At 33.6% G+C, this 57443-nt stretch carries 65 protein-coding genes and 1 tRNA gene (2 of these 66 running past the window's edge); 55 read left to right on the forward strand and 11 right to left on the reverse strand.

Going from position 1 to position 57443, the window contains the following annotated elements; genetic code table 11:
• On the forward strand, positions 1-336 hold the 3' portion of the coding sequence (locus IMCC3317_RS05055) for a septum formation inhibitor Maf (RefSeq protein ID WP_160128422.1). Its footprint begins 606 nt before the window's first position; only the last 336 of its 942 coding nucleotides appear in the window; its start codon lies off the left edge, out of view; it ends in the stop codon at positions 334-336.
• Between the two features lie 503 nt (positions 337-839).
• On the opposite strand, the gene IMCC3317_RS05060 is transcribed toward IMCC3317_RS05055, so the two are convergent.
• Complete coding sequence (locus tag IMCC3317_RS05060) at positions 840-2633, reverse strand: hydrolase/aminopeptidase (protein ID WP_228054958.1); 1794 nt, start codon at positions 2631-2633, stop codon at positions 840-842.
• 240 nt (positions 2634-2873) lie between these two features.
• Here IMCC3317_RS05060 and IMCC3317_RS05065 point away from each other — a divergent pair, with 240 nt between their 5' ends.
• The 8 genes from IMCC3317_RS05065 to IMCC3317_RS05100 all read left to right on the forward strand — a co-directional run bounded on the left by IMCC3317_RS05065 (position 2874) and on the right by IMCC3317_RS05100 (position 13428).
• Complete coding sequence (locus tag IMCC3317_RS05065; RefSeq protein ID WP_160128424.1) at positions 2874-3062, forward strand: hypothetical protein; 189 nt, start codon at positions 2874-2876, stop codon at positions 3060-3062.
• Between the two features lie 25 nt (positions 3063-3087).
• The gene (locus IMCC3317_RS05070; RefSeq protein WP_160128425.1) at positions 3088-3270 is read left to right on the forward strand and encodes a hypothetical protein; all 183 of its coding nucleotides are present in this window, start codon (positions 3088-3090) and stop codon (positions 3268-3270) included.
• Positions 3271-3288: 18 nt separating this feature from the next.
• Positions 3289-3543, forward strand: a complete 255-nt coding sequence (locus IMCC3317_RS05075; protein ID WP_160128426.1) for a hypothetical protein — start codon at positions 3289-3291, stop codon at positions 3541-3543.
• A 189-nt stretch (positions 3544-3732) separates the two neighbouring features.
• Positions 3733-3936 carry a hypothetical protein gene (locus IMCC3317_RS05080; RefSeq protein ID WP_160128427.1) on the forward strand — a complete coding sequence of 68 codons (204 nt, stop codon included), beginning with the start codon at positions 3733-3735 and terminating at the stop codon, positions 3934-3936.
• A 209-nt stretch (positions 3937-4145) separates the two neighbouring features.
• On the forward strand, positions 4146-6677 hold the full coding sequence (locus tag IMCC3317_RS05085) for a PIG-L family deacetylase (RefSeq protein WP_160128428.1): 2532 nt from the start codon (positions 4146-4148) through the stop codon (positions 6675-6677).
• Between the two features lie 120 nt (positions 6678-6797).
• Positions 6798-8609, forward strand: a complete 1812-nt coding sequence (locus IMCC3317_RS05090; protein WP_160128429.1) for a sodium:solute symporter — start codon at positions 6798-6800, stop codon at positions 8607-8609.
• Between the two features lie 84 nt (positions 8610-8693).
• Positions 8694-10997 (forward strand): leucine-rich repeat domain-containing protein, encoded by a 2304-nt coding sequence (locus IMCC3317_RS05095; RefSeq protein ID WP_160128430.1) that lies wholly within the window; start codon positions 8694-8696, stop codon positions 10995-10997.
• A 106-nt stretch (positions 10998-11103) separates the two neighbouring features.
• Positions 11104-13428, forward strand: a complete 2325-nt coding sequence (locus IMCC3317_RS05100; RefSeq protein ID WP_160128431.1) for a hypothetical protein — start codon at positions 11104-11106, stop codon at positions 13426-13428.
• A 126-nt stretch (positions 13429-13554) separates the two neighbouring features.
• On the opposite strand, the gene IMCC3317_RS05105 is transcribed toward IMCC3317_RS05100, so the two are convergent.
• Both IMCC3317_RS05105 and IMCC3317_RS05110 read right to left on the reverse strand, forming a co-directional pair.
• Entirely contained in the window at positions 13555-14931 is a 1377-nt protein-coding gene (locus tag IMCC3317_RS05105; RefSeq protein ID WP_160128432.1) for a vanadium-dependent haloperoxidase, read from the reverse strand.
• 149 nt (positions 14932-15080) lie between these two features.
• Positions 15081-15923, reverse strand: a complete 843-nt coding sequence (locus IMCC3317_RS05110; protein WP_160128433.1) for a DUF2911 domain-containing protein — start codon at positions 15921-15923, stop codon at positions 15081-15083.
• Between the two features lie 120 nt (positions 15924-16043).
• On the opposite strand from IMCC3317_RS05110, the gene IMCC3317_RS05115 reads away from it, so the two are divergent.
• From IMCC3317_RS05115 to IMCC3317_RS05185, 15 genes are all read left to right on the forward strand, one after another.
• A complete protein-coding gene (locus tag IMCC3317_RS05115; RefSeq protein ID WP_160128434.1) occupies positions 16044-16703 on the forward strand; it encodes an MIP/aquaporin family protein in 660 nt (219 codons plus the stop codon).
• Between the two features lie 149 nt (positions 16704-16852).
• On the forward strand, positions 16853-17509 hold the full coding sequence (locus IMCC3317_RS05120) for a TetR family transcriptional regulator C-terminal domain-containing protein (protein ID WP_160128435.1): 657 nt from the start codon (positions 16853-16855) through the stop codon (positions 17507-17509).
• 2 nt (positions 17510-17511) lie between these two features.
• Positions 17512-18843: an ABC1 kinase family protein gene (locus tag IMCC3317_RS05125; RefSeq protein ID WP_160128436.1), complete on the forward strand. Its 1332-nt coding sequence runs from the start codon at positions 17512-17514 to the stop codon at positions 18841-18843.
• Complete coding sequence (locus tag IMCC3317_RS05130) at positions 18821-19441, forward strand: flavin reductase family protein (protein ID WP_160128437.1); 621 nt, start codon at positions 18821-18823, stop codon at positions 19439-19441. The genes IMCC3317_RS05125 and IMCC3317_RS05130 overlap by 23 nt, the downstream gene beginning before the upstream one ends.
• A 3-nt stretch (positions 19442-19444) precedes the next feature.
• Positions 19445-20872: an SDR family oxidoreductase gene (locus IMCC3317_RS05135; protein ID WP_160128438.1), complete on the forward strand. Its 1428-nt coding sequence runs from the start codon at positions 19445-19447 to the stop codon at positions 20870-20872.
• A 3-nt stretch (positions 20873-20875) separates the two neighbouring features.
• Positions 20876-22363 carry a cryptochrome/deoxyribodipyrimidine photo-lyase family protein gene (locus tag IMCC3317_RS05140; protein ID WP_160128439.1) on the forward strand — a complete coding sequence of 496 codons (1488 nt, stop codon included), beginning with the start codon at positions 20876-20878 and terminating at the stop codon, positions 22361-22363.
• Positions 22363-22791 carry a hypothetical protein gene (locus IMCC3317_RS05145; RefSeq protein ID WP_160128440.1) on the forward strand — a complete coding sequence of 143 codons (429 nt, stop codon included), beginning with the start codon at positions 22363-22365 and terminating at the stop codon, positions 22789-22791. Before IMCC3317_RS05140 ends, IMCC3317_RS05145 begins: the two co-directional genes overlap by 1 nt.
• Positions 22788-23066 carry a TIGR03643 family protein gene (locus IMCC3317_RS05150; protein ID WP_160128441.1) on the forward strand — a complete coding sequence of 93 codons (279 nt, stop codon included), beginning with the start codon at positions 22788-22790 and terminating at the stop codon, positions 23064-23066. The genes IMCC3317_RS05145 and IMCC3317_RS05150 overlap by 4 nt, the downstream gene beginning before the upstream one ends.
• 111 nt (positions 23067-23177) lie before the next feature.
• Complete coding sequence (folE, locus tag IMCC3317_RS05155; protein ID WP_160128442.1) at positions 23178-23879, forward strand: GTP cyclohydrolase I FolE; 702 nt, start codon at positions 23178-23180, stop codon at positions 23877-23879.
• A gap of 3 nt (positions 23880-23882) precedes the next feature.
• The gene (locus IMCC3317_RS05160) at positions 23883-24083 is read left to right on the forward strand and encodes a hypothetical protein (RefSeq protein ID WP_160128443.1); all 201 of its coding nucleotides are present in this window, start codon (positions 23883-23885) and stop codon (positions 24081-24083) included.
• Positions 24084-24181: 98 nt separating this feature from the next.
• Complete coding sequence (locus tag IMCC3317_RS05165; RefSeq protein ID WP_160128444.1) at positions 24182-24865, forward strand: SDR family NAD(P)-dependent oxidoreductase; 684 nt, start codon at positions 24182-24184, stop codon at positions 24863-24865.
• Positions 24866-24868: 3 nt separating this feature from the next.
• Positions 24869-25330 (forward strand): TspO/MBR family protein, encoded by a 462-nt coding sequence (locus IMCC3317_RS05170; protein ID WP_160128445.1) that lies wholly within the window; start codon positions 24869-24871, stop codon positions 25328-25330.
• Positions 25331-25335: 5 nt separating this feature from the next.
• Positions 25336-25824, forward strand: coding sequence for an SRPBCC family protein (locus tag IMCC3317_RS05175; protein WP_160128446.1), 489 nt, complete (start codon positions 25336-25338; stop codon positions 25822-25824).
• Positions 25814-27118, forward strand: coding sequence for a cryptochrome/photolyase family protein (locus IMCC3317_RS05180; protein ID WP_160128447.1), 1305 nt, complete (start codon positions 25814-25816; stop codon positions 27116-27118). Before IMCC3317_RS05175 ends, IMCC3317_RS05180 begins: the two co-directional genes overlap by 11 nt.
• An 84-nt stretch (positions 27119-27202) precedes the next feature.
• Complete coding sequence (locus tag IMCC3317_RS05185; RefSeq protein ID WP_160128448.1) at positions 27203-28036, forward strand: OmpA family protein; 834 nt, start codon at positions 27203-27205, stop codon at positions 28034-28036.
• A 178-nt stretch (positions 28037-28214) separates the two neighbouring features.
• On the opposite strand, the gene murA is transcribed toward IMCC3317_RS05185, so the two are convergent.
• The 3 genes from murA to IMCC3317_RS05200 all read right to left on the reverse strand — a co-directional run bounded on the left by murA (position 28215) and on the right by IMCC3317_RS05200 (position 30602).
• Complete coding sequence (gene murA / locus IMCC3317_RS05190) at positions 28215-29522, reverse strand: UDP-N-acetylglucosamine 1-carboxyvinyltransferase (protein WP_160128449.1); 1308 nt, start codon at positions 29520-29522, stop codon at positions 28215-28217.
• A gap of 21 nt (positions 29523-29543) precedes the next feature.
• Complete coding sequence (locus IMCC3317_RS05195; RefSeq protein ID WP_160128450.1) at positions 29544-30206, reverse strand: DUF4290 domain-containing protein; 663 nt, start codon at positions 30204-30206, stop codon at positions 29544-29546.
• Positions 30207-30311: 105 nt separating this feature from the next.
• Entirely contained in the window at positions 30312-30602 is a 291-nt protein-coding gene (locus tag IMCC3317_RS05200) for a DUF493 family protein (RefSeq protein ID WP_160128451.1), read from the reverse strand.
• Between the two features lie 249 nt (positions 30603-30851).
• Here IMCC3317_RS05200 and IMCC3317_RS05205 point away from each other — a divergent pair, with 249 nt between their 5' ends.
• From IMCC3317_RS05205 to IMCC3317_RS05230, 6 genes are all read left to right on the forward strand, one after another.
• Complete coding sequence (locus IMCC3317_RS05205) at positions 30852-31427, forward strand: hypothetical protein (RefSeq protein ID WP_160128452.1); 576 nt, start codon at positions 30852-30854, stop codon at positions 31425-31427.
• 327 nt (positions 31428-31754) lie between these two features.
• Positions 31755-32297 (forward strand): AAA family ATPase, encoded by a 543-nt coding sequence (locus IMCC3317_RS05210; protein WP_160128453.1) that lies wholly within the window; start codon positions 31755-31757, stop codon positions 32295-32297.
• On the forward strand, positions 32297-34195 hold the full coding sequence (locus tag IMCC3317_RS05215) for a RecQ family ATP-dependent DNA helicase (protein WP_160128454.1): 1899 nt from the start codon (positions 32297-32299) through the stop codon (positions 34193-34195). The genes IMCC3317_RS05210 and IMCC3317_RS05215 overlap by 1 nt, the downstream gene beginning before the upstream one ends.
• A gap of 3 nt (positions 34196-34198) precedes the next feature.
• Positions 34199-35146, forward strand: coding sequence for a methionyl-tRNA formyltransferase (fmt, locus tag IMCC3317_RS05220; RefSeq protein WP_160128455.1), 948 nt, complete (start codon positions 34199-34201; stop codon positions 35144-35146).
• 183 nt (positions 35147-35329) lie between these two features.
• Positions 35330-35605, forward strand: coding sequence for an HU family DNA-binding protein (locus tag IMCC3317_RS05225; protein ID WP_160128456.1), 276 nt, complete (start codon positions 35330-35332; stop codon positions 35603-35605).
• 137 nt (positions 35606-35742) lie between these two features.
• On the forward strand, positions 35743-36312 hold the full coding sequence (locus IMCC3317_RS05230; RefSeq protein ID WP_160128457.1) for a YqgE/AlgH family protein: 570 nt from the start codon (positions 35743-35745) through the stop codon (positions 36310-36312).
• A 282-nt stretch (positions 36313-36594) separates the two neighbouring features.
• On the opposite strand, the gene IMCC3317_RS05235 is transcribed toward IMCC3317_RS05230, so the two are convergent.
• Complete coding sequence (locus IMCC3317_RS05235) at positions 36595-37431, reverse strand: aminotransferase class IV (protein ID WP_160128458.1); 837 nt, start codon at positions 37429-37431, stop codon at positions 36595-36597.
• A 52-nt stretch (positions 37432-37483) separates the two neighbouring features.
• Positions 37484-37870: an START-like domain-containing protein gene (locus tag IMCC3317_RS05240; RefSeq protein ID WP_160128459.1), complete on the reverse strand. Its 387-nt coding sequence runs from the start codon at positions 37868-37870 to the stop codon at positions 37484-37486.
• 134 nt (positions 37871-38004) lie between these two features.
• Here IMCC3317_RS05240 and IMCC3317_RS05245 point away from each other — a divergent pair.
• The 3 genes from IMCC3317_RS05245 (at position 38005) to IMCC3317_RS05255 (ending at position 39846) form a co-directional block, all read left to right on the forward strand.
• Positions 38005-38078: transfer RNA gene (locus IMCC3317_RS05245), tRNA-Met, on the forward strand.
• Between the two features lie 54 nt (positions 38079-38132).
• Positions 38133-39458, forward strand: a complete 1326-nt coding sequence (locus tag IMCC3317_RS05250) for a tyrosine-type recombinase/integrase (protein WP_160128460.1) — start codon at positions 38133-38135, stop codon at positions 39456-39458.
• 175 nt (positions 39459-39633) lie between these two features.
• A complete protein-coding gene (locus tag IMCC3317_RS05255) occupies positions 39634-39846 on the forward strand; it encodes a hypothetical protein (RefSeq protein WP_160128461.1) in 213 nt (70 codons plus the stop codon).
• A 6-nt stretch (positions 39847-39852) separates the two neighbouring features.
• Here IMCC3317_RS05255 and IMCC3317_RS05260 read toward each other — a convergent pair whose 3' ends face one another.
• The gene (locus IMCC3317_RS05260; protein ID WP_160128462.1) at positions 39853-40269 is read right to left on the reverse strand and encodes a hypothetical protein; all 417 of its coding nucleotides are present in this window, start codon (positions 40267-40269) and stop codon (positions 39853-39855) included.
• Positions 40270-40454: 185 nt separating this feature from the next.
• Between IMCC3317_RS05260 and IMCC3317_RS05265 the strand changes: the two genes are divergently transcribed.
• The 6 genes from IMCC3317_RS05265 (at position 40455) to IMCC3317_RS05290 (ending at position 43812) form a co-directional block, all read left to right on the forward strand.
• Positions 40455-40634 carry a hypothetical protein gene (locus IMCC3317_RS05265; RefSeq protein ID WP_160128463.1) on the forward strand — a complete coding sequence of 60 codons (180 nt, stop codon included), beginning with the start codon at positions 40455-40457 and terminating at the stop codon, positions 40632-40634.
• Between the two features lie 12 nt (positions 40635-40646).
• Positions 40647-40826, forward strand: coding sequence for a hypothetical protein (locus IMCC3317_RS05270; protein WP_160128464.1), 180 nt, complete (start codon positions 40647-40649; stop codon positions 40824-40826).
• Positions 40827-40892: 66 nt separating this feature from the next.
• On the forward strand, positions 40893-41240 hold the full coding sequence (locus IMCC3317_RS05275; protein WP_160128465.1) for a hypothetical protein: 348 nt from the start codon (positions 40893-40895) through the stop codon (positions 41238-41240).
• Entirely contained in the window at positions 41224-42876 is a 1653-nt protein-coding gene (locus IMCC3317_RS05280; protein ID WP_160128466.1) for a hypothetical protein, read from the forward strand. Before IMCC3317_RS05275 ends, IMCC3317_RS05280 begins: the two co-directional genes overlap by 17 nt.
• Positions 42869-43144, forward strand: coding sequence for a hypothetical protein (locus IMCC3317_RS05285; protein ID WP_160128467.1), 276 nt, complete (start codon positions 42869-42871; stop codon positions 43142-43144). The genes IMCC3317_RS05280 and IMCC3317_RS05285 overlap by 8 nt, the downstream gene beginning before the upstream one ends.
• A gap of 458 nt (positions 43145-43602) precedes the next feature.
• Positions 43603-43812 carry a hypothetical protein gene (locus tag IMCC3317_RS05290; protein WP_160128468.1) on the forward strand — a complete coding sequence of 70 codons (210 nt, stop codon included), beginning with the start codon at positions 43603-43605 and terminating at the stop codon, positions 43810-43812.
• Positions 43813-43826: 14 nt separating this feature from the next.
• On the opposite strand, the gene IMCC3317_RS05295 is transcribed toward IMCC3317_RS05290, so the two are convergent.
• A complete protein-coding gene (locus IMCC3317_RS05295; RefSeq protein WP_160128469.1) occupies positions 43827-44462 on the reverse strand; it encodes a hypothetical protein in 636 nt (211 codons plus the stop codon).
• 440 nt (positions 44463-44902) lie between these two features.
• Between IMCC3317_RS05295 and IMCC3317_RS05300 the strand changes: the two genes are divergently transcribed.
• From IMCC3317_RS05300 to IMCC3317_RS05370, 15 genes are all read left to right on the forward strand, one after another.
• On the forward strand, positions 44903-46930 hold the full coding sequence (locus tag IMCC3317_RS05300) for an HsdM family class I SAM-dependent methyltransferase (protein WP_160128470.1): 2028 nt from the start codon (positions 44903-44905) through the stop codon (positions 46928-46930).
• Positions 46931-46959: 29 nt separating this feature from the next.
• Positions 46960-48072, forward strand: coding sequence for a restriction endonuclease subunit S (locus IMCC3317_RS05305; RefSeq protein ID WP_160131867.1), 1113 nt, complete (start codon positions 46960-46962; stop codon positions 48070-48072).
• A 514-nt stretch (positions 48073-48586) separates the two neighbouring features.
• Positions 48587-49468: a hypothetical protein gene (locus IMCC3317_RS05310; protein WP_160128471.1), complete on the forward strand. Its 882-nt coding sequence runs from the start codon at positions 48587-48589 to the stop codon at positions 49466-49468.
• Positions 49469-49481: 13 nt separating this feature from the next.
• Positions 49482-51134, forward strand: a complete 1653-nt coding sequence (locus IMCC3317_RS05315; protein WP_160128472.1) for a hypothetical protein — start codon at positions 49482-49484, stop codon at positions 51132-51134.
• Positions 51135-51166: 32 nt separating this feature from the next.
• Positions 51167-51637, forward strand: coding sequence for a hypothetical protein (locus IMCC3317_RS05320; protein WP_160128473.1), 471 nt, complete (start codon positions 51167-51169; stop codon positions 51635-51637).
• A gap of 60 nt (positions 51638-51697) precedes the next feature.
• Positions 51698-52294 (forward strand): hypothetical protein, encoded by a 597-nt coding sequence (locus tag IMCC3317_RS05325; RefSeq protein WP_160128474.1) that lies wholly within the window; start codon positions 51698-51700, stop codon positions 52292-52294.
• 58 nt (positions 52295-52352) lie between these two features.
• Entirely contained in the window at positions 52353-52715 is a 363-nt protein-coding gene (locus IMCC3317_RS05330; protein WP_160128475.1) for a hypothetical protein, read from the forward strand.
• Positions 52708-52995 (forward strand): hypothetical protein, encoded by a 288-nt coding sequence (locus tag IMCC3317_RS05335; RefSeq protein WP_160128476.1) that lies wholly within the window; start codon positions 52708-52710, stop codon positions 52993-52995. Before IMCC3317_RS05330 ends, IMCC3317_RS05335 begins: the two co-directional genes overlap by 8 nt.
• Before the next feature lie 37 nt (positions 52996-53032).
• A complete protein-coding gene (locus tag IMCC3317_RS05340) occupies positions 53033-53896 on the forward strand; it encodes a hypothetical protein (RefSeq protein ID WP_160128477.1) in 864 nt (287 codons plus the stop codon).
• Between the two features lie 14 nt (positions 53897-53910).
• Positions 53911-54096 carry a hypothetical protein gene (locus tag IMCC3317_RS05345; protein WP_160128478.1) on the forward strand — a complete coding sequence of 62 codons (186 nt, stop codon included), beginning with the start codon at positions 53911-53913 and terminating at the stop codon, positions 54094-54096.
• A 12-nt stretch (positions 54097-54108) separates the two neighbouring features.
• Positions 54109-54864, forward strand: coding sequence for a hypothetical protein (locus IMCC3317_RS05350; RefSeq protein WP_160128479.1), 756 nt, complete (start codon positions 54109-54111; stop codon positions 54862-54864).
• Positions 54865-54870: 6 nt separating this feature from the next.
• Complete coding sequence (locus IMCC3317_RS05355) at positions 54871-55305, forward strand: carboxypeptidase-like regulatory domain-containing protein (RefSeq protein WP_160128480.1); 435 nt, start codon at positions 54871-54873, stop codon at positions 55303-55305.
• A 4-nt stretch (positions 55306-55309) separates the two neighbouring features.
• On the forward strand, positions 55310-55927 hold the full coding sequence (locus IMCC3317_RS05360; protein WP_160128481.1) for a lysozyme family protein: 618 nt from the start codon (positions 55310-55312) through the stop codon (positions 55925-55927).
• A 4-nt stretch (positions 55928-55931) separates the two neighbouring features.
• Positions 55932-56276 (forward strand): hypothetical protein, encoded by a 345-nt coding sequence (locus IMCC3317_RS05365; protein ID WP_160128482.1) that lies wholly within the window; start codon positions 55932-55934, stop codon positions 56274-56276.
• Between the two features lie 24 nt (positions 56277-56300).
• Complete coding sequence (locus IMCC3317_RS05370; protein WP_160128483.1) at positions 56301-56768, forward strand: hypothetical protein; 468 nt, start codon at positions 56301-56303, stop codon at positions 56766-56768.
• A 92-nt stretch (positions 56769-56860) separates the two neighbouring features.
• Here IMCC3317_RS05370 and IMCC3317_RS05375 read toward each other — a convergent pair whose 3' ends face one another.
• Positions 56861-57004, reverse strand: a complete 144-nt coding sequence (locus IMCC3317_RS05375; protein ID WP_160128484.1) for a hypothetical protein — start codon at positions 57002-57004, stop codon at positions 56861-56863.
• A 187-nt stretch (positions 57005-57191) separates the two neighbouring features.
• On the opposite strand from IMCC3317_RS05375, the gene IMCC3317_RS05380 reads away from it, so the two are divergent.
• Positions 57192-57443 carry the start of a hypothetical protein gene (locus IMCC3317_RS05380; RefSeq protein WP_160128485.1) on the forward strand. The gene runs 912 nt beyond the window's last position, so 252 of the gene's 1164 nt are visible here — the first part of the coding sequence; its start codon is at positions 57192-57194; the stop codon falls past the right edge of the window.

Genomic DNA, 57443 nt, shown 5'->3' on the forward strand with positions numbered 1-57443 from the left:
CCAATTGGAACACAACAAATTATTCCAGCATTCGAATTTTTACGCATGAAACATATTCCATTAAAAGCATACGAAGCAATTGCGTCCATTACAAAATCTGAAACAACTTTTAAATATACATTAGACTATCCAAAACTGAACAGAAAACTTACTATAAACTTCAATACTAGCTTTCCGTACGATATTATGAGTTGGACAGATACTTACAAAGATGGCTACGGAAATTCTGCAAAAAATTTAACAACTAAAGCTACGAGAATCAAACAGTTAAAAAGTCCGTACTGGTCTAAAAACAAAGCCAAGGATAGCCTATTACGCAAGGAGTTGGGTTTGTAAATCTTACAACAAAGCTTACTAACCGACAGCAATAGAATAGCACTTGTACGGTAAAACCGTAAGTTTCATATTGAATAAATACCGATATTGAAGTATAATAATCTGATAAATTATTAACTAAATGTATGTAAGTCAATTTTAAGCTATATTTCATGCTTAACCTACTTGGCTTAGATATATCTCATTTTGAAAGAAGGATAAAATATGCCCTTATTTTATCCTTTCTTTTTTTACTAAAACTCAATTTTGAAAAGTCTATTAGATGAACTAATCTCGCTGAAAAAGCGGAATTTAATTTACGTAGCTTTTTGAATTCTTCAATACTTCAATCCGTTAAGTGCCATACAACCATTCGTCACCCTAAACTTGATTCAGAGCCTCATTATCATACTATTGATTATCAGCCATGTGTGATTCTGAATCAAGTTCAGAATGACGCAGTTTGCACCTTTATAAAAAAAAATAGATATGCCAATCCTTTAATCTTTCAATTATTCAATATTTTAATCTTTATAATTACTTCCCAACATTTCATCAATCGTATTCACAGTTACCGAATGGTAATTTGGACGTGCATTTTTATAAATGCGTTTTGCTTCTTCTAATTTATCATTTCGCTTGAATGCCTTGTAAAGTGTGGAAACATACCAACGGCGACCAACAGTTAGCAAGAAATTTTCTATTTGCGAATCTACATTGTTTTCATGATAATCATGATTGATAGCTTGTTCAAACCAAACCATTGCAATGTATGAATTGGTTGCGTTTGAAAAATTACACGCAGTATCTAACGCAGTAAATTTTTCTAAAGAAATTCCCGCAGGAATGTTTCTGATGAAATGTATTTTCTGTTGAATGTTCCAATCTTTTTTACACAAATCAACTTCGCTCAACGTTCCATTTTCCCAAGATTCAATTGCTTCTTCTACTTTTTGAAACTTATCAGAAGTAATTTTTGCAGCATTTTCAGGAATTCCTGATTCGTAAACCCAAGCATCTACATTAAAATCAACATTATTTTTCAATAACAATTCTTCATTCAAATAGGTAATAAATTTTTCTGTTGTCATCGTAGAAAACGCATGTTTCTTGAAATATTCCTTTAAGAAAGCGTCCATGTTGTCGCGCCCAACCTTTTCTTCTAGTGTTCTTAAAAATAAATATCCTTTGTCGTACGCAATACTATTCATTCCATCATCAGGATTTTTTCCTTTCAAATCTAACTTTAAATGTGTCGCTTCCGGCTGATCTTTAAAACCTTCAATTTCTTCTGCTAAATCTTGTCTTCCAATAGAAGCGAGCATGTTTGCATATTCCTTTCCGTACAACGCTTCCATGATGCGCATTTCAAAATATACTGTAAAACCTTCGTTCAACCAGAAATCGTCCCATGTAGCATTTGTCACTAAATTTCCTGACCAAGAATGCGCCAATTCATGCGCTATTAAACTTGTTAAACTTCGATCGCCAGCAATTACTGTTGGCGTTGCAAAGGTTAATCGTGGATTTTCCATGCCGCCAAACGGAAAACTCGGTGGCAAAACCACCACATCAAATTGATCCCAAGCGTACGTTCCGTATAAATTTTCAGCAGCTTTTACCATTTTTTCCATGTCTGCAAATTCGTAATGAACTTTATCAATCATAGATTTTTCAGCATACACGCCAGTTCGTGGACTGATTTCTTTATACACCAAATCGCCAACTGCTAACGCAATCAAATATGGAGAAATTGGTTGTTTCATTTCAAAAGTATATTGTCCAGTTTCATTTTTTCCTTTTGGATTTTCCGCACTCATAATTGCGAGTAGCTCTTTTGGCACTCTCACATTTGCAGAATACGTCAACCGAATTTGCGGACTATCTTGAATTGGAATCCAAGTTCTTGTCAAAATTGCTTGTCCTTGCGTTAATAAAAACGGATGTTCTTTATCGGCAGTTTGCTGCGGATTTAGAAACTGTAATGCTTCAGTCTTTTCTGTGGTTTCATACGTAATGGCAACTTCTTTTGAGTTTTCTTCAATAGGAATTGTCAACGATTGTCCCAACACGGAATCATTCGCGCCAAGCGTAAACTTCACTTCTTTTCCATCAACCGTAGTTTTCTGAATAGTTAAATTTTTGGCGTCAAACACAATTTCGGAAGCATTCGTACTTTCTATTGTATACGTTGCCGTTCCTGTGATGATTTTTTTGTCAAAATCAACATCAATATCTAATACCAAATGTTTGGCAGCGGCTTCGTTTGGCTTTGCATACGAATGTGTATCGATTGCATAATTTTGCGTAGTTTTCATTTCTTTTTCTGAGGTTGAGCAACTAAATAGTAAACAAATAATCAGGGCGAAAGTGATATTTTTGAGTGTATTCATGAATTTATAGATAATTATATGTGGATTAGAACTGTCTTTTCAAAACTACGTAAATTATTGAGAATATAAATTAAGATGATACCAGAAACAATAAGTAGGGTATTCCCGTAACGACAAATTAGTTATTCTCCTTATTTTTAACTTATTAACTAAAAAAATATAATCATGTTAAAAAACATTTCAAACTTAGAAGGCGTTAAAACACTTAACAAAAATGCGCAGAAAACTGTAAACGGCGGACGCAAACAAATCATTTGTGGCGGAACTGGAGGAGCTCCAATCAACTGGTCACAAGAACGTTGTCATGGTTATGGAATTCAATGGCATAACGGACAATGTTATGCATGTTACTAATTATTTAAACTGAAAAAATATAATCATGTTAAAAAACATTTCAAACTTAGAAGGCGTTAAGGAATTAGACAAAAACCTGCAAAAAGCAATTAATGGTGGCGCAAGAATTTGTGGAGGAACTGGCGGAATACCAATTGGTTGGTCATCAGAACGTTGTTTTGGTTGGGGAATTCAATGGCAAAACGGACAATGTTGGGCTTGTTATTAATCATTTAATTCAAAAATCATGAAAAAAAGAAAATTTAAAAGCTTAAGCTTGAATAAAAAATCAATTTCAAACTTGGAAGTCACTGGTGTAAAAGGTGGATATCAATCTGAAAACGGTTCTTGTTATTGGCAAGATTGTCCGTCTAATGATCCTAATTTTATGAGCGATTGCTATTGCCCTTATGAAGGTGGCGGTGGCGGAAACAATACGAATAACTGCCAAACACAAGCTAATTGTGGTTCGGGTGGTACTTGTGCTTGGGAAGATTGCTAAGCATCAATACCAAATGGTGGTGGTTGCTAAAGCAAAGCTATATCATATGATTAAAAAGCAAACTTCGGTTTGCTTTTTTTGTCCCTAAAATTTTTGGTGCTTATCCTAAGTAAAATCCGTGTTTTTCCTGTCGCTAATTTTTATCCAAGTAACGTTCTTTGAACTTGTGAAACTCTAAATAATTATATCATGAAAAAAAGAAGTATTAAACACTTATCATTAGGAAAAACTAGCATTTCAAAACTAGGAACAGAAGCAGTAATTGGTGGCGCACCAACAACAGATCAATCACAGTATTGTCCTGCAAATCCGCTTCCAACTCCTATACGACATTCGTTAAATCCAGCAGTTTGTGTTACGCGTTCTTGTAACTCAATTTGTCCAGTTTGTTAATGTAAAAGTATTGCTGAATTTTAAAAACTAAAAGTGAACTTCGGTTCACTTTTTTTATGGAAAATTTTCACTTCAAATTATAGAATCAAAGTCCATTAATTTCTCTTTGCTTTGCGCTGAATAATAAACGAACGTTAAAGAACGTTAAAAACTCAATTTCTCTAGTTGAACTTCCCTATTTTTGGTTTTACTGAACCAAATATTTCCTAATGAGAAAATACATCCTGTTTATACTAGTTATTTGTGCGTTTACATCAACAAGTACGGCACAAAAACCTAGTAAACTTTCCTCCAATCAAATTTATGAAAAACTACAAAAACTCAACTTTTTAGGTTCTGCACTTTACATTGCAGCGCATCCTGATGATGAAAATACACGACTCATCTCCTATTTATCAAATAATGTAAAAGCACGAACTGCGTATTTATCATTAACACGAGGCGATGGCGGACAAAACTTAATCGGTCCAGAAATTAGAGAACAATTAGGAGTTATCAGAACACAAGAATTATTAGCCGCTCGTGGCATTGATGGCGGACAACAACTATTTACACGCGCCAACGATTTTGGATATTCAAAACATCCGGATGAAACGTTGGATATTTGGAACAAAGATGAAGTCTTAAGTGATGTTGTTTGGGCAATCAGAAAATTTAAACCCGATGTAATTATCAATCGTTTTGATCACAGAACGCCAGGAAGAACACACGGACATCATACAGCTTCTGCCATGTTGAGTATGGAAGCGTTTGATTTAGCAGGCGACAAAACTGCGTATGCTTCACAACTTTCCGATTATGAAACTTGGCAACCAACACGCTTATTTTTTAACACTTCTTGGTGGTTTTATGGAAGTCGTGAAAATTTTGAAAAAGCCGATAAAAGTAAAATGCTCAATTTCGATATTGGAGTTTATTATCCGCTAAAAGGACTATCTAACAACGAATTGGCTTCTATGGCGAGCAGTCAACATTTATGTCAAGGTTTCGGTCGATTGACAACACGTGGTTCGCAAGAAGAATATGTAGAATTTTTAAAAGGAGACTTTCCAGAAGATAAAAGCAATATTTTTTCAGGAATTGATACTTCTTGGAATCGCCTAAAAGGCGGAAAAACCATTGGAACTATCTTAACTTCGATTGAAAAAAACTTCAATTTTGTAAATCCTGCTGAGCACTTACCAAAATTGATGGAAGCCTACGGAATGATTCAAAAGTTAGAAGATGCACATTGGAAAGCAATTAAGTTAACCGAAATTGAATTGATTATTCAGGCTTGCGCCGGATTATACTTAGAAGCTTCTGCTGCAGAATCTAGTGGAACACCAAGAGCAAACGTTACTGTGAATATTGAAGCGTTAAACAGAAGTAACGCAAACATCAAACTAACGTCTGTAACTTCTACAAGTGATAAAAAAACAACTTCAAAAGCACTTTCACTTCAACCAAATACAAAAGAAAATTTTGAATTAGTGGTAAATTTAGCAACCGACGATTATTCTGCGCCGTATTGGTTGTTTGAAAAAGGAACTTTGGGAATGTATAAAGTTGCCGATCAACACTTGCGTGGATTGCCAGAAACACCAAGACCTGCCAAAATTAAATTTAATCTGGAAATTGATGGAAAATCAATTACAATTACAAAACCTGTAGTTTACAGACATTCAAAACCAGACAAAGGCGAATTGTATCAGCCTTTTGAAATTTTGCCAGCAGTAACTGCCAATTTTAAAGACAAAGTACTGATTTTTTCAACAAAAGATGCCAAAGAAATTCCTGTAACTGTAAAAGCAGGAACAGCCAATATTGACGGTTATGTTTCTATAAAACATCCGTATAGTTGGAAAGTATATCCTGCAAAACAAAAAGTAGTAATAACGCAAAAAGGCGATGAAGTAACGTTAATGTTTACGGTAATTCCGCCAGCAACGCAAAGTGAAGGTGTTTTAACGCCAGAAGTATTTATTGGCGATAAAAAGTATACGCAAGAATTAAACGAAATTGACTACGATCATATTCCGAAACAATCGGTTTTATTGCCTTCTGAAACGAAAGTTGTTCGATTGAACATTCAAAAAAGCGGACAATATATTGGCTATATTCAAGGTGCTGGAGACGCAATTCCTGAGAGTTTACAACAAATTGGATATGATGTTACTATAATTGATCCTTCCACAATTGATGCTATTACGCTTGAAAAATTTGATGCTGTTGTGATAGGAATTAGAGCCTACAATACAGTTGATGAATTAAAATTCAAACAAAAATATATTTTAGAATATGTGAAAAATGGCGGAAACGTAATTGTTCAGTACAACACAAATCGGCGATTGAAAGTTGAAAACGATATGCTTGCGCCGTACAAACTGCAATTATCACGTGATCGCGTTACGGACGAATTTGCTGCGGTAGAAATTATTGCAAAAGATCATTCCATTGTAAACTTTCCCAATAAAATAGAAGCAACAGATTTTGAAGGTTGGGTTCAAGAACGTGGATTGTATTTTCCGAACGATTGGGCACCAGAATTTACGCCAATACTTTCCATGAACGATAAAGGAGAAACCCCAAAAACAGGAAGTTTACTCGTTGCCAAATACGGAAAAGGAAATTACATCTACACAGGATTGAGTTTCTTCCGCGAATTGCCAGCAGGCGTTCCAGGTGCATACAAACTTTTTACCAATATGATTTCTGTTGGCAAAACACAAATCATAACACAACCGCAACTAAAAAACTAACGCATGAATACTGAAAAATTTGTCTGGAAAAAGATGTACACCATTATATTGGTAGCCAATTTGGCGTACATCATTTTATTTTACATACTCATGAATATTTTCTCATAACTACGCGACCTCATGGAATTATTAGACTGGATTGTATTAATCGGAACTTTAGCCGCAATTGTTGGTTACGGAACTTGGAAAACGCGCGGAAGTAAAAACTCAGAAGATTACATTAGAGGCGGAAGTTCGTCCAAATGGTGGACCATTGGTTTGTCTGTTATGGCAACGCAAGCAAGTGCTATTACGTTCTTATCAACCACAGGACAGGCATTTAGCGACGGAATGGGATTTGTACAATTCTATTTTGGAGTTCCGATTGCAATGGTTGTCATTTGTATGGTTTTTATTCCATTGTATCACAAACTCAAAGTATATACAGCTTATGAATTTTTAGAGAATCGGTTTGATTTGAAAACTAGAAGTTTAACCGCAATTCTGTTCTTAATTCAACGTGGATTAGCGGCAGGAATTACCATTTTTGCACCTGCAATTATTTTATCAGTTGTGTTAGGTTGGGATTTGGTCATGCTAAATATTATTATCGGTGTGATGGTAATTATTTACACCGTTTCCGGTGGAACAAAAGCGGTTAGCGTTACGCAGAAGCAACAAATGTTTGTCATTTTTGCGGGAATGTTTGCTGCGTTTTTTATTACCTTAAACTTAATTCCAGAAGATATTGGTTTTATCAAAGCACTTGATATTGCTGGTGCGAGCGGAAAAATGAATATTCTTGATTTTTCGTTCGATTTAGAAAATAGATATACAATTTGGACAGGATTAATCGGTGGAAGTTTCTTGGCACTCGCCTACTTCGGAACCGATCAAAGTCAGGTACAACGCTATCTTTCGGGGAAATCTGTAAAGGAAATGCGTTGGGGAATGATGTTTAATGGATTGTTGAAAGTTCCGATGCAGTTTTTCATTTTATTAGTTGGAATTATGGTGTTTGTATTTTATCAATTTGAACCTGCGCCATTGAACTTTATTGATTCTTCCACAGAAAAAGTATTGGCTTCTGAATATAGTGATGAATACAAAACATTACAAGGCAAGCAAACTACGTTATTTGATCAGAAAAAAACGGTGAGTTTGAAATTGGCAAAATCATTTAATGATGTTGATAAGAAGAATTTATTACGATTAGATAGTATTGAAAAAACGTATCGTGCGGAATCAAAATATTTGATCAAACGTGCGATTGACGGTGATTATGGGAAGCAATATGATAAATTATCGCAGGAATTAATCGCGCTTGACGCAAATCCTGAAAGTGAAGCATATAAAGAGAAAAAAGCCGAACTAAAAACTTGGTATAAAGAAGCTGCTAAAGACAGCGAAACAAATGATCGTGATTATATGTTTATTTCGTTCATTTTGAAATACTTACCAAATGGTTTGATTGGATTATTATTAGCAGTAATTCTATCAGCCGCGATGTCTTCTACAGCTTCTGAAATTAACGCATTGGCAACAATTACGTCTATTGATTTGTACAAACGAAATAGAAAAACATTGCCAAATGCTGACGAAGCAAAAGATGACGAACATTATGTGAAAATGACAAAATTATTCACATTAGGTTGGGGAATTGTTGCCATTATTATTGCCTGTTTTGCCAGTTTGGCGGAAAATTTAATCCAATTGGTAAATATTATTGGTTCTATATTCTATGGAAATGTATTGGGAATTTTCTTGTTGGCATTCTTCTTCAAATATGTAAAAGGAAATGCTGTATTTAGAGCTGCATTAATGACGCAAATTTTTATAATTTACATTTGGTATATTGATATTGTACCATTTTTATGGTTAAACTTGATAGGCTGTGTTGTGGTCATGATTTTGGCGTTTATTATACAATCAACACAGAAAAAAGTAGCGTAGAATTTTATGCTAAGTTTAAAATAGTTTGAATTACACACGCAACCTTTTGCAAATGCTTGCATCTGAAGTGTATAAACCATCATTATGAAAAAACTAACCAAACTACTATTTGCATTTGCGTGTATCTTATTTTTACAAAATTGTACTGATGATGATTTCAATACCGGAAACATTACAAATCCAGAAACAGAAGCTGAAGTATTAAGAGATGAACAATTCAAATCTGAAAATTTCGGAAATGCAACTACTGGAAACTTTATCGGTATCGTAAAAAATATTGATGGAAATATACTTATCAACGTACGAATTACGATTGGAAATACCGTTACAATTACAGATCGTAACGGTATTTTTATTTTGAATGATGTAGACGTTTTTGAAAATTTCGCGTATATCAAAGCTCAAAAAGATGGATATATTGACGGATCTAGAGTTGTAATTCCGAAAATGAATGGTGTAAACAAGATAAACATCGTTTTATTAAAAAAAGAAATTACAGCAACCGTAAGTTCTGGACAAGCTTCACAAGTATCTTTGCAAAATAATGGAAAAGTAGATTTTAGCGGTAATTTTATAAATACAGATGGAAGTCCTTATAATGGTCAAGTAGAAGTAGTTTTACATTATGTTGCTCCAAACTCAATAACTACATATACCGAAATGCCTGGTAGTTTGTTAGCTCAAAATGAAGCAAACGAAGCGAGAAACCTAGAAACCTACGCAATGTTGTCTGTGAATTTATTTTCACCTTCTGGCGAATCTTTAAATATAGATGAAAATAGTCCTGCAACAATTACATTTCCAATACACAATACTCAAACAAGTATAGCTCCTGAAACTATCAACTTATGGTATTTTGATGAAGAAGTCGGATACTGGAAAGAAGACGGACAAGCTGTGAAAAATGGCAACTCATATGTTGCTGAAGTAACACATTTTACGTGGTGGAATTGTGATATTCCTTTTAGCGCTGTTGAATTTTGCTTTTCTTTATCAGAAACAAACAATATTACTCAGCAAACTCCTTATTATACATTAATCAAAAGAAACACAAATGATCAATTAATCTTTTCTGGAATTGTAACAGCTAACGATGGGTTAGAATGTGGATTAATTCCTCAAAATGAAGACGTAACAGTGACTATTTATGGACTTGCTGGGACATGTTATGGGCAATTAATGCACGAGCAAACTTTTGGTGGATATACTACAGATACAACTATAGATATTTCGTTTTCTACTACAAATCAAGTTTCAACAACAACAATTACTGGAATAGCTAATAATTGTGCTGGAAATCCCATCACAAATGGTTATGTTTTTATTGATGAAGCAAATACATTTAGTATTACAGATGGAACTATAAATATTGGTGTTCAGCATTGTGATAATCAAATCATAACGCTTCAAATATTTGATTTTGATACTAGTCAATGGTTACTTGCTCACAATATTCCACTGAATGAAGTAGATTTTAATTTAGGTACAATTACTACTTGCGAAGATACTGGTGGTATTTACAATGGCAATCTTACTTTGTCGAGTCAAGAAGATGTGGATAACTTTGGGCAGTTAGGCTTCTCAGCTATCGATGGTAATGTTGTAATAGGTGTAAATTTTCCCGAAACTACCGATATTGTAGATTTGACATCTTTACACACCTTAGAAAATATTTACGGAAGCTTTGATATATTTTATAATGAAAATTTACAAAGTTTAGATGGCTTAAATAATATAACAACCATAGATGGATTTTTTTATATTTCAAATAATAATGCATTAACTTCTTTAGATGGTTTGGCAAGCTTAACAAGTGTTGGCAATTTAGCTATAAGTGTTAATGAAACATTAACATCCATTGTTGGTCTCAGTAATTTAGTTACTATTGGAAATGGAATAACAATTGCTGCAAATAATTCTTTAACATCAATTGAAGGTTTAGAAAGTATTACTAGTTTGAGGAATTTAGAAATTGATTATAATGATCTATTAACTTCTATTGCGGTTATGCAGAACCTAACATCTTTAGATCAATTGCATATAGAAGGCAACAATGCACTGACAAGCTTAGTTGGGCTAGAACAAATCACAGCGTTAGATATTGTAAGAATAGCAGATAATAACGCGTTAATGAATCTTAATGGACTAGAAAACCTTGTATATCTAGATCCTAACACAGCTTCACCCCAAGTGTATATAGGATTAAAATTTAATGGAGCTAATGTTCCACCTGCGTCAGCTCCAAATTCAAGCTTAACAGATTTTTGTGCATTACAAAATCTATTTATAAATGGTAATGGCAACAATTCTAATGTAGAAATATTTATTGCAAATAATGGCTACAATCCTACAATACAAAATATTATTGACGGAAATTGTAGTCAATAAGCTTTTAAGCTAAAATTAAAAAACAAAGAAGCTTTCTGAGATCAAAAGTAAAGCCTTTATTAACCGAACCTAAGCGAAATATTAATATTTATAATAAAACCAACCAATGAAAAAAATACTACAACTTATCATCATCTTTTCTTCTGGGTTACTTTTACAAAACTGTAACGATGATGATTTTGACACTCGAACAATTCCAAATCAACAAACAGAAGCCGACATCTTAAAAGATGAAGAATTTAGAGCAGAAAACTTCGGAGCTCCAACTACTGGAGATTTTATAGGATTAATCAAAGATATTGATGGAAATAAACTTATCAACGCACAAATTACCATTGGAAATTCCGTAGCAATTACCGACCGAAATGGAATGTTTATTCTAAATAATGCAGATGTCTTTGAAAATTTCGCATATGTAAAAGCTCAAAAAGAAGGCTACATTAACGGCTCACGAGTTGTCATTCCGAAAGAAACTGGTAAAAACAGAATTGATATTATTTTGTTTAAAAAAGATGTTACTGAAACAATTACTTCTGGCAATTTTTCAATAGTATCTTTAGATAACGGCGCAAAAGTAAATTTTAGTGGCGGATTTGTACGGCAAGATGGAAGTGAATATAATGGACAAGTTGATGTAGTTTTAAATTATATAGAGCCAAATTCCGTTAATACATTTACACAAATGCCAGGTGGTTTATTGGCGCAAACCGAGAGTAACGATGCTCGAAATTTAGAAACGTACGGAATGCTTTCTGTAAACTTATTTTCTCCTTCTGGAGAACGATTAAATATTAATGAATTTAATAGAGCTACGATAGAATTTCCTGTACATTACAGTCAATCAGGAATTGCTCCAGATTTTATTCCATTGTGGTATTTTGATGAAACACAAGGCTATTGGAAAGAAGAAGGACAAGCAGTTAAAATTGGTGATATGTATACCGCAGAAGTTTCACACTTTACCTGGTGGAATTCTGATATTCCTTTTGATACTATAGAACTTTGTTATAACCTAATGCCAAGTAATACTTCTCAAAGCACACCATATTTTATAATTTTCAAGCGGCTTATCAATGATCAATATCTATATTCAGGTACTGTATATTCAGATGAATTAGATTGTATATTCATTCCAATAAATGAAGAAGTAAGCATTTCTATTTATCAGCTTGCAGGCGACTGTTTTGGACAACTAATAGATACTCAAACGCTCGGTGGTTATGCAACAGATACTTCAACCAATATTTCATTTAATGAATCCTTAAATTTATTAACTACTAACATTACTGGTTTTGCAAATAATTGTGACGGAAATCCTATTACAAACGGTTATATTTATGTAGATGAATACAATACATTTTCAATCACAAATGGAGTAATTAATATTGGACTGCAACATTGCGAATTACTATCTACAACAATTCAATTATTTGATTTTGATACAAGTCAATGGGCAATTTTAGATAATGTTCCGCTCAACAGTTCAAATTATAATATAGGAACACTCAGTACTTGTCAAGATTCTGGAGGTATTTACAATGGCGATGTTACATTGCTTACACAAGCTGATGTAGCTAATTTTGGAGCATTAAGTTTCACTACTATTGCTGGAGATTTGAATATTGGTCAAGGTGCAATTTATTCTAATCAGACATATACATTAACAGATATTACAGATTTATCACCTTTAGCGACTGTCACTACTGTTGAAGGAAGTCTCAGAATTACGGGTAATGAAAATTTACAAAGCATACAAGACTTAAACAATATAACCTACGTTGGAGAAATTGTTACGGTAATTAGGAATGATGCATTAACATCGCTTACAGGTTTCAATACTTCAATAGTAATTGAAGGTAGCCAATTAATTATTTCTGGTAATCCTACTATAACTTCTTTAGCTGGGTTAGAATTTTTAACAAGTATAAATAATTTGAATATCATTGCAAATGATGGACTAACTTCGTTACAAGGTATTCAAAACATAACTACAATATTAAGTTTAATCATAAGAAATAACAATGCGTTAAGCTCTTTAAATGAACTTTCAAATGTATCAAGCTTGAATCATTTATATATATTTGATAATGATGCACTTACAACACTTACTGGACTAGAGCAAATTACGGAAATCGTGTATTTATATATTATAAATAATGACGCGCTACTCAACCTAAATGGATTAGAAAATTTGCAAACTATACTTACACCTGGTACTGGAGGAATTGCTTCGATTGCTATTGGCAAAACTCAGGATGACTCTCCTAATACGTTTATTAACGGGCCAAATCCAAATTTAGTAGACTTCTGTGCGCTGCAAAACTTATATGTAAATGGTAATGGTAATACTGGTTCAATACTTACAATAATTGACAATAACGGGTATAACCCAAGCGTTCAAGATATTATTGATGGAAATTGTAGTCAATAGATTGTTGGCTGTTGGCTGTTGGCTGTTGGCTGTTGGCTGTTGGCTGTTGGCTGTTGGCTGTTGGCAAAAATAATAAAAGCCTTTCCAGATAGGAAAGGCTTTTTAAGTTCTTTTAATTTTTTATGTTTAAAGTGACAAATCAAAGTTATTAACCGCATCTGAAATTTCATAACCCAAGCGCAAACCTTCCGTGCAATCCATTCGTAAATGAACGCCTAATGGAACTCGCGAAAAACCGTTTTCGCTTGCCAAGTCTGTAAATGTAGTAAATGCTCTTGGCGCACCTCTAAATTCAGTTCTGCCTTCGTGAGAACGATCAATAAAGTCAATATTATTTCCAAAATGATGAATAAATATTCCTGCCGCCGCAGATGCAAATGTAGAATGTCCGGATGGATAACTTGGAAAAGATGGATTTGGCCAAGAAATATACGGATATAAGTTTGTTTGGAAGTTTGGATCAATAAACTCTTCAATGTAAACACTCGGTCGCATAACCATATATTCATACTTATCTGCCCAAGTAGAAACCGCCGCATCATTCAGCGAAAAGCCTAATTTTAACAATAAAACCAACGCACTTTCATGATCTACATCGTATTGTTTTATGAGTTGATTTGCAATAGAAAGCTGTCTTCCTGGCGGACTCATCATCAAACCTTCTACATCATTTGACCAAAATTCAGCAACCCATAAATCGTCATTATCAGTTGTTCTAGCCGTTTCACTAGATACGTAAACTTCATTCATTGCTGTATAAAAATCGCTTGAAGCATCTTCATTATACGTTAAAGATGGTATAACTGTTGAAGTTTCTGCGGAAGAAATCACAAACGTACGTACAGAACTCCAATACGGAAATAATGCTCTTTCTGCATCGTCACTATATGTCCAATATCCGATACCAACTGCTGGTTCATACGAAGTTGGTTGCGGACTCAAAATTTGTGTTTCCGCTTCCGTATCTGTTTGACTATATGCTATAATTCGTGCTGCAATATAATTTCCCCAATCTTGTGAATTCAACACAACATCATTGCTTATTCCTTGCGCAAGTTCAGCATCTTTTTCTTGACGTAATATGCCTATTTTACTATCAATATCTGGTCGTACGTTGTACATAAAATGATCCATTGCTGTTGCATAACAAGCATTTAAAGCAATAGCTGGATTCACATTTGTTTCACGTTGTGTAAAATCTATATCAAGTTCAGCATATCTCTCTTTGTTAGAGTTATAACCAACCATATCAGCTACACAAACTTCATACGCCGCTAAGTGAATGTACGCCAACGCCCTCGAAGAAGCATTTGGGCGCATGCCTAAAGCGTATCGATCTAATTCGCACCATAGCTTATTCCAATCCAAAATAACTTGTGTTGTTTCATCTGTAATAGTTGTGGAGGTTGGCTGTATGTTTGTATCAACTTGTTCATTAGTACAAGAATTTAACACAAATACGGTAATTGCTAATAAAAATAAACTGCGGAAAAATATTTTCATTATGATAGGTTTTTTAAATATAAATTGAAATTAGTTTATTTTTTAAAAACTATACCTAAAAATCGTTGATATTCCATGAAAAACTATAAAGTACAAAAAAAGCCTCTCCAACACGGAAAGGCTTTTTTTATAAATTTAAAAGTGAAGAATTACATCGACCATTCTTTAATCGAATCCTTATTCATTTTTACGTAATCTTTGTTTCCAGCTTTTTCAGCTAATGCCATTGATTCTTTTGCAATCTTAACAGCTTCTACTTTATTGCCCATCTTAGCGTACACTAAAGATTGTAGTCTTAAATACCAAAATCTTGGACTATCTTTTGTCATGTCAACAGCCTTGTCAATCCACATTTTAGCTTTATCCATATCTTTTCCTTCATCTAAGAAATACTTAGCAGCAGAAAAATAATCTCCAGCCTGTGGGCCAGCCATCACTTTATCAATACTTGCTAATGTTTTTCTACCTGTTGGAACTGCAAACGGAACAACTACATACGTTTTGTCCCAGCTAAAAGTTAAATCTGCTCCACCACTAGAAAGATTATCAATTGCAATTGTAAATGATTCTGTTTTATAAGGCATCATATTTACAGGCGCAACAACTTTTGCTGCTACTTTCGTATCATCCCATTCTTGTGGAGTTCCCGAATTTGAAGCATCGCTATAAATAATAACTTCCCACGTTTGTGCAGTTGGTTTTGTAAAAATAGCATATGTTCCTGCTTTTACAGAAGTTTCTCCAATAGTAACATCGTCACTAAAAGTAATTTTTGTATTTGCGTTTGCTCCAGTTCTCCATAATTGTCCGTAAGGAACTAAACCTCCAAATATTTTTCTTCCTCTCATTGCTGGTCTTGAGTACTCAAGTGTAACATTTGTTAATCCAACAGTTTGTTCTACCTTGGCACTTGGACTAGGTTGTGGAGTCTCTATTTGTGCTTGAACACTGATTCCCGCAGCTAAGAAACATGTTAAAAGTAATTTTTTCATCTTATTTATTGTTTTAAGGTTTTTTATTTTGACGAATTTACGCAGAAACCTTACGTGTAAATGTTAACAAATCCTTAAAATAAGAAATAGTACTTTTGAACTCAGCTAAAGAATAACAGCATGAAAAACTATATTGCGGAATTTCTAGGAACATTTGCTATGGTATTTTGCGGAACCGCTGCAATGGTTGTAAACGATATTACTGGTGTGATAACGCATCCTGGCGTAGCAATTACTTGGGGATTAATTGTCATGGGAATGATTTACGCTTTCGCTGAAATATCTGGTGCGCACTTTAATCCTGCGGTAACAATCGCATTTACATACGCTAAAAAATTTCCCCTAAAGGAAGTTCCAAAATACATTTTAGCGCAATGTTTAGGTGCAATTTGTGCAAGTTTACTCGTTTATATGTTTTGGCCCGAAAGCGAAACACTTGGCGCAACCATTCCGACAATTGTTGCTTGGAAAGCGTTTATTCTTGAATTTCTATTAACATTTTTCTTAATGGTTGTCATTATAAATGTTTCCACAGGAAGCAAAGAAACTGGCACAATGGCTGGAATGGCTATTGGCGGAATTGTATTGTTGGAAGCTATGTTTGCAGGTCCAATAACAAAAGCGTCTATGAATCCTGCGCGATCATTTGGTCCAGCATTAGTCTCTGGAAACTTTACCGATTTGTGGTTGTACATTTTAGCGCCAATCTTAGGTGCTATTGTCGCAGTAATTAGTTGCAAACTGGTAAAAGATGATAACTGCTGTGAATCTGAATGTTAGTCTTTAAATAGCTTCAATTTTCAACGAAATTTAGATCCTTTTTTTCTCACCAAAAAAGAACATTTAAAACTTTAAGAAAACTTTTTGTTTAATTATAACCAAAAAAGGTTAAACATTTTGTATTTTTACTCCGTTTTAAAATGTACACTATGGCAAAGAAAAAAAATATAACAGCACACTTCATCATCTCCGCTTACATGGACTATGTATTGGAACACGGAGAACAACCTAAAAATGTATACGCTTTCGCGAAAGATAACAATTTTGACGAAGCTAAATTCTACACGTTCTTTAGTTCATTTAAAGTATTAGAAGAAAATATTTTTACAACTTTTGGTACAAATACAATTGAATTATTAGCAAAAAGTGAAGAATTTGAAACATTCGATGCGCGCAACAAGCTACTAAGTTTCTACTTTACCTTCTTTGAGCAACTAACTGCCAATAGAAGTTATGTAGTTCACAGCTTGACAGCCGATAAAAAACCATTACAGTCGTTAAAACTATTGAAAGAACTCAAACATGTATTTACAGCTTTTGTGAAGAGTTTAGATATAAAAACGCTCGATCTCAATCAAGAAAAGCTAGAACGCATTCAAAACAAAGCGATTGAAGGATCAGCTTGGATGCAATTTCTATTTACGATGAAATTTTGGTTAGAAGACACATCTCCAAGCTTTGAAAAAACAGATCAATACATTGAAAAATCTGTAAATGCAAGCTTCGACCTTATAGATTACACGCCGCTCAAAAGCATTGTAGATTTTGGGAAATTTTTATTTAAAGAAAAACTAGATATTCGATAGTAATGAAAACAATTGACAAAATTCCAATTACCAAAATTCAGCGCGCTACTAAATTAGTAACGACTGGCGCAAAAGTTGGCGTCAACTATTTAAAATATTATGGTGACAAACTCATCAATTCTGAAGAAAAAGCAAAAGAACGACTCAATGAGTCCAATGCTGAAGATATTTATGACGGTTTAAAAAGCTTAAAAGGAAGTGCATTAAAAGTTGCACAAATGCTAAGCATGGAAAAGAACATTTTACCACGTGCATATGTGGAAAAATTTTCACTATCACAATTTTCTGTTCCGCCATTATCGCCACCTTTAGTTATCAAAACATTCAAAAAATATTTTGGCAAATCACCAAGTGAGATTTTTGACAAATTCAATTCCACTTCAATGAACGCCGCTAGCATAGGTCAAGTACATGTTGCCGAAAAAGACGGGAAGAAACTTGCTGTGAAAATCCAATATCCGGGAGTTGCCCAAAGCATCTCCTCAGATTTGGCACTTGTAAAACCTATTGCCATGCGAATGTTTAACATTACTGGAAAAGGCTCTGATAGATATTTCAGAGAAGTTGAAGAAAAACTCATTGAAGAAACCAATTACTTACTCGAAATTGAGCAAAGTAAAGCAGTTTCTGAAGCGTGTAAACATTTGCCAAACATTTTATTTCCAACGTATTATGATTCGCTTTCGTCGGAGCGAATCATAACGATGGATTGGATGACAGGCGAACATCTTTCTGAATTTACAGCAAAAAATACCGATCAAGAAAAGTCCAATTTATTAGGACAAACACTTTGGGATTTCTATATGTTTCAAATTCATATATTTCGTAAAGTTCATGCAGATCCGCATCCTGGAAACTTCTTAGTTTCTGAAGATGATAAATTAATTGCACTCGATTTTGGTTGTATGAAAGCAATTCCAGAAGATTTTTACACACCATATTTTGAATTGGCGAATAAAAATACGCTGGACAATCCTGACCTTTTTACGAAAAAATTATACGAACTAGAAATTCTTCGCGAAGATGATTCGAAAGAAGAAATCGTATTTTTCACAGAGATGTTTCACGAGTTACTAGGTTTATTTACTACACCTTTTAATGTGGAAGTTTTTGATTTTTCTGATGAAGAATTTTTTGGTAGAATTGCAGCTATCGGAGAACGTTTCGCAAAAGACACAAAATTGCGCAGCATGAACGGAAATAGAGGTTCCAAACACTTTATTTACATGAATAGAACATTTTTTGGATTGTATAATTTATTGCACGATTTGAAAGCGAAAGACATCAAAATTAATAATTATAAAACTTTTAATGACAACAATCACGCGCGATGATATTGATGCAATGGAAAAACTGTATCGCATCAACTTAATAAATAGTTGTTCGGGTTACAAATCTGCCAATTTAATTGGAACAAAATCTAAAAAAGGCGAAACAAACGTTGCCGTTTTTAGTTCTGTAACGCATTTAGGATCAAATCCGCCATTGCTCGGTTTCATCACGCGTCCAGATGTTGTTCCTAGAAATACGTACGAAAACATCAAAGAAACAGGCGTTTTTACCATAAATCATATTCATCAAAGCATTACAAAAGATGCGCATCATACGTCTGCGAAATATCCAAAAGAAATTTCAGAATTTGATCAAACAGATTTAAAAACAGAATACAAAAATGATTTTTTTGCGCCGTATGTAAAAGGCTGTCGCGTGCAAATTGGAATGCAATACGTAAACGAATACAAAATTGAAGAAAATGGAACTATTCTAATTATTGCAAAAATTGAACATTTACATGTAAATGATGAAATACTAGAAGAAGACGGTTTTATAAATCTTGCAAAAGCAGAAACTGCTACTATAAACGGACTTGATGGCTACGCGGTTCCAAAACAACATATTCGCTATCCGTATCAACGTCCAAAAAAATTATAAACTATGCGAATTCTACTTACAGGCGCTACTGGATATATCGGAAAACGACTCATTCCAATTTTATTAGAAATGGGACATTCTTTAGTTTGCTGCGTAAGAGACAAACAGCGCGTTCCTGAAGAAATTTCAAGTCATGAACGCATTGAGTTGATCGAAGTCGATTTTTTAAATCTCAGTAGTTTAGACAAAATTCCTACGGATATTGATGTTGCGTATTATTTAATTCATTCTATGTCCTCATCGTCAAAGTTTGAACAAATGGAAAGCGATTGTGCAGAACATTTCAAAACGCGTTTAGAAAAAACCAACGTAAAACAGGTTCTTTATTTGAGTGGAATTGTGAATGATGAACAATTATCCAAACATTTACAATCTCGTAAAAATGTAGAAAATATATTAGCTTCAAAAACTTATGCACTTACGACATTTAGAGCCGGAATTATTGTGGGAAGTGGAAGTGCTTCTTTTGAAATTATTAGAGATTTAACAGAGAAACTACCAATTATGGTTGCGCCAAAGTGGATCAATACAAAATCGCAACCGATTGCAATTCGTAATGTATTGCAATACTTAACTAAAGCAATTGGAAACGAAAAAGTATACAACAACGCGTATGATATTTTTGGACCAAAAGTGATGACATACAAAGAAATGATGATGCAATTTGCAGCAGTTCGAAAGCTGAAAAGAACCATTATTTCTGTTCCTGTAATGACACCAAAATTATCTTCGTATTGGTTGTATTTCATCACGACAACTTCGTATAAATTGGCGATGAATTTGGTAGATAGTATGAAAGTTGAAGTCATTGGAAAGCCAAGCAACATCAATGAAATACTAGACATTCAACCAATTTCTTATAAAGAAGCTGTAAAACTTGCGTTTAATAAAATTGAGCAAAATGGTGTGATTTCTAGCTGGAAAGATGCATTAATTAGTGGACGCTTTCGCGAAAAAATATCTCAGCATATTAAAGTTCCTGAATATGGTTGTTTTACAGATGAAAAAAAACGCAAAATCATTGATGAAGAAGCAACGCTTGATAAAATTTGGGCAATCGGCGGCAAAACTGGTTGGTATTATGCAACGTTTTTGTGGAAAATTCGCGGGTACTTAGACAAGGTTTTTGGCGGAATTGGATTGCGTCGCGGACGAACACATCCAACAAAACTCAACGCTGGCGATCCATTAGATTTTTGGCGCGTTTTATATGCCAATAAAGAAGAAAAACGCTTGTTGCTTTTTGCAGAAATGCGTTTGCCTGGTGAAGCTTGGTTAGAATTTAAAATTGAAAAAGGTGAATTACATCAACGCGCAACCTTTAGACCGAAAGGAATTTGGGGACGCATGTATTGGTATGCAGTTTTACCGTTTCACGGGATAATTTTCAATGGAATGATTAATAAATTAGTAAAGAAAGAATCAAAATAACGAATGAATATTCAAAACAAAATAGAAATTAATGTAGTCCTTTTTAAGCGTGACTTACGACTTCATGACAATGAAGCGATTCATGCTGCGCTAAAATCTGGCAGAAGAACTTTATTTTTATATGTTTTTGAAGATATTCTATTGAATGATCCGCATTATAGCGAACGCCATTGGAACTTTATCAAAGAATCTTTGGTAGACATGAACACCAAATTGGCAACTTACAATAGTGAATTATTGATTGTTAAATCGAATGTAAATAGAGCATTGCAAATCATTCAAGAAACTTATAAAGTCACGCACTTATATTCACATCAAGAAACTGGAATCAGAGTTACGTATGATCGTGATAAAATGTTGAAACGCTTCTTGGTGAATAATATGATTACTTGGATTGAAAATATAAATAATGGCGTGTTTAGAGGTTTGCAAGATCGTTCAGATTGGATAGAAAAATGGGAAGATTTTATGAATCAACCATTATTGACATTTCTTCCGAAAGAAGGACAATTATTTACAAAAGAAGAAGTACAAAAACTCGTATATTTTTTCCGAGCACCTGAATTAGAAACTGATGCAACAAGTCCTTTTCAAAAAGGTGGAACGACAACTGCGCTAAAATATATGAACACGTTTTTTAAAGATCGAGGACGAAATTATACGTTTCATATTTCAAAACCATTACTTGCGCGGAAAAGTTGCAGTCGTTTATCGCCTTATTTAGCTTGGGGGAATTTATCTATGCGACAAGTTTTGCAAGAAACCGTACGTTGTATTGATCAAAATATTCATAAAAGACAAATGGAATCGTTTGGTTCGCGTTTGCGTTGGCAAGCACATTTTATTCAGAAATTTGAAATGGAAGATAAAATGGAGTTTGTGAGCCTAAATAAAGGATATCGCAAACTGAAAAAACAAGTTTCTGAACAGTATATTGAAGCATGGAAAAATGGACAAACTGGTTATCCGCTAGTCGATGCATGCATGCGATGTTTGAAAGAAACAGGTTATTTGAATTTTAGAATGCGCGCAATGGTTGTGTCATTTTTTACACATAATTTGTGGCAACCTTGGCAAAAAGCAACCGCTATTTTATCACAATATTTTTTAGATTTTGAGCCAGGAATTCATTTTCCGCAAATTCAAATGCAAGCTGGAGAAACAGGAATTAATTTGGTGCGCATGTACAATCCGATAAAAAACGGTTTGGCGCACGATCCTGAAGGTGATTTTATTAAAAAATGGGTTCCTGAATTGGCAGATTTAGATATCGCTTTTGTACATGAACCTTCACGAATGACACAAATGGAACAACAAATGACAGGTTTTATTCTTGGAGAAAATTATCCAAAACCAATTGTAGATCTTCAAGAAAGTAGAAAACGTGCAAGTGATATTTTATGGCACATGAAAGATGAAAATACCGTGATTGAAGAAAATTTCAGAATCTTACGGAAGCATACGTTAACTACTAGAAAACAACGTGTGTAATGATTGTAAATACCACGTATACCGACAAAGAAGCTTCAAGATTGATTGATACACATTTGGGTGAACAATTTACAATTTTGCAACGCATCAAACTAAAAGGAATTGGTTCAAAACGAATGATAATCAGCAATGTAAGTCCAAAAATGAAATCATATTTGAATACGGTTGACGATCTTAATTATGGAAGTATTGAACTGCGGCCAAAAGGAATTTTAATCCACATTCACAAAAAACTGAATAGCTTTTCTTGGATTGTTCCGTATTACAGATTGCACATCTATACGTCTGCTTATTTCAGTATTCATGCAAATGGAAATTTTATTCAATTCAATAAAAATAAACTCTTCAAAGAGAACAAAGCGTTTATCGAAAAAATGATTGCGCAAAAAAATACAGTATTAAACACAACAGATTATTACGGCGTATGAATCACAATTTAAACCCAATACAGATAGACCGAATTATAGAAATGGCGTGGGAAGATCGTACCACTTTTGATGCGATAAAGTTTCAATTTGGATTGAAAGAACAAGAAGTCATTCATTTGATGCGAAACCACCTAAAAAGATCAAGTTTCAACCTTTGGAGAAAACGTGTTTCTGGTCGCAAAACTAAGCATGAAAAGAAGCGTGATTTTACTGAAGGACGCTTTAAATGTTCACGTCAGAGAAGTATAAGTAATAATAAAATCTCGAAGCGCTAAAACTCCCATAATTTTTCTTTATACTTGTATCAATAAAATGAGCAAGGAATTTTTCTTTTCATCTTTATTTTGTTTAACTTTATCTAAAAATAATTAAACATTCTTAAATATATGAAAACTGCTGACGTTTTAAATCACTCAAATGATGAAGCTACTTCTTTAAATGGCTTTGCTCATGAAGAGATTGGAGACGAACACCTGCTTACAGGTATGGAAACTCCAATGCGTTCAGATGCTTTCAAAATATCCGATGAAGATAAACAGCAAAAAATTGCACATTACTTTTCGGAAATTATGGAAACGTTAGGATTAGACTTAACTGACGACTCATTAAAAGGAACTCCAAAACGAGTTGCTAAAATGTACATAGAAGAAATTTTCTCAGGGTTAAATCCGCAAAACAAACCAAAAATTGCATTGTTTGATAATAAATATCAATACAATCAAATGCTTATTGAAAAAAACATCCAATTTTACTCAAATTGTGAACATCATTTTGTTCCGTTCATGGGAAAAGCTCATGTAGCTTATGTATCTTCGGGCAAAGTAATTGGATTATCGAAACTTAACAGGATTGTTCAATATTACGCAAAGCGACCTCAAGTTCAGGAACGCCTTACCAATCAGATTGCTACTGATTTATGCGAAATATTACAAACTGAAAACGTAGCAGTAATTATTGATGCGAAACACTTGTGTGTATCGTCACGAGGAGTTAAAGACGATTCTTCCTCAACAATTACATCTTATTACGGCGGTGTATTTAATACACCAAATAAAATTATAGAATTACAAAACTTTATAAATAATTAAATTATGGAAACTCTTTTTTCAGATGTAAAAACCTTTGAGGAAACAAGGTTCATATCAAGAAGTGATAAAATTGGAGCTTCTCGCGAAGCAAAACGTTTAATCTTAGGTTTGAACGAAATTTACAAGGAAGAGCAAGATCCTGCGATCATGGAAATCATGAAGCGATTAACGACTTTGAAAAAGAAGTACGAGAGGCGTTTATAATACACTAAAATCTTACGGAATTGCAGTACGCTAACGGTTATTTACACTGTTAGCACTGCATTCTAGTGCAATTATTGTACTAAAATTACAAAATATAGATGAAAAATATAGTCATAATTGGAGGAAGTAAAGGAATTGGAGCTGCCATTGTAAAATCGCAGTTAGAAAACCATAATGTAATTAATATTAGTAGAACTAGTCCTGAAATTACTTCAAATAATTTCACACATTATAGTTGTGACATTCTTGAAGATGAACTTCCTGAAATAAACGAAATAGACACACTTATTTATTGTCCTGGAAGCATTAATTTGAAACCAATAGCACGACTCAAAATAGAAGATTTTAAGAACGATTTCGAAATTAATGTAATTGGTGCTGTAAAAGCAATTCAAAAATATTTACCTCTTCTAAAACAAGGAAAAAACCCAAATATCTTATTGTTTAGTACTGTAGCCACAAAATTAGGAATGCCTTTTCATGCAAGTATTTCGGCAGCAAAATCTGCTGTTGAAGGTTTGGTAAAATCATTGGCTGCTGAATTGGCACCAACGATTCGAGTAAACGCTATTGCTCCAACAATTACCAATACAGATTTAGCGAGCAAATTGCTACGAAATGACAGAATGGTTGAAAATATCAAAGAACGTCATCCGTTAAAAAAATTCTTAGAACCACAAGAAGTTGCTGATATGGCAGATTTTTTAATTTCTGATAAATCACGTTCAGTTTCTGGACAAATTTTCGCTATCGATTGTGGTATCGTAAGTTTAAAATTATAAGTTATGAAATTTTATATTCGATTAGCCGTATTTTTAATTATCAATTTTGGTGCATTAGGAATAGGAACTATTTTAATGGAAAATGGTCCACAAACCTCTTGGTATACGAATTTGAACCAAGCTCCTTGGACGCCACCAGGTTGGGTTTTTGGTTTTGCTTGGACAACAATTATGATTTGCTTCTCCATATATATGGCAAAACTAATTGAAGTAAAAAATACAAAAACGGTACTCGCATTATTTGCTGTACAATTTGTATTAAATGTAAGTTGGAATTACGTTTTCTTCAACCAGCATATGATTGCGTTAGGAATAATAAACCTAATTTTACTAACGGTATTAGTTGCTTTTTTCACGTTCAACTATAAATCACACCTAAAAAATTATACCCTTTTTATACTGCCTTATTTAGGTTGGCTTATTGTCGCCTGTTCATTAAATGGCTATATTCTGTTTAACAATTAAGACCTATGCAAAAATTTAGCACTAAAGGAATTGTGTATCGATTACACAGCAAACAAAACTTTCCAATATCTCTTGAAAAGGCATGGGATTTTTTATCAGATCCTAAAAATCTAAAAACCATTACACCAGATTATATGAGTTTTGACATTCTTACGGAAGATATTGGCAAAATGTATCCTGGTCAAATTATACAATACATTGTAACACCTATACTAAACATTAAAACGCATTGGGTTACGGAAATTACACAGGTAAAACACTTGCATTATTTTGTAGATGAGCAACGTTTTGGACCGTATAGTATGTGGCATCACAAGCATTTTATTAAAGAAATTCCGGGCGGCGTAGAAATGGAAGATATTATAGATTATAAAATTCCACTTGGCTTTTTAGGAAGATTGATGCATCCAATCTTGGTAAAACCGAAACTGAAAGAAATATTTGAATATCGCACCAAAAAACTAACTGAACTATTTGGAACTTATGAAGGATAATTATGTAATTTTTTGGCATCGAAGAGATTTACGAATAGAAGATAACATTGGATTATACAATGCTTTAACTTCTGGAAAAAAGGTAATTTCGCTATTTATATTTGATAGTGATATTCTTGAAAAATTACCCGAAGATGATGCGCGTATTACGTTTATTCATCAAGAATTAGAAAAGATTCATGCTACATTGCAAAAACAAGATGCTTCGCTCTTAGTGAAACATGGAAAGCCGTCAGAAATCTTCAAAGAACTTATTGAGAAATATAACATTTCGGAAGTATACACGAATCACGATTACGAACCGTATGCAATTGCAAGAGACAAGGAAATAAAGGAATTATTGACTGCTGAAAATGTTGATTTTAAAACGTTTAAAGATCAAGTTATTTTTGAACGAAATGATATTGTAAAAGCAGACGGAAAGCCATATTCCATATACACGCCGTTTTCGAAAAAATGGTTAGCTGCTCTAAAAGATTCAGATTACAGAAGCGTTGATTGTGTTTCACATTATAAAAATTATGCAAAGATTGATGTTGATTTTCCTTCTTTAAAAGACATCGGATTTACAACTTCAAGCATTAAAGTGATTCCGTTCAATATGACGGAAAATATTGTAGATAATTATGAAGATACACGTAATTTTCCTGCTATTGACGGAACTTCCAATCTAAGTCCACACTTGCGTTTTGGAACGATTAGCGTTCGGAAATGTGTCCAAAATGGATTGCAATCTGAAAATACTATCTTTTTGAAAGAATTGATTTGGAGAGAATTTTTCATGCAGATTCTTTGGCATTATCCAAAGTCAGTGACAAACAATTTCAAGTCAAAATATGACGGAATAAAATGGCGAAATAATGAAGAAGAATTCAAAGCTTGGCGCGAAGGAAAAACCGGTTATCCTTTGGTTGATGCTGGAATGCGACAATTGAATGAATCTGGATACATGCACAACAGAGTTCGAATGATTACAGCTAGTTTTTTATGCAAACATTTATTGATTGATTGGAAATGGGGCGAAGCCTATTTTGCTGAAAAACTACTAGATTTTGACTTAGCACAAAACGTTGGAAACTGGCAATGGGTTGCTGGAACTGGTTGCGATTCTTCTCCGTATTTTAGAATATTCAATCCAACAACGCAAATTCAAAAGTTTGATAAAGAACATGAATATATCAAAAAATGGGTTTCTGATTATCAAGAATTTACGTATCCACAACCAATTGTAGAACACAAATTCGCGCGTGAACGCTGTTTGGAAGTATATAAAAAAGGAATTGAAAATTTTTAAAAATAATATAGCATTAACTATTCATTCAGTTGTCCATCTGTTTTGACATAATTTTGTATCTTTTTCATTCCAAGTGAAACATTCATGAAACAACTACTTCTTTTATTTTTAGTTAGTATCAGTTTCTGTCAGGCGCAAGAAATTGAGTTTGACATTTATTTTGGTTTGGGAAAGTTTACATTATCATCAACTCATGAACAAAAAATTAATGAAAAATTAGCCGATTTAGATACAACGATTACGTATAATTTTATCATTAAAGGATATACCGATTTTGTAGATACCGAAAATTTCAATCTCGAATTGTCACAAAACAGAGCTTCTTCCGTAGTTGACTATTTAAAAAAAAGTCATGAATCGCTTATCAATTCCATTGAAAAAGAAGCAAAAGGCGAATTACCAACGGAAGATATCAAACAAAATGAACGACTTGGTGTCAAGAAACATAGAAAAGTTTCTATTTCGGTTTCAAAAAATGATCGCAAACCTAAAGTTGTAGAACGCAAAGAAAATATTTATGTAATTCCATTAAATGAACTTCGCGTGGGTTCTTCCTATGCTTTGGGAAAAATTAATTTCAAAACAGGTCGCGTCACACTTATAAAATCTTCTAGAAAAGAATTAGAAAAACTCGTGCGTTTTCTCAAGAAAAATAGAGATATACATATTGAAGTTCAAGGTCACGTATGTTGTGGCGGTGATATAGATGGCGATGCTTTAAATAGTGATACAGGAACGCAAACACTTTCCATAGATAGAGCTGAATTTATATACAAATACCTCATTCACAGAGGAATTGCCAAAGATCGCTTAACGCATAAAGGCTATGCTTTTTCGGCTCCGTTACATTTTCCAGAAAAAGGTAGGCGTGATCGTGGTGCAAATAGACGTGTTGAAATTATGATTACGAAGAATTAATTTTGAAAAAATTATTATAAAAAAACTGTCTAAAGAGTCGTCATTGCGAATGAAATGAAGCAATCTGTTAAATTTAAGTTATTGATTTACAGATTACTTCGAAATGAAAAATTTCTCGTAATGACGTTGTTTAAGCTTTTTCAGACAACCTCTTTTATGTATTATGGATAGTTAGTGATTACATTCTAATAATCTTCGCTCCTATTGCGCGCAAACGTTCGTCAATGTTTTCGTAACCTCTATCAATTTGTTCAATATTATGAATTGTTGAAGTTCCTTTGGCAGATAACGCCGCAATTAACAACGAAATTCCTGCTCTAATATCTGGAGAAACCATCGTGGTTGCTTTGAGTTGCGATGTGAAATCGTGTCCAATAACACTTGCTCTGTGCGGATCACAAAGTATAATTTTTGCGCCCATATCAATTAATTTATCAACGAAGAACAATCTACTTTCAAACATTTTTTGATGTACTAAAACACTTCCGCGTGCTTGAGTTGCAACGACTAAAATGATACTTAGTAAATCTGGTGTGAATCCTGGCCAAGGCGCATCCGAAATTGTTAAAATAGAACCATCAATATAGTTTTGAATTTCGTACCCATCTTTATGTGCTGGCACAAAAATATCATCTCCTTTACGTTCAATGGTAATTCCTAATTTTCTAAATACATCTGGAATCTGACCTAAGTTTTCCCAACTTACATTCTTAATGGTAAGTTCGCTTTTTGTCATCGCGGCTAAACCAATCCAACTTCCAATTTCAATCATATCTGGAAGCATTGTGTGTTCGGTTCCGCCTAATTTTTCGACACCTTCAATCTTCAATAAATTAGAACCAACACCTTTTATTTTTGCGCCCATTCTGTTCAGCATTTTACACAATTGCTGTAAATAAGGTTCGCAAGCAGCGTTGTAAATCGTAGTTGTTCCTTCTGCCAAGACAGCAGCCATCACAATATTTGCAGTTCCCGTAACCGAAGCTTCATCAAGAAGCATGTACGTTCCTTTCAATCTTTTAGCTTCAACACCGTAGAAATAATCTTCTCTGTTATATCTAAATTTTGCACCTAATTTTATGAAACCTTCAAAGTGAGTATCTAAACGTCTTCGTCCAATTTTATCGCCGCCAGGTTTCGGAATGTATCCTTTTCCAAAGCGCGATAATAATGGGCCAACAATCATAATAGAACCACGCAATCCGCTTCCTTCTTCTTTAAATTGCTCTGATTCAAGGTATTTAAGATTGACATCATCGGATTGAAACGTGTACGAACCAGGTCCGTTTTTTTGAATTTTCACGCCTAAGTTTCCTAAAAGCATGATTAATTTATTTACATCTATAATGTCAGGAATATTATTAATCGTAACCTTTTCAGAAGTCAACAAAACGGCACAGAGAATCTGTAAAGCTTCGTTTTTTGCTCCTTGTGGTTGAATACTTCCTTTTAACTGATGACCACCTTCAATCTTAAAAGTCCCCATAAAATATAATAATGAAATTTGTTAGTAGCGTTTTCTATTGTTGCGGTTGTTGTTACTTTTACTACGCTGTTGATTTTTGTTATTACTGCTGCTGTTGCTTGAAAACTTTTTCTTCTGTTTCAATAAGTTTGATGACTCAGATAAGTCTTCTTCTTTAGATGCCAAATCAATTTTACCATTACTTAGTTCTAGTAAATGTCTGAAAATCACGTAATCATCAACAGTATCTTTATTCCAATTGAGGTAACATTTTTTCATGTGATTGGCAATCGCATATTTCAGCGCTTCTTTCTTTTCGCCTTCTTCCCAACTATTGGCAACATCAATCATACGTTTGATATTATTTCCATAGAATCGATATTTCGGGAAATTTTGCGGATATCCTAAAGGTTCGGGACGTTCTTGCAAAATTTCTGGCGAAGGTTTCGGATATGGAGAATCAACATCAAGACGAAAGTCTGACATGATAAATAATTGATCCCATAATTTGTGTTGAAAATCAAGTACATCGCGTAAATGTGGTTGCAAATTTCCCATCACACCAATGATAGATTTTACAATTTTATTACGTTCTACATCATCTTCTGTTTCTACGGCGTGGTTGATCATTTTTTGAATATGTCGTCCATATTCTGGAATAATCAATCGTTTGCGCTCTGTGTTGTACTCTAATTGGTCAATCAAAATGAAATTTGTTTGTAAGGTAAATACTTGAAGTAAAATAAAGTTCTCGTGAAGATTTATTTTTGAACTTGCAAAATACTAAAAAAAACTATAAAACGCCACTCATTACAAAGAAATTATGCCTTCAACGGCACTTGCTTCTTTATATTTTTGAATAATAGCGTCTGCACTTTTCATATTTACGGTGATGGAAATACTTGTATATGTTCCTTTTGAAGACTTTTTAGTGTCTATCACTGCACCAATATTGTTGAATATTTGATGTACTTGCTTTATTTTTTCTTCTTCAGAAGGAACAATAAATTTATACAAATAAATAGCCGGAAATTCTGTGGTATCTTCTAATTGTATTTTTAGTTTGTTGAAAAACGCTTTAGGATCGTTTTTTGAACTCATACTGTGTTTTTTGTAATGAATGGCAAAGATACATTTTATTTTAGAGTGCTTTGCTTTTGGATTTTTTGAACTCTTTGGGTTTTTGGTGTTTGGTTTTTTTGATTGTGTTCGCTTTGCGAATTTTGTGTTGGAATAATTTGCAATTAGAGTCAAAAATTAAAAATTCTCGAGGTGGTTACGGGAAACCGTAGAAAAGTTTCTAAATTATTAACTAATTTTATATAACCAATTTTTTAAAAATACTTTAACATGAGAAAATCATACTTAATCATAATTCTTGTAGTAGCTTTATCTAGCTGTGTCAAATCTGAAAGTAAAATATATCAAACTAAGATTAAAGATATAATTTATGCTATTAGAGAAAATAATATGGAAGAACTATATGCAAACTTTGCAAATGGTAAAGAAATAAATGAAATAGCCCAGTATCAAGAAAAAAGTCAGCAAAATAAATTTGCCTCCGAAGTTGGAAATTATTTAGACAAGAATGGAAGTTTAATAAAAGAGCTCAGAAGAGACTTTGAAGGTAATGATGAAGAATGGAAGGGTATTGAGCCCTATTTAGCTCTAGGAACTAAAAAAGGTAATGTTGGCAGAATACCGATGAGAGAATGGACTATTCTTTTCAAATCTGGAGAGACTATTTATGATTGGAAACTAATTTCTTTTCATGTAATAAAAAACGAGAAAGAAATTACATATTTTATACCTGGTGGCGATGATATAGATTTAATTGATTTAAAATCAAGAAATACTAGTATTAAGGAAGTTTTAGAGAAAGCAAGAAAGAGTGAGCGTTATGAATTTATTTTAGAAAATTTTTAACTATTCACGCTATCGCAAATTTCTAAACTCGTGCCCCACGCTATCGCGAATTTTTCAACTCGTGACGATAAACAAGCTAAAATTCAGATTATAACTAGTTATAACAAACAAATACTAAATCACACTTCGAAAAACTCAATGTAAAAATTCAGCATAAAAAAATTCGTGAATTCGTGGCTAAGTAGATTCCTGCCTGCGCAGGAATGACAAACAACCAGTAACCAGCAACCAGTAACTAGTAACCAGTAACCAGTAACCAGTAACCAAAAATAAAAACATTTCATATTCCTCACAATTTGTGTAATTTTGTACGATAAACAATTCAGATTGAACACAAAAAGAATACTCATTATCGGCGGTCCTGGCACGGGGAAATCTACATTGATTACCGAATTGGAACAACAAGGACATACGTGTTTTCATGAAATTTCACGCGAAGTCACAGCAGCTGCACAAAAAAAAGGCATTGAACAATTGTTTTTAACGCAACCATTATTGTTTAGCGAATTGCTACTCGAAGGCAGAATTCAGCAATTTAACGATGCTGAAAACTTAACTGTTGAATATACTTTCTACGACAGAGGAATTCCCGATGTTGCCGCATATATGGATTATACTGGCGACGAATATCCTGATGTTTTCCGTGAAGCATGCAAAAATTACACCTATGATGTTACCTTTATGCTCGCACCTTGGAAAGAAATTTACGAACAAGATGACGAACGTTACGAAAGTTTTGAACAAGCAGAAACGATTCAAAAGTATCTAACTTCTGCCTATGAAAGTTACGGATATTCACTAATTAATGTACCTTTCGGAAGCGTTTCAGAACGTGCCGATTTCATTCTAAACACACTCAAAAACAACTAATGACCAAACCGCTTGCGCTTCTCGAAAAATATTGGGGACATACTTCGTTTCGTCCGTTGCAAGCCGAAATTATTGATGCGATTATTCAACAAAAAGATACGTTAGCATTGTTGCCAACTGGTGGCGGAAAATCGGTTTGTTTTCAGATTCCTGCGTTGGCATTAGACGGAATTTGCATTGTAATTTCGCCATTAGTTGCGCTGATTCAAGATCAAGTAGCGAATTTAAAAGTGAATGGAATTAAAGCAATTGCCCTGATTGGCGGACTCCGAAATGACGAAGTTGGCGCATTGTTAGATAATTGCATTTATGGCGATTACAAGTTTTTATACCTTTCGCCCGAGCGTTTGCAACAAGAAATGATTCAGGAACGCATCAAGCAAATGAACGTGAATTTGATTGCCGTTGATGAAGCGCATTGTATTTCGCAATGGGGAAACGATTTTCGTCCCGCATATCGAAATATTAATACATTACGCGAATTGTTGCCAAACGTTCCGTGTATTGCACTTACAGCAACAGCAACTCCAAAGGTCGTTCAAGACATTGAAGAAAATTTACATTTAAAAGATGTTCAAAATTTTCAGCAATCGTTTACACGCGAAAATTTAGCGTATACAGTTTTACAAACAGAAAATAAAGTGCTTACTATTGAGAAAACCTTGCGCAAATATCCGCAACCGTGTATTGTGTATACGCGCAACAGGAAAAATACAGTACTAATTCACGAAGCATTGCAACGAAAAGGATTTACAAGTATTTATTTTCATGGCGGACTTTCGTCAGAAGAGAAAAAAAAGGCGTTACAAAAGTGGCTGAACGGAAAAGTACAGACGATCGTGGCAACAAATGCCTTCGGAATGGGCATTGATAAACCTGATGTTAAAAACGTGATTCATGTGCAATTGCCCGATAGTTTGGAGAGTTATTATCAAGAAGCAGGACGCGCAGGACGAAATGGCGAATATGCAAACGCAATTATTTTAACCGATCAAAACGATATTCAACAATTACAAAAACAATTCATTCATAATTTACCTGATGTTGATTTTTTGAAACAGGTTTTCAGAAAACTATGTAGCTTCTTCCAAGTTGCGTATGGCGAAGGTTATGATACCAAACATGCGCTCGCTTTTAATGATTTTTGTAAAGTGTACCGTTTTCCATCACAAAAAACATATTCTGCGCTACAATTATTAGATAGACATAGCTTGATTCAGCTTTCGCAGAATTTTCATCGGAAAACAACCTTGAAATTTATAGTAGATCAGTTTAATTTGTTGAATTATTTAGACAATCATCCGCATTTGAGTTTGATTACACAAGCAATTTTACGAACCTACGGCGGCATTTTTGAGCAAAAAATAAACATTAATACAACATTCTTATCACAAAAATTAGGATTGCAAAAGAGTCAAATTCACGAGACGATTCAACAGTTGGCAAAAGATGAAGTGATTTTATTGGAAGAATTGCAAACTGACGCGGAAATCACGTTTTTAGTCGCGCGTGAAGATGACAAAACCATCAATCCGATCGCAAAAGACGTTCGTCATCAAAATGAATTAAAAAAGAAACGCGTTCAATCGGTTATCAATTATATTGACAATACAGAAACGTGCAAAAATATACAGCTTCTCTCCTATTTCGGAGAAGTTTCAAAAATTGCTTGCGGCATTTGTTCTGTCTGCAAAAGACAAAAAACGGCAGCTCCTGATAAAGATTTGCAAATGCTTATTCATGATGATATTTTAAAAGTATTGAAAGCAAACGCATTAACTTCAACCGAAATTTGTACTGTTTTGCCATATAGAGAACATCTGATATTAGGAATTATTCAATTACTTTTGGAAGCAGAGAAAATTAAATTAACAGAAACAAATACGTATACCTTATAATATATGAGAGATTTAAGAATCGTTTTTATGGGAACGCCCGATTTTGCAGTTGCAACATTAAAAGCACTTTTGGACGCAAATTATACTGTAGTTGGTGTAATTACTGCGCCAGATAGACCTGCAGGACGCGGACGTAAGTTGAATGAGTCTGCGGTGAAAAAGTTTGCATTAGAAAATAATTTGAACGTTTTACAACCAACGAATTTAAAAAAAGCATCTTTTGTCGCTGAATTAAAGGCGTTAAACGCGAATTTACAAATTGTGGTTGCTTTTAGAATGCTTCCGAAAGTTGTGTGGCAAATGCCCGAATACGGAACGTTTAATTTACACGCTTCGTTACTTCCAGATTATAGAGGCGCGGCGCCAATAAATTGGGCAGTTATTAATGGTGAAACCAAAACTGGCGTGACAACCTTCTTTATTGATGAGAAAATTGATACTGGCGCAATCATTTTTCAAGAAGAAATTCCTATTGATCCAAATGAAAATGCAGGTTTATTACATGACAAGTTAATGAACCTTGGAAGCGGCTTGGTTGTAAAGACTGCTCAGCATATTGAAAAGAATGAAGTAACAACGACTATTCAACCACAAAATGAAGAAATTAAAACGGCATATAAAATTCATAAAGAAACGTGTGAGATCGATTGGACAAAAAGTATAGATAGTATATATAATAGGATTCGTGGTTTGAGTCCATATCCAGCATCTTGGACAACCTTATATAATGGAGAAGATACGTATGCAATTAAAATTTATGAAGTAGAGAAGGTTTTGGAATCGCATTCGCATGAAACGGGAAGTGTAATTTCCTCTAAAAAAGAAATCAAAGTTGCGGTAAAAAACGGGTATTTACTTTTGAAAATAATTCAACTTCCAGGAAAGCGTAAGATGGAAATTTTGGCACTTTTAAATGGTTTTAAATTCGAAAAAGATGCAAAAGTCTCGTAACCCTTATATTTAGTGATACGAGACAAAACCTATAAAATATAGCTAGGTTTATTAACAATCGCATGAAGTTATCAACAAAAAGGCGGTTTTCCCGTGCTATTACTTGCATGAGAAGGAAATCCGTATAAATTTGTATTGCTTTTAAAAAATAATGTTTAACCAACAATTAATAATTCAACAATTATGAACAAAACAGAATTAATTGACTCAATGGCTGCTGACGCAGGAATTTCTAAAGCTGCAGCAAAGAAGTCATTGGAATCATTTTTAGGAAATGTAGAAGGAGCTTTGAAAAAAGGTGGAAGAGTTTCTTTAGTAGGATTTGGATCTTGGTCAGTATCGGAAAGAGCTGCAAGAGACGGAAGAAATCCTCAAACTGGAGCAACTATCAAGATTGCTGCTAAGAAAGTAGTAAAGTTTAAAGCTGGATCTGATTTAGGAAATGCTGTAAACAATTAGTATTTTATAAGTACTAGATACATTATAAAAAGCACTCAATTTGAGTGCTTTTTTGCGTTTAATATGTAGTCAAAGGCGCGACAAATTTGATTATTCCATTTTTTTTTTATAGCTTTAATTATCCTAAAAAATTATAAATGGTAGCCTTAAAACCCAGTAAAGGACATCTTTTAATTGCCGAACCATCCATTATTGGAGACGTATCTTTCAATAGATCAGTTGTATTACTAGCTGATCATACTGACCAAGGATCTATTGGTTTCATCTTAAATAAACCGCTAAATGTGAATCTTTCTGACTTGATTCCACAGTTTTCGAACGCAAAAACTTCTTTCAAAGTGTATAATGGTGGACCTGTTGAACAAGATAATTTATATTTTATTCATAAAATTCCACACTTGGTTCCAAATAGCATTGAAATTTCTCTTGGAATTTTTTGGGGAGGCGATTTTTCGTCAGTTGCAAAGCTTTTGGAAGAAGACAAATTGGATAAAGACGATATTAAGTTTTTCTTAGGATATTCTGGCTGGCATGCCAATCAATTGATGGAAGAATTGAGTTCTAATTCATGGATTATTGTTAAGAATGAATTTAAGGAAGAGATCATTTCTAAGTCGTGCAAATCTATTTGGCGTAATAAAATGATGGAATTTGGCGGTGAATATTTGATTTGGTCGAATGCGCCAGAAGATCCGAGTCATAATTAACGTTGGTTTCGCGTAACTTCTACTAAAGAAGCTTCATGTATCTTCAAGAAGATTTTGAATTGAACACTTCATTTCCAGTATATTATTTTCATTTTCTTTGCTCGCACACATTTCGACTCCGCTCAATGTTCAAATTTCAAATTTCAAATTTCAAATTTCAAATTTCAATGTTCAATGTTCAATGTTCAATGTTCAATTAAGGAACAAAAGAAAAAGAATGAGTTCATATAACATGTAGTATTTATTTAGCTATTTTGCGTAACATTCTACCAAATTCAGTTTTTACCCTAATCGAATTTTCAGATTTAGTTTTGCTAATAAATCTCTTGCAACTGAAGTTTCAAACTGTTTTTTTCGATATTTCGTAATCGGAACTATTCCTTGAATGACATTTGTGATGAAAAATTCATCTGCTTTTTGAATTTCAAACGGCGAAATGCTTTCTTCTTTTAATTCGTAATCTGGTATTTTTTCTAGAATTTCAAGCAATTGCTTTCGCAAGATTCCTTTTAGGCAGCCATCTGTAATTGGTGGTGTTTTGATGACGTTTCCTTTTACCAAGAAAATATTACCATTTAGAGCTTCTACAACGCTTTTATCTTCATTCACCAACAAACAGTTGTCAAGATCGTTTTCTTTCGCGTAGACGCTTCCTAATACGTTTATAATTTTGTTATTCGTCTTTAGTGTGGAGAGCAATCCTTTGTTGATGTAGAAATCTTTGTATAAATCCACTTCGCAGGAAGCATCCGAGAGTAAATAGAATGGAGAATTTAATTCGTTTGCTGTAATTATATATTCAATTTCGTTGGAATCTGGCAAATATAATCCACCATTTCCTCTGAATATTGTACAACGAACACGCGCATTTGTGAGTTTGTTTGCTTTTAATGTGTTTAGAATTTCTTCTTCTAGAAATTCCATTGTAAAGTTCATCGGAATTTCCATTCGCAGAATCCGCATTGATTCCATGAGTCTGAAATAATGGTCTTCCCAGAAGAGAATTTTATTTGCGACAACTCTTAGGGTTTCAAAGAGTGAATCTCCATACTTTAATCCTCTATTTTCGACACTTAGTATTGTTATTTCTTCGCTGATATTTCCGTTAAAATTTACCATAAAAAAAGCCTTGATTTTATCAAGGCAAATATAGTTTTTATAAATGTTTTTCTTAGCGTGATCCTAAAACTTGTTTGAGGCTTCCTATTTGGTTCTCCCACAACATTTTACCTTCATCTACTTCATCTTCATCTGCGTGATCGGTAACAATTATAGATACATCTTTGGTAATTTCATCGACTACGATCTTCATTTCAAAATAACACGAAGAGTCTTCTTCTTCTTCCCATCGGAAACGAATACGCTCATTATTCTTTTTACCTAAGAGCTTCGCCGTTTCTTCACTATCATCCCATATAAACGTAAAAAACTCTCCTCTTGAATTTACGTTATCTGCAAACCATTCAGACAATCCTGAAGGCGTTGATAGGTATTGAAACAAAAGCTGTGGAGAGGATTGTATAGGGAATTCTATTTCGTATTTAATTTTATCTGACATGCTTCATTAATAATTATGTTGTTGACAATATATACATTTAATTGCTTAGTTTAAAAGGAAAAGAATAAAAAAAATAAAAATCGTGTATTATTTGCTCTGAAATAAAATGTTTATATATTTGCAGCCGCAAAGCAGGCGAGGTAGCTCAGTTGGTTAGAGCGTCGGATTCATAACCCGGAGGTCACGAGTTCAATTCTCGTTCTCGCTACAACAGATAAAGTCAGTGTTTATACGGTTTTCCACTTTGGAAAACCGTTTTTTTATGCCTACATTTGAGCAAATTTTAACAAACGAGTATGTAAACGAGTATATTTCTATGGCAAAACAAAATTATTCAGAGCCTAAAATATATGACGCAAAAGGCGATCTTTCAAAGCGTTGGTATGTCTATTTCTATTACAGAAATCCCGAAGATGGGAAAATGAAGAAACAAAAACCGATCTTCAAAGGCGCAAATAGGTTAAAAAATAGAGCTGAACGAATGGATTTTCTAAATACATATCGCAAAGCATTACTCAAATTATTAAAAGATGGATTTTCTCCCTATGATACTAATCAACAAAACAAAGAACGTCAAGAAAAACTTCAAGGTTCAAACGATACAACTGAAAAAGTAATACACGTTGCAACTCCAAATACAGGCTACACAATAAAAGAAGCACTTGCTTTTGCATTAAAGCAACGAGAACCAGACTGGGCGAAAAAAACAGCAGGTTCAATGAAAGGTCACTATACTAGATTTGTTGAATGGCTCACAGAAAATGAGGTATTGCATAAAGATATTAGTGAATTGAAAAGAAACCACATAACGTCTTTTTTGAATGAACTGAGAACAAAGCCAAAAAATAAAGCTGAAAAATCCAAGCCACTAGCAGCGAAAACAAAAAATAATTACAGGGCTACCCTATCCTCATTATTTACCGTATTAGAGAATGATGGAATTATTCCTAGCAACTTTATTGGCACAATAAAACAAAAGAAAAGTACGCCAAAGAAAAATAAACCTTTCTCAAACAAGCAAGTAGAAAAAATTCGCAAGCATTTAGATACGAATGATTCGTACTTAAGAATATTTATTCAATTTATGTCGTATGCCTTTTTAAGAAATAAAGAAGTGTGTAATATTAAAATCAAGGATATCGATTTGGATTCGAAACGAATTTTTATTGGTACAAAAGTAGAATCACAAACAGCGATTCCAATCATAAAAGAATTGGAAGATATCATACGAGCAATGAATATTGAAAAATATGATCGTAATGATTATCTAATTACACGATTTGGTCATCCTGCTGCATGGGATATTGATGAAGACAACAAATCGGGATATTTCTCAAAACGATTTCACACAAATGTTAGAGAGCCACTAGGACTCGATATGGAACATACTTTGTATTCATTTAGACATACAGCTGCAATTAATATTTTTAAGTCGCTGAGAGATCAAAAAATGCCACACGATCAAATTCTTTTCCGCTTAATGTCAATCACTAGACACAAATCCATTGCAGGACTTAAAAATTACTTGCGTGATATTGGTGCAACTTTGCCAGAAGATTACGGAGATATTTATACTATTGAATTTTAAGATGCAATATGGCATAAAAATTGACGTTAAGTTTTAACGCAACTTTAGTACGGTTTCCCGTAAAAACAAGGAATCATATTTTACTTTTGTTTTCTATGAAAGTTGTTCTATAAAGCTTCCCCAAGCTGATTTCATAAATCTTGGACAATCATTCGAAATGATTGTTTGCTTGAATATGAAAGAAAATAAAAAGTCAAAGAAAAAAAACATACAACGAAAACTTGATGCCTTAGAAGAAAATATAAGGATTCAAGATCAAAAAGAAATACAGGAATTGTTTAAAAAAATGAGTTCTGACGACATTCCTTTTGATATGTATGTGGACGCAATTAATAAACAACTATCGTTTCACGTGTCGTTTGATAACATCATAGATGAAGAAGAATGATAATCACTATTTGTTTAAATTCATCAATTTTTGCATGCTTATACTTTCCCCATCTTTAGCAAGCAATGCCATTTTCAAAGCTTCGATATAAATCATGTCTCTAAATGATTGTTCAGCTAGCAACGCTTCTTTATTAGCACGAACCTCTAATGCTAATTTTTTAATATAATTTTTATCTTTCTTATCAAGTATACTTTTATCACTACTAGATAAAGTATGTCCATCGAAAACTTCCTTATTCTTTTCCATTAAAACCTTAGCATAGGCAATAACCGCATCTTTGGTATTTCTTCTAGGTTTTTTTGTAGTGCCATCTAAAACCTTAAAAAGTGAACCCGCACTAAGTTTTGAATGATTAGCCAATTCATTGGCAGTCACTTCACGCTTCTTTAAATACTCCAACGCTTCTTTAAATTCAATCATACAGGAAAATGTTAAATTTAGAATAAATATTCTATTTAATTCTAAATTATTCTATATTTGACTAAATAATTCTAATTATAGTCTTTATTTCGAAACAAATATATGATTTTAAATGCAATTAGAATAATACAAATAGGTTAAATCCTACATCAAATAAATAGTAGAACTATTTTTACTGAACACTATTGAAAGCAGCAACCGCATATAATGTAATACAGGCACTCTCGAAAGATGAGTTGCCAATACTATATAAAATGTTGGGAATAAAGCAACCAAATCAAAAAAAAGTCAGTAAGAAAAAGAAAATAATATCACTTGAAGAAGCAATGGACAGTATCCTTGCTACTTATATAAATAACGATTAAAATTAACAATACATGGCAACAAAACGTAGAATTAAACTCAGAATTAGCATTAAAAACCAGTTAAGAGATTACAAAGGGTTTGGTAAACAAGCCAACGGAATGACACGAGACGGCTTTAGCGTGTTATCCAAAGGACAAATTGTAAGCAACAATGATTTAGAAAAAGCCACGAATGATGAGCAATTCATCTAAAGAAGTGAATTTCACAGGCGTTTGTTTAAAAACGCTTGTGACTATTCACGTTAATAATTTCGATACATGACTACGAACAAATTAACAGCACCAAAAGCGTGCGCTATTATGTATAAAAATCACTTTGCTGCATTCGGGTTTACTAAAAAAGAATTAATAGATTTTATGGCACTCCAAACCATAGATTCATTCTTTGACATTCTCATTAGTAAATACGTAGGTCATATTGAATTTATGATACATGTTGCAAAAACCGATGACGAATTTGTCAAAATACACAGAACAACTGTATTTCATAGCATTGTGCTAAATATGTACGGTGTTGCATATGAATCGCTCACAAACTCTTATCAAAAAGAAGATACTTACGATTGTTTAACCGCTAAATGTATGCTTCATGCAATTAATAAGTAATCACATACCAAACGCTATCCAATGTCCGTATTTCCTATCGGAAGATAAAGCAGAAACAATGCAACGCTATCGCATTTATATAAACACTTACAATGCAAAAGTTCCGAGTTTGAATAAGGCTGTAAAGGAATATAATAACACCGTTGCATCATTTATACAGTGCTATAAACTATCGCAACAAACAGTCATTGCACAAAAAGATTTTGAAAAGCTACAAACAAATGATACGCAACACAAATGGTTGTCCATCCTTGAATACAACGCCCTTGTTGAAACAACCAACGGCGGTATGCTTTTTTTAAAGAAAAAAAATCATCAAGAAGTGAAGCAACCACAAGAAAGTATATTTGAAGTAATTTTATGGCTTTACGCCAAGCAATTAGCTGAACTTAGAGAACATCTAAAAAGTCTTGGAAGCGATGTGAATGTTTCTTTTCCAAAAGCGCAAATAACCTCTACCGCAATATCCAATTTTAAAAAACAAGGAGAGAAAAGAATACTATATTCTTCTCGCACCATTCGCAATCATATACATAGATTACGAAAAGCAGGTGTACTGGTTAAATACCAATTTAAAGGCTCTAAAAAGCCTGTTCATTACTTTATAAATGAAGCGATTTTTGTCTTTCGTGACAACCGAAAATCCGTTACTGAAAATCAACAAGTTAGCGATCTTTTTAGGAAAAAAGTTCCTTATAATAGTGTAGATACAAGAACTTTTACTAAAGAAATAATAAAAAAAGTAGGGAATGTTGATAACCATTCCCATGATAAGGAAGTGGTTTCATTTGCTGCTGAAAATAGCAGCAAAAACAAGAACACTTACAAGAACACCACAAATGATAATCATCAAAAAATTTCCAATCAAAACGCTAGCAAACTAAGCGGCGGCGAAAATTTCCCAAAAAATGAGTTGTCAGAGTATTTGAGAAATCAAATCTTATACAAAACCGTTTTTTTAAACGCACTAACCGCCCATCATTATGACAATTACAGCTTTTCGTCTTCCAACATGACCAGACGTTTGGACACGGAATCTATAAACGGCGTAATGTCCAAAGAAGAATTTAGAGAACTTTTGTTGCAGCTATTTATCAAAATAGCTGCGCCGATTTGGAAAGGTAAAAATGTGTATTACGGAAGTTGGCACAAAGCATACATTCAAATTGATGATGAGTACTTGCGTAATCCAAACGGAAGCATTCCACGAAAGGAAACATTGTTGTATCTGTTTGGCTTTTTAGTCTACCGTATTGGTCGTGCAAAACGTTTTTTTAAGAGCAAAAAGGTGTATCGCATACATTTTCCGTGTATTTATTTTGATGCAACACGTAAGCTTCCAAGTGAGGGCGGATTTGCCTATACGGTGGAGTGGCTAAAACAATATCAAAAGTATCAAGATTTACGTGCAACACGCAAGCAACTAAACGCAGGGAAAGCTGGCGCAAGACGCAGACAAAAAACCAACGAGGAAAAAGTAAGAGATCAAGTTAAACTGTATGTCAAAGGAAAAATAGCACTACCACAAGTATACAAATACATAGAAACCAACAAAGGCATTCCGAATTACTTCATTGGCGAAGTACCGAGATTGCTAAATTTATTAACGAACAAAGAATTTGATTTATATGAGTAGCAACAAAACGTGTAAATGCAGCAACAAAACAAGAACTGCTTGTGGAAACTGTTCCCGACTTCGGATGGTATTTTTAATGTCGTACAAACTTGGAAACATTCAAAATCCTGTGTACTACTCTTTTCAAGCTGAGGACAGAAAGTTTAAAGATGAAAGATTACTAGCACAACAAATGCTAAATAGACTTGTAAAGCTTCATAGGGGTCAATTTTTCAGAGTTGATGTGTATGACAACCTAACCGCAGGAAAACCGAAGTTGTTTGGATAAACAAAAGAGTGTTATTAAAAAGAAAAGATTAATTAAAGTTTAAAAGTTATACATCAATTTAAAATTAAATAAAGGAATAATGTTATTTTTTATAAAAAATTGAATAAATATCAATTAATTAAACCTTTAACATTTATGGTGTAATGAAAAATGACCTAAATAGACAAGAATTAACATTTTTTAAAAATTTCAAACGTTTTCGTAAAAAAATGATTTTTTTTTTTAGACAGGGTAGAATGAGATATAGCTTCAACTTCAATGGCTTTTTGAAAGAAATATAAATATATTTTTCTCATGAAATCCATTAAAGTAAACACACCTACTGTTATTGTTAATATGTCTATATAAAATGACATTTTATCAAGATAATAAATTTATTAAAAAAACCTACAAAATTTAACATTTAATTTAAAGAATTTATTTACAAAAAGTAATATTACTAAACTTTAATCAGAAATATGATAAAACAAGAAGACATACAAACAATGGGGAAAGTTGAACTTCGCAGGATGCTTTTTGGTATTTCAAGGAAAGAAGCTAGAATCGTTATGAATACAGTCATTGCCGATTGTCGTAAAATATCTGAAGTTGAAGCCAAAAAAAGGAAATTAATACTAAGGCATGAGGTTTTAAAAGTGCTTGACTTTTTTGGGTTTGAAGTTGAATGAACTACCGAAAATCATCATCCTGCACATTTATCAATGATTTTAAAATAGTATTCAAATGAAGTATTTTCTTCTAAATACCTATTTTTCTTTTTTGAATCTTTTTCTAGTATATCACAATTATCAAAATATTTATATAATGTTTTAAGACTTTTTCTCATACTATATTTATACGCATGACTAAATACAATTTCTTTACTATCTTTTTTAGTAACACTTAAGTAAGAATGAACATATCTATCTGAACTATGAGCTTCAATATAATAAAAGTCATAATTTTCACCGCTATATATTAATCTTCCAGGAATTGGTAATTTTCCCTTTTTGGAATATAGTATTTTAAAAAGAAGAGAGTCTCTAACTTTAGGTGCATCAATTACATATAAATATTTAAAAGGTTCATCACTATATTTTACCATTCCTTTTATTTCTTTCTTTTTAAACTTTTCACAATTATTACCTTTTTTATCACAAAGTTCAACTCTTTTATCTAAAGAAAAATTTCTCCATATAGAACTGATATCTATATACCCTTTTTTTATAGATCCATCATTAAATACGATAATATCTTTTTTACTTTTATTTTCTTGAGATAGAATATTTTGAGTTGATAGTATGCAAAAGCTTACTAAGATTAAAAAATTGAATTTCATGTTTTAAAATTTTAGTTAACAAATATAGGTTTTTTTTAATACTAATATAGCCGTTGAAAATAGCTAAACAAGATATCAGAGAAGCAACGAATAAATTAATTGTCTAGTTGTAGAAATATTTCAGAAAAAGAAGCCGAAAAAAGAAAATTGGTACTAAGACATGAAGTTTTAAAAGTGTTTGATTTTTTTTGGTTTTGAGGTTGAATTCAATTAAATTTCTAACGTTTTAAAATATTTATTTTGCAAATTATGAGAATACACAGTTCATGTATTTAATCTTTATTTTACTTTTATGGAAAATAATAAGAGTTTTGAACAAAAGCTTCTATTGTTAATACTTTTACACTAATTGAAAAACCAACAGAATAGACCAAAAACAAGATTAAATAATTTAACTTTAGAGCATAGAAAAAAGTAAGTTAACAGAGTAACTAAAACACATGGCACAATCAATAGAACCAAATATTGCAGATTTAGCGAACGGATGGCTAAAATCATATGAATTACCTTATAAACTAGAGCAAGAATCTGTAAATGCTGAAATTGACAAAGCACTTTCTGACTACTTCACTAAAAATGGTGGAACAGGCGCAAATCGACCAGATGCTAAAATATTACTCCAAAATAAAAATTTAGACTACTACCCTATTCTTATAGAGTACAAAGGTTATAAAGACAAACTCGTGAAACTTGACAAAGAAGGACAAGTTGAAAACAGAAACACTAAAAATGAACCTAATTTTAAAAACATTAATTCATTTGCTGTAAATGGTGCAGTTCATTATGCAAATGCTTTGCTTCATCATACAAATTACACCGATATTATCGCTATCGGAATGACAGGTTACAAAAGCGAAAGAGGGAAAATTCGTCACGAAATTGGCGTTTATTATATTTCCAAAAGCAATCTAGGTGCAGGACAAAAGGTAGGTGATTATTCAGACCTTTCTTTTTTAGCACCAAAGAATTTCGATGCTTTTATAGAGAAAGTTAAAAAACTTCAATTATCCCAAGAAGAACTTGATAAACTAAAAGAACAGCGAGAAAAAGAAATTGACCAAACACTAACAAAACTTAATCAGCATATTTTTGATAATGAAAAAGGAATTAGTGAAAAAGACCGTGTTTATTTAGTTGCTGCCTCAATTATGGCAACAATAGGAGTGCCAAATAAAGTTACTGCTTTAGATAAGTCTGAATTAAAATCATCTGTAGAAAAAGGTAATAAAGATGGCGATATTATATTGCGAAAAATAAAAGCATTTTTAGACATTAAGGATATACCTAGTGAAAAGAAACTATTTGTTACAAGAGCTTTAGATAATACTTTGACAACAGAAAATATAAACAAAGTTGAAAATGGAGAAAGTCAACTTAAAAGAGTATTCACCAAAATTGTTGATGATTTAGGTATTTATTATAAAATAGGTTTAACGACAGATTTTACTGGAAAGCTTTTTAATGAAATGTATAGTTGGCTTGGTTTTTCACAAGACAAGTTAAATGATGTTGTGCTTACGCCCAATTATGTTGCTTCGCTTTTAGTGAAATTAGCAAGAGTAAATAAAGACTCTTTTGTATGGGATTTTGCAACGGGTTCGGCAGGTTTATTAGTTGCAGCAATGAATGAAATGCTAAACGATGCTAAAAACAATATTAAATCGCCTGAAGAACGTACTCAAAAAGAAATAAAAATAAAAGCAGAACAATTGCTTGGTTTAGAATTGCTTCCAGATATCTATATGCTAGCAATTTTGAATATGATACTTATGGGAGATGGTAGTTCTAACATCTTGAATATTGACTCTATTAAAGATTTTGACGGAAAATATGGTTTTGGTAGAGCAGGTAGTAAATTTCCAGCGGATGCTTTTATTTTAAACCCACCTTATTCTGCTTTAGGTAATGGAATGAACTTTGTTGAGAGAGCACTAGGAATGATGAATAAAGGCTATGCAGCTATTATTATCCAAAATTCAGCTGGTTCTGGTAAGGCAATTGACTACAATAAAAGGATTTTAGCTAAACATACTCTAATAGCTAGTATCAGAATGCCAATTGACGTTTTCATCGGTAAGTCTAGTGTTCAAACTAATATTTACGTTTTTAAAGTAAATGAAAAACATCATAAAGATGAAATGGTCAGGTTTATTGATTTCAGCAATGATGGTTATGCAAGGTCAAACCGGAAAAAAGCCAATACCAATTTAAAAGATACCGATCAAGCTAAAGAACGCTATCAAGAAGTTATAGATTTGGTTCGTTTTGGAAAAAGCAAACTTAAAATTTTTACCGAAAAAGAATATTATGAAAATACTATTGACCCTAAAAATGGTACAGACTGGAATCAATCTGCACCAATTGATACTAAGCCAACATTACAAGATTTTAAGAAAACCGTAACTGATTATTTGGCTTGGGAAGTAAGTAGTCTATTAAAAAATCAAGACGGCAGCCTGGGAAAGTAGTTTCCCCACTTAGCAATAGGTTAAGTGAAATTAAGTGGGGCGAATTTAAAATTGGTGATTTATTTGAGGTTCTTACATATAAGAAAAGGTTTGACGCAAATAAAGTCATTGTTTTAAAAAAAGGAAAGTATCCTTATGTAGTAAGAATGGGATCCAATAATGGGCAGAAAGGTTTTATCAACGAAAATGTAGAGTTTCTAAACGATGGTAATACTATATCATTTGGTCAAGATACTGCAACAATGTACTACCAAGAAACACCATATTTCACGGGTGATAAAATCAAAATATTGAAATCGAAGTTTAGTCGTTTTTCCAAAAATAACGCTCAGTTTTTTATTTCCACAATGATGAGAGCTTTTAGTTCTTTTTCTTGGGGTAGCAATAGTTTTAGCGTTGATATTATAAAAGAGCAAACTGTATCACTACCTCTAAAAGGTGACCAAATTGATTTTGATATTATTGAAACAATTATAGCAGAACAAGAAGTTGAACGCATAGAGCAGTTAGATTCACACTTATTGACTTCAGGTTTAAAAGAATATGAACTTACTAAAGATGAGCAAAATTCCATAAAGGAATATGATAATATTGAATGGGACGTATTTAAACTGGTAACTCTATTTGAAAGATTAAAAACAAAAAAGTTACCTTTTAAAGCGAAAGATTTACCAAGTCAAATAATAGGTGAATACACACTTCCTTGTCTCACATCTAGTTTCAATAACCAAGGTTTAAACTATTTTGCACCTAAAGACAGAGCAACTATTTTAAAAAATGTAATCTCGATTCCTTCAAATAGCGATATTTATCGAGCTTACTTCCAATCAAATGAATTTACGGTTTTATCAGATGCCTATGCTATTCGATGGATTTTTAATGGTGATAAATTATTGCCAAATCAGTATTTATTTACTGTCCAAAGTATTAATAAAGTAACCGATTTGTCCATATATTCATATAAAAATAAATTAGGAGGATGGAATGTTGTAAAAAATAAATACATTCAATTACCTATCAAAAATGATAAACCTGACTATGAAAAAATGGAAACCCTAATTTCAGCTATAAAAAAACTGGTAATAAAAGATGTGGTTTTATATGTGGAAAGAAAAAAGAAAGAATTAAATATGATAACTTAAAAAGCCAACGCTCAAAGCCATACACATTCGCAATACGCATCAGCCACCACACAAGCCAAAAATTGCAAAAGAGTATGTTTTTGCCTACGCTCACATCTTAATTAAAAAAAACATCGGAAAAACAAGCTGAATAAAAAAAGCACTACTTACAACATCAGTGACCTTTGTACAACTCTATAATTTTATAAAAAACGAGACATTCTTAGCCTATTTAAAGATTTCTTACTTTTAAGTTTTCCTATTTAATCTTAAAAAGAGTACCGCTTAAAATTAAGATATATTGACCAACTAGTGACTTTATTTTTGAAAATGATTAAAGCATGTGATCTTTCGCCACTTTTTGCCGTTTTTGTGATGAATTTTAAGTATTTCTTCTTTTTTTATAATTTCCCCAAACTTTATCCGTCCCTATCCGACATTATTAGACCCTATCCGTCGTTATACGACCCTATCAGTCCATACACATATTTTTTCTTGACAATTTAGCTGTATCAAAATACAATACAGCAACAACATGTCAAGACTTCAAACCATCACATCCGTATCAGGCGGAAAAACATCTGCATACCTAGCCGCAAAGTATCCGTGTGATGATTTGGTCTTTTCATTGGTTCGCATAGAGGACAAAAACTGCCTATTTCCCGATAAAAAAATAAGACAACTCGTTGAAGATCGTATTCAAGCACCTTTTATTGCCACCGCAGAAGATGATACGATTATTTACACTTTACTCGATTTAGAGCAATTCTTAGGACGAAAAATCAATTGGGTAACAGGAATCACATTTGATAAAGTTATCAGCGAAAAAGGCGGTTTACTTCCCAATAAACTGAGACGTTTTTGTACAACTTGGCTCAAAATTGACCCAATCTTTAAGTATTGGCAAGCAAATTATAGTGAGCCTGTCATGATGAATATTGGCTATCGTGCCAACGAAATGAACCGTGCCAAAAAACTCATAGAAAAGAAAAATGAATTTGGTTTTTGTGAATACAACACCGTAGTCGGCATCCACGAAACAGGACGTTTTAAAGGCAAACAAAAATGGGAATCTATCCCGTATCAAGTTCCAAACTTTCCACTCATACAAGACGGCATTTACAGAGATCAGATACACGAGTATTGGAAAGGGAAACCCGTGCGATTTGCTGAGCGCAATAACTGCGTTGGTTGTTTTCATCGCAACCCTGTTTTACTACGTCATGAATTTGACAAGCATCCACATAAAATGCAATGGTTTGCAAACATGGAAGCCAAAAAGACGCAAGCAAAGGGCAACAAAACAACATGGCGAGAAGATGCAAGCTACACGCAGATTGCAAAGATGAAACCACAATTATCGCTAATGGACAGTATGTTTTCTGAGTGTGACTCTGGTTTTTGTGAAACTACTTAAATGACCATTGAAAATGAGCAATATCACAAGGCAACAAATAAATACCTCTTTGCAGCGAAACATCGCTTCGGGATATCAATACGATGGCTATTACACGCCTTCTAATTGCAGTACCAATCAATTAGGCAAAGGAACAACAGCGCATGGTATGAAAACCATTGCTGCATGGGCAAAAAAGCACAAACATGAATCTACTGCCATTGCACAAGCTGAGTTTAGAGGTTACTCATTACATGAAACCACAAAACGCATACACACGTTTTTATTCAATCATTTTCAATATGAAATAGATAAAGAACTGCAACGCTTAAAAGCACCGAATTGCATGTGGGCTTCACGCGAAGAAGGAAACGACTGCAAAAGTTTTAGTCTGAACGCTTCTACGATTCTGCTGAATTTAGGAATCAAGCATTATTTGAGACGCACCAAACAGACAAGCTATTATCCAAGTCTATTTACACACGTGTATGTAGTTGTTCCAAAAGATCAGAAACAAGGCAATCTAAAAAATGGCTATTACACCATAGACGGCACAATTAACTCAATGGTAGAACTCCCCTATTTAAAAAAAGACGATACATTCATGGAAGAAGCAAATTTAAACTACGTCGGACTCTCTGCGCCATCGTGCGGATGCAACAATCACAATCAGTACCAAAATAACACAAACCCAGTAGGACTCTCAGCAGCCTATAAAGGACAATCGGTAACACAGCTTAGTCAGAGTGATTATAATAAAGTAATAGCTGAATCACTTCATCGTGTAGATGATTTTTTGAATATTCTAACACCATACACATCATCCGAACATAGTAGTAACTTACTGCGTGGAAAAATATTTGATAAGCTTTGGTACGGTCATAATCCTACCTTAAAATTTACAAGCAAAGGAATTTATGTTGACAATGAATTTGTCAACTTTTCAAAGACCTTTTCCCGTATTCGAAAGTCAAAACCTAATTTTGGAATGGGCGCAAACCCATCCACAGGCGATCCGACTGCGGACATTTTAATTAGTTCCATTTTAGGCGATGATTTCTTTTCCAACACCTTTGGCGCAATATTCGCCAACGGTTTTGAACTTACGTGTTGGAACTCCACTTTTACGCCACAGGCAACCTCTGGAGAGATTGCAGAAATTCAAGCACCTTATTTTCAAAATCTATTTCAAGAAATTCAAACCGCAGCAACGGTGGGTGTATTAAATCAGCGTCTCAACTTTTTGGCGATGGCAGTTTTTGTATGCCGAGACATGTATTGGTTTTTACGTGTGAATGAGAATTGGCGAAGATGTTCTCGCCTAGCCTTAGATCAATACAACGAGTTATTCTATGCGCTTGTTCCTGCTTTTGAAAGCATTGTTTCCTCCCTTGGATTTACGTATAACATCACAGAAATACGACAAGAAACTACCGCAGCAGCTTGGGTATTTGAGGGTTACGATCATGAGTGGTCAGAAAACACAACGGCGGTATATCCTGTCTTTGATGTGGAGTCAAAAACAGGCACATCACCAAGCAATCCAACTCAGCCAATAGACCCAAGTACATCGCCTGTTATTACCGATGGTTCGGGCGCACCGAGTCCACCCACAAAGAAAAAATCGAATACAGGGCTTTTACTAACGGCAACAGCCGTGATAGGAACGCTCATCGCAAAAGCATAAACACGAGTATTAATTAAATAAATATATAAACTATGAAATTCAAAAATTATGGAAAGGATTTAGGATATACCTCCATGGATGCAGGAAGCTTGATTGTAGGAGGTATCGTTTCTTCGGGACTTGAGGGAGCAATCCCTATTGATGAATCCAAAACACGAAAAGCAGTAGCAGGTAGCTTAGCACTTTTAGGTGCATCATTTATCAAAAGTGATTCAATTATTAAACGAATTGGACGAAATCTACTTTTAGGCGCAGGTGTACGACAATGGCAACGTTTTATTGTCGAAGCAGGCACGCCCGAATTGCCCGAAGCAGATGGAACAGACACAAACAAATTTATACATGATATGTTTGAAACTGGCGGTGGCGATGCGATTGTAACTACTGAAACTCAAAAACGCATGGGCATGGGCTACCGATTCACGCCACAACGGCAAGTAGGAACAACAGCAAGTTTTCAGCCGAGTAATCACGGTAGTAAACTTAATTTTCCATTGACTTAAAAAAGTAGCAACAAAACGTCAATTCGTTGCAACAAAACATAAATATTAAAAAAAACAAAAATGAAACAAACAGAATTATACGCAGAAGTATTAAGCTTTCTATCAAGTGTAGCTAGTGAAAGTGGCAACTTTTCAACGGACATGTTGGCTAACATTCAAAACAGAAATATCAAATTACAGGATAGTGAAATTTATATTCGACAGGAGTTACAAGCCAATGGAAGTTCGCCCGATTTATTTGAAAAAGAATTGCAAAAAATAGTCGGGGAAAATCTTTTTGATGGAAACAAATTAGATACAGGACGCTATTTTGTTGCCACAGCTATTCGTGTAACCTACGGAGTCGCTGACATAGGAACTTCACGTGGACTCGTAGATTATACAAACAATTTACCTACCACGCTTTTAAACGGTCAGATCATCCAAAAAATTGATTCAAATATCATTATGGATTTACCCATCAAATCCATCGTTGATGCAGTCAACACAGATAGTTACAAGTACAACTTTAACAAGTTCTTACTATTTCGTGACAACAAAATTTTAAATGCTGAAACCCGTATACCATCGGGCGGAGATTTAGGACTTGCAGTAGGAAAGGCTGCCTTTATAGAAGTGCGTTATATCGGTTTTGAAACATCGGCAAGTAAAAAGTAGAAAAGCAATTAAATACGCCTTTTTTACCTGTTAAAAAAGGCTTTAAATACCAGGGAATATGAATCAGAGAAAACTAAAATATGTAGGCGTTAATTTACTGCTTGCAAGAGGTACAAAAAGCAAGCAAGAACCAAAGGAACTTGTCAAAGGAAAATGTATTGGAGTTGCCTTTTTTGTCTTTGGAAATTTACCCGCTCAAAACATTAACCTTTCCATAGAAGACACACAAGGAAATCCAATTTTGGAAGCGGTGGACGTTCGAGATTATGAAAAAGGTATTGCAGGCGGTCAAAAGGCTTACAAGGAGGTAAATTTTAATACCAACGGCAAAGTATATATCAATCTATTTTCGCCAGCAGATGCAATTTCGCCTGTTCACGGACACTTTCTATTTGTCATAGATACTGACGGATATGAATAAAGCAGAAGGAACAATATCAGCTATTGCCATCACAGAAAGTACCATCCTTAATTTAAAGGAATTAAACGGGCGTGGCGTGTATCATTTAACTATTCGAAATCGAGGGAATGTAACAGCGATGCTCAACGGAATTGATGATGTAAAGCCCGATGAAGTTTTTGTAGTGGAAGTGCCTTTTGCGGTGGTCAATACAAGTTTTAGAATTGATTTTGTACAAACCGAGCAAGAAACGCCCAATCCACGTTTAGTGCTTTGGTACGGAACATTAGCCTGTCAATAAAGTCGGTGCAACAAACCGCAACAAGTCAATATATTTTATGCAACAAATTATAGATCATTTAGATAGTAATGCGCAAAATGCCATTGTGATATCATTTCAGAATATGAAAATGATTAACCCTTTTATGCGTGTCAATAAATATGAGTTTACCAAAAATCATATTATAAAAGGATGGAACAGTATTAGCGCATTTCTAAAAGGTCTAAAAAATGAGGGATTTAAAAGTGGTACACACGTATACTTAAAAAAACCAAACGGTAATACTTCCAAAACAATCGGCGAGCCTATCACACTTCAATTCAGTACTGATATCAATACATCACAACATATGGAACAGCAACAAACAGTGCAACAAAACACCAATACGCAAAACGGATATCATCAAATGCCCTATCAAGGAATGGGCGCAAATGTAATGGGTATGCATCCTGCGGAAAGTAAACTTGAAGCAGTCACAGCCAAATATGATGATCTAAAAGAACGCTATGATGAATTGAAAGATGAGTATAAAGATGTACGCTCGTCAGAACGCCAATTAAAAGAGGTCAACAACTCTTTAAAATTAGAAGTGAATACGGCAGAAAAGCACATGGAACTTGCCTTGCTTCAAGCGAATCTGAGTCAAAAAAGTTTCATGGATAGTGACGCTATGAAGTCACTCGCTGAGAATTTAGCACCTGTGATTCCGCATATGATTAGCGGACAAACTCCGCAAATTGGAATGGGAAATAGTCATCAAAATATATCGAATGATAAAAAACAATTTATCGATTTTATAGCAAGCAGTAAAGTGCAAGATTTGGACGTAAATTTTATCTATAAACTCTACAAAAATCTTGTCAAAAACAAAGACTTTGCAGCTAGTTTACAAGGATTACTCACACAATTTAACATCACTTAAAAACACATACAAACATGATAAAAGTAACAGGAAACAGCGATTTAGATATCGATTTGAAAACCGAAGCTTTACAGGAACTAAGTAAGCTACCTACGGAGGTTTTGGCTCGCTTAGTTGAATTATCGAAAATTAAAAAAGCACTTGGATATCTAAGTACAGAGACAGGCTTTGCGACCATCAAAACAGTTTTAGGTAACTAAAAAAATAGGAATATGAGTCAACTAGGAAACCCATTGGCAAAAGCCGTAGTAACTAAAGGAGCAAGCAAGGCAGGCGATTTTTTAAAAAATAATACGCTTGTTGTTGTAGGAACTTTGGCAACGGTGTATGCGTGGTACAAATTACCTGCATATTTAAAACGATTAGCAGCAGAGCGTTATGCAAGGGCAAATATTGGGCATCCCGTAGTGACGGCAGCAGCAATTATTCATGAATCGTTTTCCCGTATTGGATATAAAGATGGTTTTCTTAGTTTTTTGCTTCCAGAGTTTGACATTTTTACAGACGAAGCTGCACTTATGGATATAGCATCTCAAATTGATGATGTTAAGCTAGTGGCACAAGCCTATAAAATTCTCTTTGATAGAGATTTATTCAAAGACACCTTAAACGGTCTATCCACCACAGAACTCAGTTCGTTTTACAATGCAATAAGGTCACCTAGTCACAATTCTGACCCACAATTAGATAGTAATTATTATCTAGTTGGCGATATCCTGTATTGCGCTAAAAAATCGGGAATCCAAGTGCCACAAGTCGAATTGCAAAACGATGATTCATGGCTTACTACCCAAGAACTCTACGGAAATTATAACCATAAACAGGAAATAGGACAAGTGGTGGCAACCGATATCTATGCGCCAGAAAATAAACGCTATTACATTGTCGAAAGATGTTCCATTTGGGGTGGGTTTTGGTGTTACTATGGCATTGTATGGAGCGATCAAGTTATAAACCAAGAAATATAAAAAATTATGAGTCAATTCAATTTCAATAGTACCTGTGCTAAGGACACTAGAACTATTACCATCACAGGACAAGTATTTGATACCATTACCCATGAGACACTTCCTTTTGCCAATGTGTATCTAACAATTGATAACAGTATAGGTACGGCAGCAAATGAGGATGGAATATTTAGTATCGATATACCCGAGGGTAGTACACTTACGGTAAGTTTTACAGGCTATTTGCCTTTTAAATTTAGGGTAACACAGGAGTTTACAAAGGTATTTTTAACTCGTGACGATCAACTAGATACTGTGTACTTAGAAGGTCCGAAAAAAAAGAAAAGTAATGGTTGGTTATGGTTGCTTTTTTTTGGCGGACTAGTAGCGGTAGCGACAAATCAAGAAGAAGAACAAAAAGGCACTTCAAAAACACGCAAACCCATTAAAGCAAAGATTTAAAACTATGGAACTTATATTTCAAGAAAATGTACCAACGGTGTATGGAAGTAGCTTTATTACTTCTGTAAAAGATTATAGTCAGTCGTTAAACATAGACCCAAATTGGCTCATGGCAGTTATGTATTTTGAAACAGCGGGAACATTTAGCGCATCCATTCGAAATCCGTATAGCGATGCCACAGGACTGATACAATTTATGCCAACTACGGCACTAGATTTACAAACTTCCGTAGATGAGTTAGCACTTATGACTGCGGAAGAACAATTGTACTATGTATACAGTTATTACTATCCATATAGAAAGAAGATTAAAAGCTACGTGGATTTATACCTAGCCACTTTTTTTCCTGTGGCTATGGGCAAAGCTTCAACTTATGTATTACAAACAAGCAATTTGAGTGCTAGCACCATTGCAGATGTAAACCCTGTATTTGATTTGAATAATGATAGACAGATTACCGTTGGCGAAATAACCAAAGTCATTACAGATAAGATTCCTATTGCTTGGCGTGATTATTTTTTAGGGTATTCTTCGGGCGGTGGCATCGCCAAAAAAAAAAGCTTGATACCTAAAGCAATTGGAGTTTCATTATTAGGGTATTTGATCTATAAAATTGCATAGTGTTATGATTGGAGTCAAGCCAAAAAAAAAGAAAGAGTTCATTGATATCGATTTGAGTTTAATCGATGGGCAAGCGAAAATCTATGGAAAAGTAACCGAACGAAATATACATGATAATAGTGTTACAAATGCCGTAGAAGCACAAGTATCTGTGTACAAAAACGGGAATTTGATTGGACTAACGACAACTTCTGAAGATGGCACATATTTTATTGAGTCTATTAATTCGGATGATGATTACACCGCCAAATTTGAAAAAGATTCCGTTTTCGTAACACCTGTTTTTACGCTCGCTTCAAGACAGGCAAAACAGATAAATATAGAACTTACTACCGATGCTATTTTTTAAAACAAAAACAAAAAATAACGAACTATGAAAAAAGAAATTTTAGCAGTCGTAGGTGTTGGTGTGTTAGCTATTGGATATTACTCTTATAAAAAATATAAAGTTGTAAAGGCGATCATACAAAAGCTTGTTGTGCGTCCAAAAGATATCAAAGATGTGAAGCTGTCTCTTAAAAAAATCAGTTTTACTATTAGCTTGGAACTCATCAACAACACGCATTTTGACTTAGGATTTACTACTGGTTCAATTATCACACTAAACAACGTCAAAATATACACGCCCACAGGACATCTTTTAGCCGATATAAAAACGAATGTTTCTAGCCTTGAAATTCCTGCCTATGGAAGCTATACTATAACAGATTTACACGTAGAAATGCAAACACATAGTTTGCTTACGCAGTTTGATAAAATGATGGAATACATAGCTACTAATAGCCTGTTATATGAACTAACAATTGTAGCGTTTGGAAAGGAATTTAGTATTGCAACATAAAAAAGAGGCTTTCAAAAAAACCTCTTTAGTAAAATTAAAATCTATAGACCATCAATATAATCCGTAATGATAAAATCGTCATTACCATTTGGCTATAAAACGTCTATGTCAACAATAATATAATCATCAGTAGCATTTGGTTTTATGATGTCAATATCAGGAATAATAATGCTATCTACTCCACCAAAAATGTGATGTGAATTTGTAACCATTTGAATTTTGAATTTTTCTAACATAACTATAAGATTTAAAATTAATAATAGCATAAAAGTATCATCGGAAATTCTTAAAAACAAACAATACTAGCTTTGGTTTATGAATTAAAGGTAGTAAACTAAAGAAAATTACTATCAACTAAAATCAAGACTATATTATATAAACAAACGCTTTCCAAAGAAATTTAAAAATAACAAATATCATAAAATGCAAAAACGAAAAACAACAAATCAACAGATTAAAGCTACTACATATACAAAAAAATTAATGCCTTTAAATCAACAAAAAGCATTGACACAACAAAATAGTTTGTTTGCTGATTCTTTAGTAAAAAGGCTAGAAAAAGAACTAGCAGAAATTCCAATAGAACCACAAGGAGATTCTATAAAGAAAAGTACCGTATACTCGCACTATTTCTATGGCGGTTCTGATTGGTATATTACAGATATTGTTACTGAA

Origin of the sequence: Kordia antarctica, from assembly GCF_009901525.1 — a bacterium.
In the GTDB taxonomy this organism is placed as follows: domain Bacteria; phylum Bacteroidota; class Bacteroidia; order Flavobacteriales; family Flavobacteriaceae; genus Kordia; species Kordia antarctica.

Coding starts and splice junctions, on each gene's coding strand:
- IMCC3317_RS05060 (WP_228054958.1), bottom strand. CDS start 2,633: ATGAAAACTACGCAAAATTATGCAATCGATACACATTCGTATGCAAAG.
- IMCC3317_RS05065 (WP_160128424.1), top strand. CDS start 2,874: ATGTTAAAAAACATTTCAAACTTAGAAGGCGTTAAAACACTTAACAAA.
- IMCC3317_RS05070 (WP_160128425.1), top strand. CDS start 3,088: ATGTTAAAAAACATTTCAAACTTAGAAGGCGTTAAGGAATTAGACAAA.
- IMCC3317_RS05075 (WP_160128426.1), top strand. CDS start 3,289: ATGAAAAAAAGAAAATTTAAAAGCTTAAGCTTGAATAAAAAATCAATT.
- IMCC3317_RS05080 (WP_160128427.1), top strand. CDS start 3,733: ATGAAAAAAAGAAGTATTAAACACTTATCATTAGGAAAAACTAGCATT.
- IMCC3317_RS05085 (WP_160128428.1), top strand. CDS start 4,146: ATGAGAAAATACATCCTGTTTATACTAGTTATTTGTGCGTTTACATCA.
- IMCC3317_RS05090 (WP_160128429.1), top strand. CDS start 6,798: ATGGAATTATTAGACTGGATTGTATTAATCGGAACTTTAGCCGCAATT.
- IMCC3317_RS05095 (WP_160128430.1), top strand. CDS start 8,694: ATGAAAAAACTAACCAAACTACTATTTGCATTTGCGTGTATCTTATTT.
- IMCC3317_RS05100 (WP_160128431.1), top strand. CDS start 11,104: ATGAAAAAAATACTACAACTTATCATCATCTTTTCTTCTGGGTTACTT.
- IMCC3317_RS05105 (WP_160128432.1), bottom strand. CDS start 14,931: ATGAAAATATTTTTCCGCAGTTTATTTTTATTAGCAATTACCGTATTT.
- IMCC3317_RS05110 (WP_160128433.1), bottom strand. CDS start 15,923: ATGAAAAAATTACTTTTAACATGTTTCTTAGCTGCGGGAATCAGTGTT.
- IMCC3317_RS05115 (WP_160128434.1), top strand. CDS start 16,044: ATGAAAAACTATATTGCGGAATTTCTAGGAACATTTGCTATGGTATTT.
- IMCC3317_RS05120 (WP_160128435.1), top strand. CDS start 16,853: ATGGCAAAGAAAAAAAATATAACAGCACACTTCATCATCTCCGCTTAC.
- IMCC3317_RS05125 (WP_160128436.1), top strand. CDS start 17,512: ATGAAAACAATTGACAAAATTCCAATTACCAAAATTCAGCGCGCTACT.
- IMCC3317_RS05130 (WP_160128437.1), top strand. CDS start 18,821: ATGACAACAATCACGCGCGATGATATTGATGCAATGGAAAAACTGTAT.
- IMCC3317_RS05135 (WP_160128438.1), top strand. CDS start 19,445: ATGCGAATTCTACTTACAGGCGCTACTGGATATATCGGAAAACGACTC.
- IMCC3317_RS05140 (WP_160128439.1), top strand. CDS start 20,876: ATGAATATTCAAAACAAAATAGAAATTAATGTAGTCCTTTTTAAGCGT.
- IMCC3317_RS05145 (WP_160128440.1), top strand. CDS start 22,363: ATGATTGTAAATACCACGTATACCGACAAAGAAGCTTCAAGATTGATT.
- IMCC3317_RS05150 (WP_160128441.1), top strand. CDS start 22,788: ATGAATCACAATTTAAACCCAATACAGATAGACCGAATTATAGAAATG.
- folE (WP_160128442.1), top strand. CDS start 23,178: ATGAAAACTGCTGACGTTTTAAATCACTCAAATGATGAAGCTACTTCT.
- IMCC3317_RS05160 (WP_160128443.1), top strand. CDS start 23,883: ATGGAAACTCTTTTTTCAGATGTAAAAACCTTTGAGGAAACAAGGTTC.
- IMCC3317_RS05165 (WP_160128444.1), top strand. CDS start 24,182: ATGAAAAATATAGTCATAATTGGAGGAAGTAAAGGAATTGGAGCTGCC.
- IMCC3317_RS05170 (WP_160128445.1), top strand. CDS start 24,869: ATGAAATTTTATATTCGATTAGCCGTATTTTTAATTATCAATTTTGGT.
- IMCC3317_RS05175 (WP_160128446.1), top strand. CDS start 25,336: ATGCAAAAATTTAGCACTAAAGGAATTGTGTATCGATTACACAGCAAA.
- IMCC3317_RS05180 (WP_160128447.1), top strand. CDS start 25,814: ATGAAGGATAATTATGTAATTTTTTGGCATCGAAGAGATTTACGAATA.
- IMCC3317_RS05185 (WP_160128448.1), top strand. CDS start 27,203: ATGAAACAACTACTTCTTTTATTTTTAGTTAGTATCAGTTTCTGTCAG.
- murA (WP_160128449.1), bottom strand. CDS start 29,522: ATGGGGACTTTTAAGATTGAAGGTGGTCATCAGTTAAAAGGAAGTATT.
- IMCC3317_RS05200 (WP_160128451.1), bottom strand. CDS start 30,602: ATGAGTTCAAAAAACGATCCTAAAGCGTTTTTCAACAAACTAAAAATA.
- IMCC3317_RS05205 (WP_160128452.1), top strand. CDS start 30,852: ATGAGAAAATCATACTTAATCATAATTCTTGTAGTAGCTTTATCTAGC.
- IMCC3317_RS05215 (WP_160128454.1), top strand. CDS start 32,297: ATGACCAAACCGCTTGCGCTTCTCGAAAAATATTGGGGACATACTTCG.
- fmt (WP_160128455.1), top strand. CDS start 34,199: ATGAGAGATTTAAGAATCGTTTTTATGGGAACGCCCGATTTTGCAGTT.
- IMCC3317_RS05225 (WP_160128456.1), top strand. CDS start 35,330: ATGAACAAAACAGAATTAATTGACTCAATGGCTGCTGACGCAGGAATT.
- IMCC3317_RS05230 (WP_160128457.1), top strand. CDS start 35,743: ATGGTAGCCTTAAAACCCAGTAAAGGACATCTTTTAATTGCCGAACCA.
- IMCC3317_RS05235 (WP_160128458.1), bottom strand. CDS start 37,431: ATGGTAAATTTTAACGGAAATATCAGCGAAGAAATAACAATACTAAGT.
- IMCC3317_RS05240 (WP_160128459.1), bottom strand. CDS start 37,870: ATGTCAGATAAAATTAAATACGAAATAGAATTCCCTATACAATCCTCT.
- IMCC3317_RS05250 (WP_160128460.1), top strand. CDS start 38,133: ATGCCTACATTTGAGCAAATTTTAACAAACGAGTATGTAAACGAGTAT.
- IMCC3317_RS05255 (WP_160128461.1), top strand. CDS start 39,634: ATGAAAGAAAATAAAAAGTCAAAGAAAAAAAACATACAACGAAAACTT.
- IMCC3317_RS05260 (WP_160128462.1), bottom strand. CDS start 40,269: ATGATTGAATTTAAAGAAGCGTTGGAGTATTTAAAGAAGCGTGAAGTG.
- IMCC3317_RS05270 (WP_160128464.1), top strand. CDS start 40,647: ATGGCAACAAAACGTAGAATTAAACTCAGAATTAGCATTAAAAACCAG.
- IMCC3317_RS05275 (WP_160128465.1), top strand. CDS start 40,893: ATGACTACGAACAAATTAACAGCACCAAAAGCGTGCGCTATTATGTAT.
- IMCC3317_RS05280 (WP_160128466.1), top strand. CDS start 41,224: ATGCAATTAATAAGTAATCACATACCAAACGCTATCCAATGTCCGTAT.
- IMCC3317_RS05285 (WP_160128467.1), top strand. CDS start 42,869: ATGAGTAGCAACAAAACGTGTAAATGCAGCAACAAAACAAGAACTGCT.
- IMCC3317_RS05290 (WP_160128468.1), top strand. CDS start 43,603: ATGATAAAACAAGAAGACATACAAACAATGGGGAAAGTTGAACTTCGC.
- IMCC3317_RS05295 (WP_160128469.1), bottom strand. CDS start 44,462: ATGAAATTCAATTTTTTAATCTTAGTAAGCTTTTGCATACTATCAACT.
- IMCC3317_RS05300 (WP_160128470.1), top strand. CDS start 44,903: ATGGCACAATCAATAGAACCAAATATTGCAGATTTAGCGAACGGATGG.
- IMCC3317_RS05310 (WP_160128471.1), top strand. CDS start 48,587: ATGTCAAGACTTCAAACCATCACATCCGTATCAGGCGGAAAAACATCT.
- IMCC3317_RS05315 (WP_160128472.1), top strand. CDS start 49,482: ATGAGCAATATCACAAGGCAACAAATAAATACCTCTTTGCAGCGAAAC.
- IMCC3317_RS05320 (WP_160128473.1), top strand. CDS start 51,167: ATGAAATTCAAAAATTATGGAAAGGATTTAGGATATACCTCCATGGAT.
- IMCC3317_RS05325 (WP_160128474.1), top strand. CDS start 51,698: ATGAAACAAACAGAATTATACGCAGAAGTATTAAGCTTTCTATCAAGT.
- IMCC3317_RS05330 (WP_160128475.1), top strand. CDS start 52,353: ATGAATCAGAGAAAACTAAAATATGTAGGCGTTAATTTACTGCTTGCA.
- IMCC3317_RS05335 (WP_160128476.1), top strand. CDS start 52,708: ATGAATAAAGCAGAAGGAACAATATCAGCTATTGCCATCACAGAAAGT.
- IMCC3317_RS05340 (WP_160128477.1), top strand. CDS start 53,033: ATGCAACAAATTATAGATCATTTAGATAGTAATGCGCAAAATGCCATT.
- IMCC3317_RS05345 (WP_160128478.1), top strand. CDS start 53,911: ATGATAAAAGTAACAGGAAACAGCGATTTAGATATCGATTTGAAAACC.
- IMCC3317_RS05350 (WP_160128479.1), top strand. CDS start 54,109: ATGAGTCAACTAGGAAACCCATTGGCAAAAGCCGTAGTAACTAAAGGA.
- IMCC3317_RS05355 (WP_160128480.1), top strand. CDS start 54,871: ATGAGTCAATTCAATTTCAATAGTACCTGTGCTAAGGACACTAGAACT.
- IMCC3317_RS05360 (WP_160128481.1), top strand. CDS start 55,310: ATGGAACTTATATTTCAAGAAAATGTACCAACGGTGTATGGAAGTAGC.
- IMCC3317_RS05365 (WP_160128482.1), top strand. CDS start 55,932: ATGATTGGAGTCAAGCCAAAAAAAAAGAAAGAGTTCATTGATATCGAT.
- IMCC3317_RS05370 (WP_160128483.1), top strand. CDS start 56,301: ATGAAAAAAGAAATTTTAGCAGTCGTAGGTGTTGGTGTGTTAGCTATT.
- IMCC3317_RS05375 (WP_160128484.1), bottom strand. CDS start 57,004: ATGTTAGAAAAATTCAAAATTCAAATGGTTACAAATTCACATCACATT.